This is a genomic window from Sphingobacterium sp. UBA865 (genome assembly GCF_002295765.1).
In the GTDB taxonomy this organism is placed as follows: domain Bacteria; phylum Bacteroidota; class Bacteroidia; order Sphingobacteriales; family Sphingobacteriaceae; genus Sphingobacterium; species Sphingobacterium multivorum.
Genome location: NZ_DBGB01000037.1, coordinates 57672 through 115342 on the forward strand (window position 1 = coordinate 57672; position 57671 = coordinate 115342).

Annotated in this window: 59 protein-coding genes (2 of these 59 cut by a window edge); 36 read left to right on the forward strand and 23 right to left on the reverse strand. The window is 39.3% G+C overall.

Annotated features, from left to right (window positions below):
- Both B2O97_RS20290 and B2O97_RS20295 read right to left on the reverse strand, forming a co-directional pair.
- Positions 1-733, reverse strand: the 5' portion of a protein-coding gene (locus tag B2O97_RS20290) for a type I glyceraldehyde-3-phosphate dehydrogenase (RefSeq protein WP_286768027.1). Its footprint begins 251 nt before the window's first position; 733 of the gene's 984 nt are visible here — the first part of the coding sequence; the start codon lies at positions 731-733; its stop codon lies off the left edge, out of view.
- Between the two features lie 246 nt (positions 734-979).
- On the reverse strand, positions 980-1759 hold the full coding sequence (locus B2O97_RS20295; protein WP_286768028.1) for an AraC family transcriptional regulator: 780 nt from the start codon (positions 1757-1759) through the stop codon (positions 980-982).
- Positions 1760-1850: 91 nt separating this feature from the next.
- Between B2O97_RS20295 and B2O97_RS20300 the strand changes: the two genes are divergently transcribed.
- The 7 genes from B2O97_RS20300 to B2O97_RS20330 all read left to right on the forward strand — a co-directional run bounded on the left by B2O97_RS20300 (position 1851) and on the right by B2O97_RS20330 (position 7624).
- Positions 1851-2102, forward strand: a complete 252-nt coding sequence (locus tag B2O97_RS20300) for a hypothetical protein (RefSeq protein ID WP_286768029.1) — start codon at positions 1851-1853, stop codon at positions 2100-2102.
- Positions 2089-3423, forward strand: a complete 1335-nt coding sequence (locus tag B2O97_RS20305) for a TolC family protein (protein ID WP_286768030.1) — start codon at positions 2089-2091, stop codon at positions 3421-3423. Before B2O97_RS20300 ends, B2O97_RS20305 begins: the two co-directional genes overlap by 14 nt.
- A gap of 10 nt (positions 3424-3433) precedes the next feature.
- Positions 3434-4480 carry an HlyD family secretion protein gene (locus B2O97_RS20310; protein WP_286768031.1) on the forward strand — a complete coding sequence of 349 codons (1047 nt, stop codon included), beginning with the start codon at positions 3434-3436 and terminating at the stop codon, positions 4478-4480.
- Positions 4481-4482: 2 nt separating this feature from the next.
- Positions 4483-6072 carry a hypothetical protein gene (locus B2O97_RS20315; RefSeq protein WP_286768032.1) on the forward strand — a complete coding sequence of 530 codons (1590 nt, stop codon included), beginning with the start codon at positions 4483-4485 and terminating at the stop codon, positions 6070-6072.
- A gap of 219 nt (positions 6073-6291) precedes the next feature.
- On the forward strand, positions 6292-6879 hold the full coding sequence (locus B2O97_RS20320) for a Crp/Fnr family transcriptional regulator (protein WP_286768033.1): 588 nt from the start codon (positions 6292-6294) through the stop codon (positions 6877-6879).
- A gap of 54 nt (positions 6880-6933) precedes the next feature.
- Entirely contained in the window at positions 6934-7311 is a 378-nt protein-coding gene (locus tag B2O97_RS20325; RefSeq protein ID WP_286768034.1) for an MBL fold metallo-hydrolase, read from the forward strand.
- A complete protein-coding gene (locus tag B2O97_RS20330) occupies positions 7289-7624 on the forward strand; it encodes an MBL fold metallo-hydrolase (RefSeq protein WP_286768035.1) in 336 nt (111 codons plus the stop codon). The genes B2O97_RS20325 and B2O97_RS20330 overlap by 23 nt, the downstream gene beginning before the upstream one ends.
- Positions 7625-7832: 208 nt before the next feature.
- On the opposite strand, the gene B2O97_RS20335 is transcribed toward B2O97_RS20330, so the two are convergent.
- The 5 genes from B2O97_RS20335 to B2O97_RS20355 all read right to left on the reverse strand — a co-directional run bounded on the left by B2O97_RS20335 (position 7833) and on the right by B2O97_RS20355 (position 10918).
- On the reverse strand, positions 7833-8303 hold the full coding sequence (locus B2O97_RS20335; protein ID WP_070568482.1) for a DinB family protein: 471 nt from the start codon (positions 8301-8303) through the stop codon (positions 7833-7835).
- Positions 8304-8370: 67 nt separating this feature from the next.
- Positions 8371-9213: a DUF1259 domain-containing protein gene (locus tag B2O97_RS20340; RefSeq protein WP_312440723.1), complete on the reverse strand. Its 843-nt coding sequence runs from the start codon at positions 9211-9213 to the stop codon at positions 8371-8373.
- Positions 9214-9472: 259 nt separating this feature from the next.
- On the reverse strand, positions 9473-9997 hold the full coding sequence (locus tag B2O97_RS20345) for a hypothetical protein (RefSeq protein WP_286768036.1): 525 nt from the start codon (positions 9995-9997) through the stop codon (positions 9473-9475).
- 79 nt (positions 9998-10076) lie between these two features.
- Positions 10077-10826 (reverse strand): chromate resistance protein ChrB domain-containing protein, encoded by a 750-nt coding sequence (locus tag B2O97_RS20350; protein WP_286768055.1) that lies wholly within the window; start codon positions 10824-10826, stop codon positions 10077-10079.
- Positions 10814-10918 (reverse strand): chromate resistance protein ChrB domain-containing protein, encoded by a 105-nt coding sequence (locus B2O97_RS20355; RefSeq protein WP_254667751.1) that lies wholly within the window; start codon positions 10916-10918, stop codon positions 10814-10816. The genes B2O97_RS20350 and B2O97_RS20355 overlap by 13 nt, the downstream gene beginning before the upstream one ends.
- A gap of 372 nt (positions 10919-11290) precedes the next feature.
- On the opposite strand from B2O97_RS20355, the gene B2O97_RS20360 reads away from it, so the two are divergent.
- Positions 11291-12931, forward strand: coding sequence for a hypothetical protein (locus B2O97_RS20360; RefSeq protein WP_286768037.1), 1641 nt, complete (start codon positions 11291-11293; stop codon positions 12929-12931).
- A gap of 312 nt (positions 12932-13243) precedes the next feature.
- On the opposite strand, the gene B2O97_RS20365 is transcribed toward B2O97_RS20360, so the two are convergent.
- On the reverse strand, positions 13244-13648 hold the full coding sequence (locus B2O97_RS20365) for an NUDIX hydrolase (RefSeq protein WP_046675980.1): 405 nt from the start codon (positions 13646-13648) through the stop codon (positions 13244-13246).
- Between the two features lie 137 nt (positions 13649-13785).
- Entirely contained in the window at positions 13786-14574 is a 789-nt protein-coding gene (locus tag B2O97_RS20370; RefSeq protein ID WP_286768038.1) for a PhzF family phenazine biosynthesis protein, read from the reverse strand.
- 329 nt (positions 14575-14903) lie between these two features.
- On the opposite strand from B2O97_RS20370, the gene ligD reads away from it, so the two are divergent.
- Together ligD and B2O97_RS20380 are read left to right on the forward strand one after the other, a co-directional pair.
- A complete protein-coding gene (gene ligD, locus B2O97_RS20375) occupies positions 14904-17603 on the forward strand; it encodes a DNA ligase D (protein WP_286768039.1) in 2700 nt (899 codons plus the stop codon).
- 39 nt (positions 17604-17642) lie between these two features.
- On the forward strand, positions 17643-17828 hold the full coding sequence (locus B2O97_RS20380; RefSeq protein ID WP_286768040.1) for a hypothetical protein: 186 nt from the start codon (positions 17643-17645) through the stop codon (positions 17826-17828).
- A gap of 73 nt (positions 17829-17901) precedes the next feature.
- Here the strand turns inward: B2O97_RS20380 and B2O97_RS20385 are convergent, their stop codons facing one another.
- On the reverse strand, positions 17902-18270 hold the full coding sequence (locus B2O97_RS20385; protein WP_286768056.1) for a zinc-binding dehydrogenase: 369 nt from the start codon (positions 18268-18270) through the stop codon (positions 17902-17904).
- A 455-nt stretch (positions 18271-18725) separates the two neighbouring features.
- Here B2O97_RS20385 and B2O97_RS20390 point away from each other — a divergent pair, with 455 nt between their 5' ends.
- The 11 genes from B2O97_RS20390 to B2O97_RS20440 all read left to right on the forward strand — a co-directional run bounded on the left by B2O97_RS20390 (position 18726) and on the right by B2O97_RS20440 (position 30187).
- Positions 18726-19562 (forward strand): SDR family NAD(P)-dependent oxidoreductase, encoded by an 837-nt coding sequence (locus B2O97_RS20390; RefSeq protein WP_112374576.1) that lies wholly within the window; start codon positions 18726-18728, stop codon positions 19560-19562.
- Between the two features lie 99 nt (positions 19563-19661).
- Positions 19662-20612 (forward strand): helix-turn-helix domain-containing protein, encoded by a 951-nt coding sequence (locus B2O97_RS20395; RefSeq protein ID WP_201639360.1) that lies wholly within the window; start codon positions 19662-19664, stop codon positions 20610-20612.
- A gap of 142 nt (positions 20613-20754) precedes the next feature.
- Positions 20755-21327: a Crp/Fnr family transcriptional regulator gene (locus B2O97_RS20400; RefSeq protein WP_112374578.1), complete on the forward strand. Its 573-nt coding sequence runs from the start codon at positions 20755-20757 to the stop codon at positions 21325-21327.
- Between the two features lie 78 nt (positions 21328-21405).
- Complete coding sequence (locus tag B2O97_RS20405) at positions 21406-21795, forward strand: RidA family protein (RefSeq protein ID WP_286768041.1); 390 nt, start codon at positions 21406-21408, stop codon at positions 21793-21795.
- 240 nt (positions 21796-22035) lie between these two features.
- Entirely contained in the window at positions 22036-22653 is a 618-nt protein-coding gene (locus B2O97_RS20410) for an alpha-ketoglutarate-dependent dioxygenase AlkB family protein (protein ID WP_070568455.1), read from the forward strand.
- Between the two features lie 223 nt (positions 22654-22876).
- Complete coding sequence (locus B2O97_RS20415) at positions 22877-25768, forward strand: response regulator (protein ID WP_286768042.1); 2892 nt, start codon at positions 22877-22879, stop codon at positions 25766-25768.
- A gap of 210 nt (positions 25769-25978) precedes the next feature.
- Entirely contained in the window at positions 25979-26347 is a 369-nt protein-coding gene (locus B2O97_RS20420) for a nuclear transport factor 2 family protein (RefSeq protein ID WP_070568793.1), read from the forward strand.
- A 49-nt stretch (positions 26348-26396) separates the two neighbouring features.
- Positions 26397-27236, forward strand: a complete 840-nt coding sequence (locus B2O97_RS20425; protein ID WP_236586082.1) for a helix-turn-helix domain-containing protein — start codon at positions 26397-26399, stop codon at positions 27234-27236.
- A 35-nt stretch (positions 27237-27271) separates the two neighbouring features.
- The gene (locus B2O97_RS20430; RefSeq protein ID WP_286768043.1) at positions 27272-28423 is read left to right on the forward strand and encodes an FAD-dependent oxidoreductase; all 1152 of its coding nucleotides are present in this window, start codon (positions 27272-27274) and stop codon (positions 28421-28423) included.
- Between the two features lie 116 nt (positions 28424-28539).
- Complete coding sequence (locus tag B2O97_RS20435) at positions 28540-29256, forward strand: FAD-binding oxidoreductase (protein WP_070568448.1); 717 nt, start codon at positions 28540-28542, stop codon at positions 29254-29256.
- 139 nt (positions 29257-29395) lie between these two features.
- Positions 29396-30187: a hypothetical protein gene (locus tag B2O97_RS20440; RefSeq protein ID WP_070568446.1), complete on the forward strand. Its 792-nt coding sequence runs from the start codon at positions 29396-29398 to the stop codon at positions 30185-30187.
- 138 nt (positions 30188-30325) lie between these two features.
- Here the strand turns inward: B2O97_RS20440 and B2O97_RS20445 are convergent, their stop codons facing one another.
- The gene (locus tag B2O97_RS20445; RefSeq protein ID WP_070568443.1) at positions 30326-31207 is read right to left on the reverse strand and encodes a DJ-1/PfpI family protein; all 882 of its coding nucleotides are present in this window, start codon (positions 31205-31207) and stop codon (positions 30326-30328) included.
- 405 nt (positions 31208-31612) lie between these two features.
- Between B2O97_RS20445 and B2O97_RS20450 the strand changes: the two genes are divergently transcribed.
- Together B2O97_RS20450 and B2O97_RS20455 are read left to right on the forward strand one after the other, a co-directional pair.
- Positions 31613-31735 (forward strand): hypothetical protein, encoded by a 123-nt coding sequence (locus B2O97_RS20450; RefSeq protein WP_286768044.1) that lies wholly within the window; start codon positions 31613-31615, stop codon positions 31733-31735.
- Positions 31725-32549 carry an alpha/beta fold hydrolase gene (locus tag B2O97_RS20455; RefSeq protein WP_070568440.1) on the forward strand — a complete coding sequence of 275 codons (825 nt, stop codon included), beginning with the start codon at positions 31725-31727 and terminating at the stop codon, positions 32547-32549. Before B2O97_RS20450 ends, B2O97_RS20455 begins: the two co-directional genes overlap by 11 nt.
- A 137-nt stretch (positions 32550-32686) precedes the next feature.
- Here the strand turns inward: B2O97_RS20455 and B2O97_RS20460 are convergent, their stop codons facing one another.
- Positions 32687-32842, reverse strand: coding sequence for a hypothetical protein (locus B2O97_RS20460; protein ID WP_159332901.1), 156 nt, complete (start codon positions 32840-32842; stop codon positions 32687-32689).
- Between the two features lie 205 nt (positions 32843-33047).
- On the opposite strand from B2O97_RS20460, the gene dinB reads away from it, so the two are divergent.
- Both dinB and B2O97_RS20470 read left to right on the forward strand, forming a co-directional pair.
- Positions 33048-34229 (forward strand): DNA polymerase IV, encoded by a 1182-nt coding sequence (gene dinB, locus B2O97_RS20465; protein ID WP_070568437.1) that lies wholly within the window; start codon positions 33048-33050, stop codon positions 34227-34229.
- The gene (locus B2O97_RS20470) at positions 34210-37146 is read left to right on the forward strand and encodes a DNA polymerase III subunit alpha (RefSeq protein ID WP_286768045.1); all 2937 of its coding nucleotides are present in this window, start codon (positions 34210-34212) and stop codon (positions 37144-37146) included. Before dinB ends, B2O97_RS20470 begins: the two co-directional genes overlap by 20 nt.
- Positions 37147-37155: 9 nt before the next feature.
- Here the strand turns inward: B2O97_RS20470 and B2O97_RS20475 are convergent, their stop codons facing one another.
- Entirely contained in the window at positions 37156-37713 is a 558-nt protein-coding gene (locus tag B2O97_RS20475; RefSeq protein ID WP_115048231.1) for a DUF4382 domain-containing protein, read from the reverse strand.
- Between the two features lie 311 nt (positions 37714-38024).
- On the opposite strand from B2O97_RS20475, the gene rsgA reads away from it, so the two are divergent.
- A complete protein-coding gene (rsgA, locus tag B2O97_RS20480; RefSeq protein WP_286768046.1) occupies positions 38025-39077 on the forward strand; it encodes a ribosome small subunit-dependent GTPase A in 1053 nt (350 codons plus the stop codon).
- Positions 39078-39732: 655 nt separating this feature from the next.
- Here rsgA and B2O97_RS20485 read toward each other — a convergent pair.
- Positions 39733-39969, reverse strand: a complete 237-nt coding sequence (locus B2O97_RS20485) for a hypothetical protein (RefSeq protein WP_112374587.1) — start codon at positions 39967-39969, stop codon at positions 39733-39735.
- Positions 39970-40127: 158 nt separating this feature from the next.
- The gene (locus B2O97_RS20490) at positions 40128-40412 is read right to left on the reverse strand and encodes a hypothetical protein (protein WP_070568770.1); all 285 of its coding nucleotides are present in this window, start codon (positions 40410-40412) and stop codon (positions 40128-40130) included.
- A 317-nt stretch (positions 40413-40729) separates the two neighbouring features.
- Between B2O97_RS20490 and B2O97_RS20495 the strand changes: the two genes are divergently transcribed.
- Entirely contained in the window at positions 40730-41002 is a 273-nt protein-coding gene (locus tag B2O97_RS20495) for a hypothetical protein (RefSeq protein ID WP_070568767.1), read from the forward strand.
- Between the two features lie 67 nt (positions 41003-41069).
- Here B2O97_RS20495 and B2O97_RS20500 read toward each other — a convergent pair whose 3' ends face one another.
- Entirely contained in the window at positions 41070-41678 is a 609-nt protein-coding gene (locus tag B2O97_RS20500) for a hypothetical protein (protein ID WP_286768047.1), read from the reverse strand.
- A 417-nt stretch (positions 41679-42095) separates the two neighbouring features.
- Between B2O97_RS20500 and B2O97_RS20505 the strand changes: the two genes are divergently transcribed.
- The 3 genes from B2O97_RS20505 (at position 42096) to B2O97_RS20515 (ending at position 44981) form a co-directional block, all read left to right on the forward strand.
- Entirely contained in the window at positions 42096-42842 is a 747-nt protein-coding gene (locus B2O97_RS20505) for a nucleotidyltransferase domain-containing protein (protein WP_070566414.1), read from the forward strand.
- Complete coding sequence (locus tag B2O97_RS20510; protein WP_286768048.1) at positions 42839-43906, forward strand: DNA polymerase beta superfamily protein; 1068 nt, start codon at positions 42839-42841, stop codon at positions 43904-43906. Before B2O97_RS20505 ends, B2O97_RS20510 begins: the two co-directional genes overlap by 4 nt.
- A 328-nt stretch (positions 43907-44234) precedes the next feature.
- On the forward strand, positions 44235-44981 hold the full coding sequence (locus tag B2O97_RS20515) for a hypothetical protein (protein WP_112374589.1): 747 nt from the start codon (positions 44235-44237) through the stop codon (positions 44979-44981).
- Positions 44982-45062: 81 nt separating this feature from the next.
- Here B2O97_RS20515 and B2O97_RS20520 read toward each other — a convergent pair whose 3' ends face one another.
- Positions 45063-45590 carry a DUF4468 domain-containing protein gene (locus tag B2O97_RS20520; RefSeq protein ID WP_201639356.1) on the reverse strand — a complete coding sequence of 176 codons (528 nt, stop codon included), beginning with the start codon at positions 45588-45590 and terminating at the stop codon, positions 45063-45065.
- Between the two features lie 404 nt (positions 45591-45994).
- Here B2O97_RS20520 and B2O97_RS20525 point away from each other — a divergent pair, with 404 nt between their 5' ends.
- The 4 genes from B2O97_RS20525 (at position 45995) to pgl (ending at position 50438) form a co-directional block, all read left to right on the forward strand.
- On the forward strand, positions 45995-46588 hold the full coding sequence (locus tag B2O97_RS20525; RefSeq protein WP_286768049.1) for a DMP19 family protein: 594 nt from the start codon (positions 45995-45997) through the stop codon (positions 46586-46588).
- Between the two features lie 213 nt (positions 46589-46801).
- Positions 46802-48220, forward strand: coding sequence for an NADP-dependent phosphogluconate dehydrogenase (gene gndA / locus B2O97_RS20530; protein ID WP_204991200.1), 1419 nt, complete (start codon positions 46802-46804; stop codon positions 48218-48220).
- 9 nt (positions 48221-48229) lie between these two features.
- A complete protein-coding gene (gene zwf / locus B2O97_RS20535) occupies positions 48230-49711 on the forward strand; it encodes a glucose-6-phosphate dehydrogenase (protein ID WP_070566428.1) in 1482 nt (493 codons plus the stop codon).
- 16 nt (positions 49712-49727) lie between these two features.
- Positions 49728-50438 (forward strand): 6-phosphogluconolactonase, encoded by a 711-nt coding sequence (gene pgl / locus B2O97_RS20540; RefSeq protein ID WP_070566430.1) that lies wholly within the window; start codon positions 49728-49730, stop codon positions 50436-50438.
- A gap of 429 nt (positions 50439-50867) precedes the next feature.
- Here pgl and B2O97_RS20545 read toward each other — a convergent pair whose 3' ends face one another.
- The 6 genes from B2O97_RS20545 to B2O97_RS20570 all read right to left on the reverse strand — a co-directional run bounded on the left by B2O97_RS20545 (position 50868) and on the right by B2O97_RS20570 (position 56034).
- Positions 50868-51497, reverse strand: a complete 630-nt coding sequence (locus B2O97_RS20545; protein ID WP_286768050.1) for a hypothetical protein — start codon at positions 51495-51497, stop codon at positions 50868-50870.
- Positions 51498-51675: 178 nt separating this feature from the next.
- Positions 51676-52152, reverse strand: a complete 477-nt coding sequence (locus tag B2O97_RS20550; RefSeq protein WP_312440724.1) for a RidA family protein — start codon at positions 52150-52152, stop codon at positions 51676-51678.
- Positions 52125-52826, reverse strand: coding sequence for an NAD(P)H-dependent oxidoreductase (locus tag B2O97_RS20555; protein WP_286768051.1), 702 nt, complete (start codon positions 52824-52826; stop codon positions 52125-52127). The genes B2O97_RS20550 and B2O97_RS20555 overlap by 28 nt, the downstream gene beginning before the upstream one ends.
- A gap of 233 nt (positions 52827-53059) precedes the next feature.
- The gene (locus B2O97_RS20560) at positions 53060-53890 is read right to left on the reverse strand and encodes a glycosyltransferase family 2 protein (RefSeq protein ID WP_070566436.1); all 831 of its coding nucleotides are present in this window, start codon (positions 53888-53890) and stop codon (positions 53060-53062) included.
- 1 nt (position 53891) lies between these two features.
- Positions 53892-54959 (reverse strand): glycosyltransferase, encoded by a 1068-nt coding sequence (locus tag B2O97_RS20565; protein WP_112374591.1) that lies wholly within the window; start codon positions 54957-54959, stop codon positions 53892-53894.
- Positions 54949-56034 (reverse strand): glycosyltransferase family 4 protein, encoded by a 1086-nt coding sequence (locus B2O97_RS20570; RefSeq protein WP_070566440.1) that lies wholly within the window; start codon positions 56032-56034, stop codon positions 54949-54951. Before B2O97_RS20570 ends, B2O97_RS20565 begins: the two co-directional genes overlap by 11 nt.
- Positions 56035-56409: 375 nt before the next feature.
- Here B2O97_RS20570 and B2O97_RS20575 point away from each other — a divergent pair, with 375 nt between their 5' ends.
- Complete coding sequence (locus tag B2O97_RS20575; RefSeq protein WP_070566443.1) at positions 56410-56646, forward strand: hypothetical protein; 237 nt, start codon at positions 56410-56412, stop codon at positions 56644-56646.
- A 233-nt stretch (positions 56647-56879) separates the two neighbouring features.
- Positions 56880-57671 carry the 5' portion of an L-histidine N(alpha)-methyltransferase gene (locus B2O97_RS20580; RefSeq protein ID WP_115048238.1) on the forward strand. The gene runs 210 nt beyond the window's last position, so the window shows 792 of its 1002 coding nt (coding positions 1-792); it begins with the start codon at positions 56880-56882; its stop codon lies beyond the right edge, outside the window.

The window sequence follows — 57671 nt, forward strand, 5'->3', positions numbered from 1 at the left end:
CTGCAATAAACGTAATATCGGAGATGGATCCTACTGGAACAGGTACCCTAACAGCTATACCGTCAAACTTTCCGGCGTATTGCGGAAGTGCTTTTGTCGTCGCTATTGCAGCCCCCGTGGCCGCGGGGGCAAGGTTAATGCCTGCAGCCCGTCCCATACGCGGTTCTTTTTTTGATGGAGCGTCGACCAATGCCTGTGAAGCTGTATAACCGTGTGTGGTATTTAGTATGGCCTTTTTTATTCCCAGTCTCCTGCCTAATATTTCGATTACTGGACTTATAGTGTTGGTGGTACAACTTGCGTATGAAAAAACAGACACCCTGCCATCTTCGGTATTTACTCCATGGACCACTGTCGGCGTATCTTTAGTAGGACCAGAAATGACGACAAATTTTGCTCCAGAAGTCAAGTGTTTTTCAGCGTCCGGTTTGTTTGTGAAAATACCCGTACTCTCTATAACGATATCCGCTTGGATATCTTTCCAAGGTAACTTTTCAATCTCCCTGATACTTGTATATTTAACCACCTTTCCATCGACCACAATTGTATCTCCTTCGATACGCACATCTTTTTCATATTTCCCATAGTTACTATCGTATTTAAGCAGATATGCGGCGTTTTCAATACTCATCAGATCATTAATTCCAACGACCTCAAGATCGGCAGTTTCTGTTATTATTTTTAAGGCAGCGCGTCCGATGCGACCAAATCCATTAATTGCTATCTTTTTCATCCTATTCCTTTTAAATCTGTTTATATTATTTCTTTTGTTTTTATATATAGACTAAGTTCTTTTATTTTTCGAAAAAAAAGATTGACATGGATCAAGAATTTCGCTTAACTAAAGTTACTCCATTAGTTTTCAGGGATTAGGGGGCGAATGCAGTTGATATGGGCCTATCGGTATTGAACTATGACAGAGTTCTGACCATAATGCGCAGATCAAAGCGAGTACAGGCGGACTGTAAAGTTTTATTCCTTACTTCATTTTAAACTCCGTAGGTCTCATGTTTGTAAGCAGATAAAAGTTATTGCTAAAAGCCGCTATATTTGAATAGCCAATATCATACGCAATCTCGGTCATATTCAAATCTGTATCGTTGATTAATTCCATTGCATTAATAATCCGTAGCATTTTTAAATACTGAACAAATGTAATGTGCAGTTTGGTTTGGAATAATCTGGTCAAACTACGAACACTCATTCCCGATTGCTGAGCAATAAAAGCTAAGCTTAGATTTTCATTTAGTCGATTTCTAAAACTCTCAATTATGGTATTTAGCCTTTGATCGTCAGTTGTAGGAAGTTGTATGGAGAATTTTTTGAGATTTTCTTTTGATAATACACCTTTAAGCGTGATTAAAAATTCAAACTCCCACGAACCTTTGTAATAATTACCTTGCCACTTCTCACTAAAAGAAAGCATCTCTGCCAGCAGCTTACTCACCGGATAAATCCCCAACTCCTCATAAAAATTACCAACACTTTCCTCCGGAAAATAAATATTGATAATAGACAGGTCCTGGGTGTTGAACATCAGGTTGTGCCGATAATTTTTTGGTATCCAGATATAATGATTTGAGGGAATATAGAAATCCTTTTCGTCAGTCTGCAGGTAAGCAATCCCGCCATAAACCAATAACAACTGAGCTTTCTTGTGCTGGTGGGCAGGCAAACGTTGTTCCGTCTGCTGTCGCATCACCAGGATAGAATCAGGATTTTGATCAACAATATGTATGATTTGGCTCAGAATTTCCATATGGCCAAATTTAACAAATATTAGGCTAATTATATAAAATGATACTTCGCCATGCTGGATACTTTTGCTATGTAATAATAGTAAAGTCATTATGAAACATAAAATCATAACATCGCGCAAAGATCTTCAACTTGAAACACAAGACCAAAAGTCTGCTAATAAATTACATCATTCAGATGAAGGAATTGACAGTGCACATATTTTCTGGTTTGCTTATGGGTATAACCATGCTTTTATGGCAATGGTAGATTTAACTTTTGCTTTTGATGAATTGAAAAAGATTGTAAAACCATGTCTAGTAAAAAGAAAGAAATATATAAACAAAACCGATGAAACAATATAAAATAGTCCCGATTTTGAGCTTATTGTTAACCCTATTTGTACAATCACTCTATGCCCAAAATATAGCTAATGAGCTGGTATTAAGCTTGGAAGAAATTTGGAAAGTAGCCGAAACAAATAACCGTCAACTGAAACTATCCGATCTACATCTTCAGCAGAGCAATTTGGAAATATTGGAAGCGAAAGATCGTTTGTTGCCTGAGCTTTTTGTTGGCGGAGATGCAAAACTCAATTCCAAATTCCTGATTTATGACAATGGATTATTCTCTTCTCCACAGGATGTGCCGGTAAAAGGTTATGGTTACAGCGTGGGTTACAACCTGAACGTCAATCTTTACAATGGTGGTAAGGACAAAAGAAACATCGCCATGAAAAAGGAAGAAGCGATACGTACACAATATGAAGTCGATCTGCAAAAACACAACATAAAATACAATGTTGCAGCTGTTTACTTTGATCTGTATAAGTTTCTGCATTTTCAGGATTTTCTTGCGGCAGAAATTGAAGCCGAAAAAAAACAATTGACACTGGTAGCAAGCTTGCATAAAAATGGCACCGTGCTAAAGAGCGATGTATTAAGAACCTCCGTGAAATTAGCGCAACTGGAACTCAGCCTTTCTGATATCGCGAAGAAGATTGAAATCGCTAAACAACGGCTCAATATCCTGATGGGGAAAGAAAATGATGCTGAGCTTGCAATAAAATACCAAGATACAATCGAGTTAAAGGTTATCACTCAAGGTGGTTATGAGGATTATCTAGACATCGCATTTAACAAATCGCCGGAATACAAGATAGCCTATAGCGCTGTCAAATTGAGTGAAATGAACATCAAGCAGGTAAAAGCGACGCTGTTACCCAAAATCTCCTTGTATTCAACTTACAATTACACCTATCCGCAGATTTCATTTTATCCATATTCGAATGATCTATGGGGATTTGGTCAGACCGGGATCAAAGTCCAGTTTCCTATTGATAATCTATACAAAAGCAAGCATTCCGTCGCTCATGCTCAAGCGATCAGTAATGAGGCAAGAGAAAAAGCAAATATTAAAAAAGAGGAGATCTACCTTGAGGTAAAAGAGGCTTATTTACAGCAAAAACAGGCCTTGGAAAGCATGGAAACAGCGGAGCAAAATATCATTAAAACCGCCGAAACTGCTCGTGTTATCAGAAGTAGCTACTTAAACCAGGAATCCCTTCTGACCGATCTTCTGGAAGCCGAAAATGCTTTGTTGGAAGCTAAATTTAATCTGACAACAGCACAAACAAACGTTAAACTTAAGCATATCAGGCTATTGGCAATTATCGGAATTCTTTAATACAAATATCATGAACAAAAATAAAACAGATAAAATTGTTGTAGACCTAACCAAATGGCTCGGTATCACATTATTCGTGGGAATTATTATTTGGGCAGCTGTTTATTTCTTCGAAGGATATCGCTATGAACAGACCAACGACGCTCAGATTGATGCCTATCTTTCCCCGATAAACGTAAAAGTAGGGGGTTATATCCGTAAAATATATTATAAGGACAATCAGCAGGTAAAAAAAGGCGATACCCTTGTAGTGATCGAACAGGACGAGTACGGGTTAAAGAGAGATGCTGCGTCAGCAGAACTCATGAGCGCGCAGGCCAAATTACCGGTCTTGGCAGCAAGCGAGGAAACGCAGGTTAAAAGCATTGCCGTCATTAAGGCCCAATTGGAAGGTGCTAAAGCACGATTGAACCAGCAGCAAAAAGAATTTGACCGCTATAAAAATCTACTGGCGGACGAATCGACCACACAACAAAAATTCGACAACATCAGTGCTACTTTATCCATCACCCAATCAGATTATGACCAGACAAAAGCTTCTTTGCAGGTCGCTGAATCCAAATTAAATGATTTCAGGGTACAGCACAATGCCATAGAGGCAGAAATAAAGATCAAAGAAGCACTTCTCAAAAGGCAAGAGTTGGATATTCGATATGCCGTTATCACAGCACCTTTTGATGGACAAATCGGGAAAAAGACCATTCAGGCGGGACAACTGATACAGCCCGGACAGACATTGGCATTCTTAGTGAACAGAGCCGAGGAAAAGTGGGTAATGGCAAATTTTAAGGAAACACAGATTGGGAAATTCAAAATCGGTCAAGCGGTATCTATTGAAGTCGATGCTTTTCCGAATGAAAAATTCAAAGGTACTATCGAGTCCCTTTCGCCAACCACAGGATCCCGGTATTCGCTGCTTCCGCCAGATAATGCTACCGGTAATTTTGTTAAAATCATCCAACGTATTCCTGTTCGGATTAAACTGATCGATATACCCGAAAAATTAACTAAGCTATCTGCCGGAATGAACGCAAATGTTTACATTTTAAAAAATTAACGATGCAAGTACACAAAATACCAATTTTTAAATCCTGGGTATCCGAATGGGTGGCAAGGTCTGTCATATTTGCTATTCTCATGACGAGTCTGTTTAGTTTTGCCTTTTACGGAAGTCCAGGTGCCGCGATGGGCTTTTACGGAATACAAGCTGCCGATGTACAATATGGTATGGTCGTTATCTATGGTTCAACCGTAGCTTTCCTGGCGCTGGATTTTAGAATTGTAAAGTATTTCGCACCACGGGAATATCTACTGCTGGCACTTGGGGTAAATGTGCTATGTGCCGTGGTTTGTTTTTATTTCAGAGATTGGATATTATTTGTTTTCTGTCAGTTTTTGCAGGGCATTACCTGTGCATTAATGTCGGGCATTGTGTTACAGCTTATTTTTCCAAGGTTACAGTCTGTACATGCCCGTGTGATTGCTTATAGCCTCCTTTATGGCAGTATACAAATAGCGGTGCCATTTTATTCCATCTATATCAGTGTCATCCTTTATTTCTTTGACTTCAACTGGATATTCAACGGATTTGTTATTGTAGTCATTATGCTGACAAGTGTTGTTTTACTTACCATGAACGGTAAGGCCAGGTTTACCAGAAAAATACCACTGTATCAGGTGGATTGGATCGGCTATTTATTTTATGTGTCTTTTATCTTGATCGTAGGATACATCCTTGTGTACGGACGTCAACTGGGATGGTTTGATAGTTCATTAATCAGCACACTTTGTTTAGTTAATGTAATTATTCTTTCTCTTTTTATTAGCAGAGAACTAAAACTTAAGCGACCATTAATCAATTTACAGATTTTTAGGGCAAAGAATTTCGTTATTGGACTTTTGCTTCTTTTTACCTTTTATATCTTTAAAGGAAGTACTGGGCTAGCCTATGGTTATCTTGAAGTAATTTTAGGAAACCATCCATTGAGTACCATTCCCGTATGGATTGCTGTAATTGCTGGAACTACACTGAGTATGTTTATCACTTCTCGATTTGTCTTGATGGGGTACAACCTGATCAGGATGATTATTGTTGGTTTTGGGTTGATGGCGGTATATTATACCTATATGATACTATTTGTTTCTGTACAGGGTGAAACAACCGACTTCCTTCTGCCTATGTTTATGTATGGCGCGGCAACAGGGGTGTTGTTTGTTCCGATTGTTTCATTTACCGCCGCGTCAGCACCTTCCAAAATTGCCATCAATGCCGCTCTTATTGGTATATTTTCAAGGTTCATAGGATTTACAGCTAGTCTGGCGCTTAACAACGAACTTCAATTATTTGCAAAATCATCCGTAAGGGAAAAAGTTCGGGAATCACTCACGGAGACGAACCTGCAGTTGCCTGTTACCTTATTGGATATTCAGGCACAATACGCAAATGCAGGCAGCGATATATATACGTCCAAAATAGTATCCTCGGGCTACTTGAATCAGATGGTAAGTCAGCAGATATTGGCTCGTGCTATTAGGGATTATTATGATCTGATGTTAACAGGTTTAATTTTTGTCATTCTTATTTTAGTACTCTGGCCTCAAATTCAAGATGTTGTTTTGAAACTAAGAAAGGGAAATGTTCCATATTAAGATATTGATATTTCAGAAATTATCATCGCGAAATATTCTCCAACTATGCGAAAAGAATCCGGGCGTTTAAATACGCATATTATGACACAGGTAAATGGAGAAATCCGAACAAAGGGAGCAACTTCTTTCAATAGTCGATTATTGTTAATTTTGCATGCAGGATTTGGTATGGGACCCCGAGCTTTTTAAGAACAGCAATAGAAGACACAATATGATAATATGACGGATGCACTAATAAAATATCTATTCTCGATAGGAACACTGTCAGCTGACGAAGTGAATTTTTCTGTTCAGTTCTTCAAACCACACGATTTGAAAAAGGGTGATTTTTTTATTCGTGCGGACGAACCCTGTCGTCATATTGGATTTATATCCAGTGGTGCGGTAAAAGCATATGCCGTCGACAAGGAGGGGAGAGAAAATATAACCTGTTTCAAATTTGAAAACGAGTTTGTAACTTCATTCCCAGAGTTTGTCGCTCAGGAAAAATCCAGAAGGAGTATCAGGGCTGTAGAAGATAGTATAATTCATCGGATAAACTATGCTGACTATCAATATCTGCTTGGTCGAGTGACTTCTTGGAACAAGGTTATACAAGCTGTGATGGAACGGGAATATATCCAAAAGGAACAATACCTCCTGAATTACAATAATAAGTCAGCGCTCGATAAATATCATCATGTCCTTTCGAATGAACCAAAGCTCATTCAGCGCATAGCGACACAAGACCTCGCCTCATATCTGGGCATCACGCAGCGATCTCTTACAAGAGCGAAGGGACAAATACATCGCGCCAAAGTATTATAGGACAAATGTCCTTATTTATTTCTATAGAGTGCCATAGTTTTGCAAAAAAAAGCTATGTTACATCAAATTGCCCAAGAAGTTTTTCATGTACCATTGATGCCACGAAATAGTATCAACTGCTATATAGTAGAGGGTGTGTTGGTTGATTGTGGGATACGCAGTTCATATAATACGGTGAAGGGAGCCCTTCAGAAAATACCCGTCCATCAACATGTGCTTACGCATGCCCATGCAGACCATCAGGGCTGTAGTGATCAACTATGTGATGAATTTGAAATACCTTTACTTTGCCATGAAAATGAAATTTTTAGGACTGAAACAGGTATGGTAACTAATGACTATCCAAATCCCAAACATTGGTTAGCAAAACTTCAACAAAAATACTGGGCGGGGCAGGGCCACAAAGTCGATGGTACACTCGTTGAAAAATGATAGCATTGGAAACTTTCGGGTCATAGAAACTCCAGGCCATTCAGCCGGTCATATTTCTTTATTCCGTGAGCGGGATGGTGTATTGATAATCGGGGATGCTGCTACAAATATGAACCTGCTCACTACAGTGCCTGGCCTAGGGCTCCCTCCAAAAATATTCACGTCGGATCAACAGCAAAACATCAGATCGCTCCAAAAGTTAGCAGGATTAAATCCTTCTATGATATGCTTTGGTCATGGCCCGGTCATGCGAAATACGGATCGAAAGTTTGAGCAATTTGCGGCCAAATGTGTATCGTGGTTTAATTCGTAAACTTCCAGTACAGACTCGTCAAGTAGGGAATTACAAATGAATAGACAGTATAAAACTCTTTTTTGAAATCCAGTTTTTGCGATGATTATCTAAAGATTAACATCCTGAAAATGGATATCTTCGTAGATTCAATATCGATTGGCCTTGAAGCCATATCAAGATATCGTATCCACTGTCATAACTGTCCCAAAGAAAGACTGGAAAAATCTTATTGCCTTAGAAGTTTTAAGTAACTTAATATTATTCCGCTGTGCTCGGCTTCGTGAAAGTTAGCGGCTTGAAGCGCTTGGATATGATTATTGATGGAGAAGCCAATTGGTAAGCTGAACGATTGGTATTCAACAAATATACCTGATGTTAAATCTTTACTAAGTTGGTTTACTGTATAAAGCAATAGATGTTTTATTTCATCAATGTCTGGCGTATTTTTCCACGTATGTGGTGCCGTTCCAATTTTGAATGCTTCCATAAATTCCTGCGATATATGCATTGGTAGTCCACTACGCATGTACATATGCCGCTGCTGAGAAGTGATACAGTGGCCAATTTGCCAGACGATATTATTGTTAAAGGTCTCTGGAATTTTAAATAATATGGTATTATCAACTGTTTCCATTACTTGTAATAACCTGATTCTGCTAGCCTTTAAAATTTCAAATTCAAATAATTCAGTTGTCATCGTATTGGTTAAGATTCTAGATCAGTTTAATAAAGTCTTATTGGAGCGAATAGATCAATTAATTCGATTAATGATTATGCCAATGCGATTTTTTGCCGAGTACAAGAAGTGCATCTCTGAAAGCTAGTGCCAGCTCCCTAGAAGGACCGACTCCAAAGTAATGAAGAAAGATCATGTGTGGATCATCTCCAAGCATATGGTTGTGGATTGCTACAATTTCGATATGGTGTTTCCTTAAAGTACTGATAACTTGATTGACCTCATGGTCTAACATTGCGATGTCACCAGCAATATAGGCTTCGTTTTCGGATCCGGTAAATGACGCCCAACTGTTTAAACCGATCGATGATGTCATTTCGGCTCCCATTGCCATAATTTTTAAATCGGATCGTCCTACGGTATATTTGATTGTTGAGCCGTTTATCGCGGCCTCATGACCGATAATGTTATTTAATTCGGTAACATTAAATATCTTATCCCCTGGATCTTGTTTTTGATTCAGTGGTGCTGGTTGATTTCCAACAGCTATTTTAGTGTTTGAGATAGCTGTTGCGTATTTCTGAGCCAATTCGACTGGTTCCCCCATACCGTGGATGTGCATATAAAAGATTCGGGGTTCTTCATAAAAGAAATGATTATGGATTGCCCCAACTTCCAGACCTGATTCAAGGGCAGCAGTAATAAGGGGATTTACTTCTTCCTGAAGTAGAACACAATCACTCATAAGCACAGCACTCTTTCCATCCATGGTCCTCTTTATCGCAGCCCATCCTCCAAAGCCAAAAGATATAGAAACATCCTTACCTTTGACGGTCACAGCTAGATCATTACGGGGAAAACTGGTATTATGTGTAACTTCTTTTGCGTTATATTTTCCTTTCTTTCCTAAAGCTTTTTCAATTCCTTGGATTTCAGCCTCGGTGAGATCAGGCGTATTCGACGTGGTCGTAGAAAACGCACGAACTGTTTTAAGACCAACTAGTCAGCTGCCTGTTAGGAGCAATCCCATTTTCAATAGCGTTCTGCGTGACGTTAAGTTTCTAAAATTTTTCATCCTGATCTATTATATTTTGAAAATATTACTACGTATAAACAATAAACTATCCCTTGCAACAAATGAACACCACTATTGTTGTTCATTTGGGAATTTTAATCGATCACGATTCGATTTAGAATATATATCCGAATTGAAAAGCAGCAGCAATAGAAATTTTTTGTTCATTGCCAAATCGGACTGGGAAGGGAGTTGCTAGAAAAAGTTTTCCAACCTGACCATGTGTTATGACCTTGCTTAATACCGGTGTAAGCCCATATCGTCCGGAAGTTTCAAATGCAGCCCTAGGGATAAATGTGAATTCCTTTCCGATGGGAAATAATACGCCCGGATGGAACAAGAAATTGCTCATTTTGCTGTTCCCGGATGCTATTTTAATGTAGGGAACCATTTCCAGTGAAAATCCCAAGTGTAGTTCTCTAAGTATATTGATACCTGTCGGCATACCTACCTGATAGCTATCTTTAAAATTTGGCGTTATCGTACCAGATGATAGGGAAACAATGGGGTTTACTATACCAACATAAGCAACTAGTTTGCTCGGTTGTTGGGCTCTTAAATGTAATGATGATAAGAGTATAATAATGATCGCTGCACAAAAAGTTTTATGGTAAGAGGAGTGGTATCGGTTTAGTTTCATAATATCTGCTTTATAAAAGCAAGTATAACTAATACGTAACATCTCAAAATAGAATAAATTTTACTATTTTGTATATTCCTTACTTTTTAAAAGATTTCCTCCTATATTCTGAAGGATTACTTCCTGTAAATTTTTTAAAAATGCGCGTGAAATGACTTTGATCAGAAAAACCTGTGAGATAGGCAATGTCAGTAAGGGAAATTGAGTGGTCAGACATAAGTTCAATGGCTTTTTCTATTCTTTTTTTACGGATGTACTCACCATAATTTAAGTTTTCAAAATATTTTGAGAATTCGCGTGACAAATAGCTTGAACTAATATCCAGTTCTTCGGAAAGTTGATTTAAGCTTAATGTTGTATTTGTATCGATTTGATCCTGTATCATTTCCCGCAATAATGCAGTCCATTCCGGAGATTTTTCTTTTTGCTTATCATTTAAATGTTCATGATAGATTTTAAGGAGCAAAACCTCAGTTGGACCTTCATTGCTATGTTTCAGTCGGTAGAGGTGTTGAGCCCAGCTATAAAGGCCGTCATAAATGACCATTCCGATCTCCAAAAGCTGATTGTCGTCCTTGATATTGTAAGCTAGACCTGAAAAAATCGCCTCGAGACCTGAAGATTGTGGCATTAAATCATGTCTATCCGTGTCCGCACTACGAACAATTGCAGCAATTCGTTTTAATGCCGGATCGTTTAATTCATGTTTTTTAAGGAAATAGTCAAATGTACACTCGTCTGCATAATGACTGTATTCTACACCAGGAATATCAAACGGAATGGCGTTCGTTTGTTTAGCAATTTCAAAGACCGTATCTAGGGGGCATATATTATTTTTGCGTCCGGATTTATAAAACGCTTTATCAGCCATGGACAAGCAATCCTATCGATCTTTGGTCTTTCACGTGTAATCCAATCCATATCTTTTTTTCCGTCAAAATATTATGATTAAGATCAATAATTATTGTGTAAAAACAAAGGGAAGTATTTAATTTAAATTTTGAATTACTTGTTTAAAATTTAATTTCAATCGTTCGATAGCTTTCCAAAAAAAAGTATGGTATGGCGATCGCTTAACAAAATAGAGGTTAAACGATCGTCCAGATTTTTATAGATTTTTTTAATACATTTATTATAATAGCAATACATTGTCTTTTTATTCTGTTTTAAAAAAATACTTTCTTTATTAGTGTGTTTTATTATATTAGAGTGAAACGCTTTGAAAGATTAAGAGGGAGGTAATGCTTCATTCAAAACATAGCTAATAGATATTTAAACCAAAATCTTATCATTATGATCCATACCAAGCTTAGTATACACTGTAAGATTTTGGTATTCTTTTTTTTTCTTTCGAGCTGCACAACAGTAAATATACCAATAGCTAACTTAAATAAGGTTTCTCCAGGGGCAATGAATCAATTGACAAATGATTCTTTAGGACTAAAGATTGACTTCTATGGGAACGCAAACTTTGGATCTAAGTATCTAGATTTAAAAGATGTCAGGTCTATTTTTCGAAAAAGAAAGATAAAATTTCCATCAAAAAATATTGTTTTTTGGGGTACATATGATGTGACAAGAAATCCAATGTATTTTGTCGGCAGTTTGGAAACTTCTTTAGATGTCTCAAAGTTCACTGCAGATACGTCTATGTATAAATGTGTTTATTATCGTAGTATCCAGAAAAATAGAGATAATATAATAAGTCGTGTAGCGATCCCATACCACAGAGATTCATTTCTTTTGGTCAGTGAAGTTAGGACGGAAATCACCGATATGCAAGAAAGTGTTAAAGATGTTTTATATGGCATAAAAACGTCCTACAATTCCTTGGCTTACGGAGAGAAATTTGTCGAGCAGAAGCCCGTTCAAGAACCAGATTATTATAATCTAGCTGAATCAATTTTTAAAGATAAGGGATATGCGAATTATTTGTCTACAAGAGATACGCTGGAAAAACTTGTTCTGCAAAATGAAGATAGCCAATTTGCCAACGAGCTATTAAAATCATATCGTTCGTTTCTTGGTGAAAGTGTTCAATATTATAACGAAACTAAACAAGAACAACAGTCAGTCGAAAAAACTGCTATTACCATTGACCAACTGGTAGAGAAAATTAAGGAACATCGAGTGGTTATGTTTAATGAGAATCATTTACAACCACGTTGTCGTTTGTTAATCAATCTTTTACTGCCAAAACTTTACAAAGAAGGCTTTAATGTCCTTGCTTTAGAAGGTCTATCCGAGGATGATGACCGAATTAATAAGCTGGGATTTCCAAACGTTGAGAGCGGATTTTACACCAGGGATCCTAATATGGCGAATCTCATCAGAACAGCAAGAATTTACGGCTTAAAAGTAATAGGCTATGAAGATTTTGAAAACACAATCAATAGAGATCTACAGCAAGCTAAAAATCTGATTAGAAAAAGTGAAATCGTTACAAAAAATCAAGTTAAACTTATCGTATTAGCTGGCGGAGGACATATTGAAGAAGGAGATATCGGAGAAATCAAAAGTATGGCTCAATATTTTAAGAAACTAAGCAAAATTGACCCTTACACAATTAATCAAGTTAAGTTTTTATCTATTAACGATGTTAATGATTTGGTATATGTTATCGAGAGCAAGATATTGAATGGTTATGACTTGTATTTATCAAATAATCTGAATAGCGATAAAATAGTAATTGGAGCAAAAGATTTAAACCGCAGCTATAGTATACCGAATACTGATTCGACCAAATCAGGCACATCGGCCATTTACATTTATCATGAAAAGGAATATCAATTGGATAAAACAGCTATTCCAGTTTACTTGTCACTTTCTAAAAAGGATTCGCTACAGGTAGACCTTCCGAAAGGAGTATATAGATATGTCAAGCGAGATCATTATGGGGCTATAATTCATCAAGAAACTATTGCGGTAGAATGATTAAAACATCGCGCAGGATATAATTTTCGCTTATGTTATTTTTCGTTGTTAAAGGGACATGGGGGGTGAAGGTAAAACCATGTTCGAGAAGCTAACTACGCCTTTTTTTACAAAAAATAAAACGAAAGCAAATCAACCGTTGTTATAAGAATACTTTTCATAAATTAGGTTAATAACAGGTAGTAAAAACCTTGAGATCCCCCCTCAAGGTTTTTTGTCTTTATCTCACTGTTTTACTGAGCTATGCACAAACTTTCAAACAACTTGGTATTTATCATAAGCCCATTAAAGTCGCAGCAGCTCCGGTAGGCACTAGTTGATCAGGTCTAGTTCTTTCAATTTTCCCAATATAAGTCGGACGACGGCAGAGGTTCTGCCAACATCACTGAGGGTTATCCATTCAAATGAATCGATTTCACTTGCTGCCTGTAGTGTGCCCGAATAATCCGCAAAATAGCAGGTCATCTTCACGATTACATCAGCCTCTTTGCCATCGGCTGGGGCTTGGAAGGTCTCAAAATAACGGATCGAATCTTCTTGGACCTCAACGTTGAGTTCTTCCTTAATTTCTCGCTTCAGACATTCTATGTCAGATTCATTAGGTTCTCTTTTGCCTCCTGGCAAATAGAGCTTTGACTTTGATTTGGAAAGTGCCGTCAACACTTTTTTATCCGAAATGCTGATCAATGCGACCTTATCTATAACCTTATTGTCCATATTACAAATTTAGTGAATTAAAATGATGTAATCGGTTAACAAGCTATGATCACTTCGCTTTTTCCTGTTTGGATTAAAGTTGTTTTTTTTTATTCTTATTACAGCATTTTAACGATGTACTTCTAAAGCAATGATCGTTAATCGATCCAAATGAAACCCTGAGAATAGGTACGGGCCTTACCGGCCACGATCACTCTATCGTTTTTGTTTTCGCAATAAAGTTGCCCCTCTCTTTCAGACAGCTGACGGGAAAAAAGAGTATCCTTGCCCAACCTTGATGCCCAAAACGGAATAAGGGAACAATAGGCAGACCCAGTAACGGGATCTTCGAGGATCGTTGATTGCGGTGTAAAGTATCTGGATACAAAATCAATGTCGTTTCCTGTTGCTGTGACGACCACACCTCCGGGATCAAGATTAATCAGATCAAAAATGGATCTGTTAATGTGGATGTTTCTGACCTCTTCCTCAGATTCGTATAGTAAAACATAATCTCTTGATTTATAAATCTCTTTGGGTTGGATGTTAAGCGAGTTTTTAATAACGTCGGGCAGTGCGGAAGGCTGTGGCATTCTGGATGGAAAATCCATATAATAAACTTCGTCTTTTATATCAACAGTTAATTCACCTACTTGCGTTTCAAAAACAATTTTGCTTTTTTGATAGTCTAGGTGCTTAACCAGGCAATGCACGGTCGCTAAGGTTGCATGGCCACATAGGTCCATTTCAATTTCAGGTGTAAACCATCTTAAATGGATTGTATCACCGTTATCTATGAAAAAGGCCGTTTCCGCCACAGCATTTTCACGTGTAATTTTAAACAGTGTCTCATCGGGTAACCACTCTTTTAACGGTACCACGCAGGCTGGGTTTCCCCGGAAAATTTCTTCTGTAAAGGAATCTATTTGATATAGTTCTAACTTCATGATGGATAAATTGCTGTCGTTTGTAAAGTTAATTCAATTCATGAAGATTAGCTTCATTGTTTACAGAATTTGACAGTAAACGCTATATTAACCGATGCTGTACAATCCCTTTGAACAGGTCCCGGGCTGTCACATCCAAAGATTATTATGTTCTTTTTCGCTCAAATTTTTCCTAACTGTAATTAGGTAGAAATACAGCAGATGTTATTGTGAAGCAAAATGATGAATAGTAATAAACAGTTGAACAACATTTTGAGGGAAATATTTTAAACCTTTTTCATGCTACTATTGTGTTATAGAGAAAATGGGGGTAAAGTAAATAAATAGCTATGGGACTATCGAAATATCGTGAAAAGCGTTCTGAAGAGAAAACCCCGGAACCGTTTGGGGGACAGCCAAATGGGACTGAACTACGCTTTGTTGTGCAGAAACATGATGCCTCTCATTTACATTACGACTTTCGTCTTGAGATGGATGGTGTTCTGAAAAGTTGGGCGGTGCCAAAAGGGCCTTCTATGGATCCTAGTATTAAGCGCCTCGCTATGATGGTAGAAGATCATCCCTATGATTACCGAGACTTTGAAGGGGTGATCCCCAAAGGTCAATACGGTGGCGGTACCGTGATCGTCTGGGATGAAGGGACGTATGAGCCAGCTGAAAGTGGCATTAAGGAAGTAGCTAAACAAGAAAAAGACCTGTTGCATCAGCTCTATTCCGGCAAGCTTAAATTTAAGCTCAATGGTCAAAAGCTAAAAGGAGAGTTCGCTCTTGTTAAAGCCCACGGACGTGGAGATAACGGGTGGCTGCTCATGAAACTAGACGATAAATATGCCAGTGAGAAAGATATTACAACAAAAGATAAATCAGTGATCTCAGGCAAGACAATTCCACAGATGGAAAAATCACCCGATCAGGTTTATGGTAAACATATTATCAAAAAAGACAGTACGGTAAAAGATAAGCGTTCAACAAAAAACAAAGCATCTGAGCTAATCAATGATCAGCTTGAAGCTGTTCCTACGGCGACTTCCAAAAAGAAAACGAATATTCAAGCACTTTTAAAAAATGCGCCAAAACAAAGATTCTATTCCCATATCGAGCCTATGCTCGCTACCTTGGTCGATAAACCCTTTGATGATGAGGGCTGGATCTATGAAGTCAAGTGGGATGGATATCGCGCAGTAGCTTTTATGAATAAAGGTGAGGTGGAACTAAAATCCCGTAATGACAAGAGCTTTAATGAAAAATTCTATCCCATCTATGATCAATTGAAGGAGCTGAAATTAGATGCCATCTTGGATGGGGAAGTTGTTGTTTTAGGTGGAAACGGCACGGCCAATTTTGGCTCGCTCCAAAATTGGCGGAGTGAAGCGGATGGCGATCTGGTTTATTACGTTTTCGATATCCTTTGGTATCAGGGACAGGACCTGAAAGACCTGACATTGCTCGAGCGTAAGGCAATTTTAAAAGAAATCATTCCCAAAGGCAACAGTATCCTGGTCAGTGAACATTTTGAAACTTCCGGAATACATTTTCTGGAGGAGGCTAAAAGGCTTGGCTTGGAAGGGATTATGGCGAAGCGTAAAGATAGCACCTATCATCTCCATAATCGTTCAAAGGACTGGCTTAAAATTAAAGCAAACAAAAGACAGGAAGTTGTCATAGGCGGGTATACACTGAATGATGATTCAAGTAAGCAGTTTAGTAGCCTTCTTGTAGGCGTCTATGAAGGAAAAAAATTGATCTACACCGGAAAAGTCGGTACTGGCTTTAATGTTAAGCTTCAAAAAGAAATGATGAAGCTATTTAAACCGCTTGTTATTAATAAAGCACCTTTTTCTGAAGAGCCCGACGTCAATAAGCCCTCGCGTTTCAGGCCAAATCCGCCACATGCTACCGTGACATGGCTTAAACCGGAGCTTGTCTGTGAGGTGAGCTTTGCGGAATTAACCAGCGACGGTATTATGCGGCATCCTTCGTTTGACGGAATGCGGGAAGATAAAAGTGCCAAAAAAGTAATTCTTGAGGAGGAAACTCCTACAGAAAAAATGGTAGACGATATGGAAGATAAAATTGTTACACCCAGAGTAAAAGGGCCGCGGAAAACACTATTAAATCCGACCGATAAAACCCAGGTCAGAAAGGTAAATGGCCATGAACTAAAGTTTACCAATTTAGATAAGGTGTTTTGGCCGAAAGAGGGAATAACCAAAAGAGACCTCATCAATTATTACTATCAGGCTGCTCCATTTATATTGCCCTATCTTAAGGATAGGCCACAGAGTATGAACCGTTTTCCGAACGGCATTGAAGGCGAAGGTTTTTATTTTAAGAACGTGACTGATACGGCACCGGAATGGGCAGAGACCTATCTCTACCACAGTGAAACAGATGAAAAGGACCGTCATTATCTTGTGGGCAAGGACGAAGCCACATTGCTCTATATGGCAAATCTTGGCTGCATTGAAATGAACCCCTGGAGCAGTACGGTTAAAAAGCCTGAAAATCCATCGTTTTGTATAATTGACCTTGATCCGGACAAAAATTCGTTTGATCAGGTTGTTGAAGCTGCTCAGGTCACAAAGAGCATATTGGATGATATGGGGGCGACTAGCTATTGCAAAACCAGTGGCTCTACAGGGCTTCATATCTATATACCACTCGGTGGCAAATATACCTACGAACAATCTAAAGAGTTTGCCCGGGTAATTGTCACGCTAGTCCATCATGAGCTTCCTAAATTCACCAGTCTAGAGCGGTCCATAAAAGACCGCAAAGGGAAAATGTATCTTGATTTTTTGCAGAACAGGCCACACGCGACCATCGCAGCCGCATATTCTGTCCGCCCCAAACCAGGAGCGACAGTGTCTATGCCACTTCATTGGGACGAAGTGAAAAAAGGGTTAAAAATAAGCGATTTTCATATTTTAAACGCGATTGAAAGAATGCAGAGCGAAGGAGATATTTTTAAACCTGTATTGGGAAAAGGGATTAACCTAAAAAGTATAGTGGATAAATATTATAAATAAATTTCATTTTTAAAAATCAATAACTTTAAACGAGTATTTATGAACGTAAAACGCTTTTTCGGAACAATACTGACTATTCTTGGTATTGTCGGTTTAATTTATACAGGCTATGAACTCATCAATAAAAGCACTGCGTACACCAATTTAGGGGTAGTTGGCATATTGGCTTTGATTTTCTTTTTTGCCGGTATCGGTCTGGTGAAAAATACCAAAGACGAGTCTTAGCATTAGCCACCAGTTAAAGACCAGCAGGGATTATAGTATATGGTGATCTCGATTTTTTGCATAGCTGACCGTTTTATAAGGTAACCACTATCTTTCCGACGGTACGGCCGGTTTCGATTTGTAGATGAGCTTTAGCCATCTCGTCGAAACCGAAAACATGCGAAATGTGTGGTTTTAAAATACCATTTTCCAATAAGGATGCTATTTTCTGCATATCGCGACCACTTGAATAGACTGACATGGAAACAACAGGCATGTAACTGTTTTTTTTGAGCCTGAAGCTCATCCGCTTTGGTATGACAGAAGGTAAGGTAACTATCGTTCCAAATGGTTTTAGTACCTGTACTGACTTCTGAAAATTAATACCTCCAATGGCTTCTAGCACAAAATTAACGTCATAAAGTACATCTTCGAAATGTGTCTTTTTGCTCGGCTTTTTTATAAAAGATCAAACGAATACTGCATTCTGGTTGTTCCTAATACGAAAAATGAGACGATTGCTTTTGCTGGCTTGATTTACACTTTGTCAAGCCAGCATTTTTTGAAACCGACTATCCCATTATTGGGATCATAACTATATATCAGGGCCGGACTATTCCGGCCTTTTTTACTATATGGTAGCAAATCTTGAACCTGGGATATTTATTGTATATGTCGGGTTGCCTTTTGCAGATGTTGCCTTTAGCTACTTCATCTTGCTGTACAACTAATGTTTTTTCTAGATCATCCCAAGGCTGTTTCACAGCCTTGAAAACATGTTGAGAAATTTTCTAATACCATGATACTAAATTCCAGTAGCCCGTAATTCTTTATTTTGGTTAGGATTATCCTCATTATGGCAACGTAAGTAAATCCATTTTAGAAGCAACTTTGCATTCATATTAATATTAGTTAAAAATGGAAAATAGGCAAAAGGAAAAAGTTTGGTTCATTACAGGATCTTCAAGAGGATTTGGAAAAATATGGACAGCAGCCGCTTTGAAACGTGGCGACAAGGTGGCAGCTACAGCACGTAATATAAATAGTATTGCCGCGTTAAAAGAAACGTATGGCGATCAGGTTCTGGTTCTTGAAGTGGATGTAACCAATCGCTCCCAAGTGCAAAATGCGATCCACCAAGCCAAGCAGTATTTTGGCAGATTGGATATTGTGCTCAATAATGCAGGGTATTCTTTAGTGGGGACCATTGAAGAGAGTAGCACTGATGAGGTAAAAGCCATGTATGAAACAAATATTATCGGACCTATCCATGTGATTCAGGCAGCATTACCCATACTGCGAGCCCAAGGGCATGGCCATATTTTAGGTACATCCAGCGCTGTCGGCATTTATAGTAATCCCCTAATCGGGTACTATTGTTCTTCGAAATTTGCGTTTGAAGCTATTTACGATAGTTTGTCTAAAGAAGTTGCGGCATTTGGCATCAAAGTAACGCTGATTGAACCTGGGGCTTACAATACCGAATTTGGCAGCACCGAATCACTGAAAATAGCCAGCAAAAAGCTACCGGATTATGATGATTTGAAAAGTCAGGTGATGAAAAATTTACAAACGATGAAGCGGGGAAATCCTAGTGCCACTGCCGATGCGCTATTTGCTGTTGTAGATGCTGAAAACCCACCGTTGCGATTCCTTTTGGGTAAAAATGATCTGCCATTTATCCGTCAAATTTATTCAGAGCGTCTCCAGGAATGGGAAACCTGGAAAGCGATTTCTCAAGCAGCCCAAGGCTAGTGATCTATGTCGTCGGTAACAATCTTGCGATCTATTCGCTTTTCTTTTTTGTGAGGAAAAGCGAATATTGTTTAACTTGTAACCTAGAATTTTTATAATATGGTTTCCAAAAAATCGAATCATTCCGTAAAAAGATTTAATACGCTGGCCGATGTCATGCAGGCATCAGGTTTTCCGCCGCCGCAGCATCCCTTAATTGTTTTGTTGAATGGGGTAGACAAGCCACTTGAAGGTCATGCTCCTCCTAAATCACATGTGTTGAACTATTATAAAATAGCTTTTAAACCAGATGCCGGAGGGGAACTAATCTATGGCCATACCAAATTTGATTTTAAAGAGGGCGGTCTGTTTTTTGTTGCTCCTCAGCAGATTCTCTCTGCTATAGAAACGGATAAGCAGAAGGAAACTGGAGAACAAAGCATACTTCGCCCACAGATCACGCTGCTCATAGATCCTGATTTTTTATTGCACTATCCGTTAGCCCAAAAGATCCATCAGTATCACTTTTTCTCCTACGCTACCAATGAAGCGTTGCACCTTTCGAACAAAGAAAAAGAAACCATTCTATCACTTTTCAGAAATATAGAAGAAGAACTTGAGAACCGTATAGACGAGATGAGCCACAATGTGATCATCGCCCAGATTGAACTGTTGCTTAATTATGCCCAACGATTTTATAACAGGCAGTTTCTGACCCGAAAACAAAACTATCCAAGTATTGCCGAGCGTATTGATCAATTGTTGGAGGATTATTTCAATAGCGATAAGGTCCTGAGTGGAGGAGTTCCTACTGTGAATTATTTGGCTGATCAGCTGCATATGTCAGCGAGTTATTTAAGCGATCTGTTGCGAAATCTTACCGGTCAAAACACCCAGCAAATCATTCATGATAAAATGATTTATCGGGCAAAGAATAAGTTATCTACCACAGCTCTCCGCATTTCTGAAATTGCATTTGAATTAGGTTTTGAACAACCGCAATCTTTTAGCAGATTGTTTAAATTAAAAACCAAACAAAGTCCACAACAATATAGAGCTCAATTCAAATAATTTTTACGAATACTTAAACTCTCCGCACTATTTTTTCCGCGGCGGATTTGTATCAGCGTTTTTGAGAAAACACTTCATTTAGTCAATTTTACAATGGAAGTTTTAACACTTGTAATCAGCAGTAAATGGTACTTACAATCTAATGGAAGATAAATATAATCTGTTAAAAGAACATATAGAGAAAGTCGTTGTACTTACTGAAGATGAATTTGACTTGGTAAAAGCATGTTTTATTCAACGGCAGTATAGAAAGTCGGAATGTATTTTTAGGGAGGGCGATACCGTAAACTATATTTACTTTGTATTGTCTGGTCTTCTTAAATTTTATTATACAGACGATGACGCTAAGCAACATATTGTTTCATTTGCAATGGAAGACTGGTGGGAAACCGATGTTTCGGCCTTTTATACACGCGGAAATGCTTCATTTACTTTGGAATGTCTTGAGAACACAGAATTACTTTGTCTATCGCTGGAAAATTTTGAAAGGTTGTGCAATAGGCTTCAAAAGATGGAACGCTTTTTCCTTCGTAAATCAATTGCCGGCCATATCGGGTCACAGCAACGGATCTTATCATTTTTAACCTCGGGAGCAAAGGAAAGATATGAGCAGCTGATCAAAAGAAATCCCGCTTTGCTGCAACGGATTCCAAAATTGTTGCTTGCTTCTTACCTAGGCGTATCCAGGGAGACATTAAGCCGTCTATTTTCTTGATTTTATTTAATTGTGAGGTTTGTCACACAGGTGAATGTAAAAATATTTTGAGCTTTGCTCCATAATAATTTTACAGAAATGGAAAAGAAAATAATCAATCCTTGGAACTGGCAGGAAGCCAGAAATTATGTGCAGGCTGTTGAAATTAAACATGCCCATTCAACCTTATATGTGTCGGGACAATGTGCTATTAGTGATGATGGCGTATCGAGCACTGCTGATATGAGAACGCAGATTTTTCATACTATTGAAAATCTTGGAAAAGTTATTCAATCAAGTGGATATGAAGCTCGACATCTCGTTCGCCTCAATATCTACACGACCGATTCTACAGCGCTATTTGAAAACTTTGATGTAATTCAGGATTGGATTACTAAAAATAAAGTGAAGCAAACAAGTACAGTTTTGGAAGTCAAGACATTGTTTGAAACTTTGAAGGTAGAACTGGAAGCAACACTGGTTAAATAACGTCAGGATTAAAAAAATGGCGATAGCTCGTTATTTGCCATTTTTTTATTGTTGAATAACGTCCATAAACCGCATTTGGTTGGAAACTCATAAAGGACAATTCTAATAGCTATAAAACGAAATAATCAGCAAAACTTTTCCCCTAAAATCGCAAACGCTCTGCAGCGAGGATTGTTCTTTCTTTGCAGGCATAGGTTTTTGATGCTTCGGAAAATCGTATAAATTTTAGCTCATTATTCCATGGATCAGCTTAGCTTATTTCAACATGAAGGATATATTTTTCCGGAAGATCTCCTGAACTTTGAGCCGGACTTTCTTATGCAGGAGGAAGCTGATCAGTTGTTTGATTTCCTGCTGAAAGAAGTACCCTGGCAGCAGACATCCAAAAAAATGTACGACCGAACGATATTGACTCCTCGCTTGACCGCCTGGTATGGCGACGAAAATGCGACTTATCAAATGGCCGGAAAAAGGATAGCCGTGAATGAATGGCTTATCCCATTAAAGGCGTTGAAGGAGCGGATTGAACAGCGGTTTCATTGTACATTCAATTCCGTCTTGCTCAATCTATATCGCGACAACAACGATTCAGTCGCTTGGCACCGCGATCGCGAGAGTGAATTGGGCAATAGACCCGTGATCGGGTCGGTGAGTCTGGGACAAGCACGCTATTTTGATTTCAGGAAAGTGGACGATCATAATAAGAAGTATTCGTTGCTACTGAACCATGGTGCTCTGTTGTTGATGAAAGGCAATCTGCAGGAGACATGGGAACATCGAATCGCAAAATCTACGCAAAAGATGAGCGCAAGGATCAACTTGACATTTCGCCTGATCAACGAACTAGAGAATGAATAAACAATTTTTGTATAAAGATCAAAAGAAAGAGAAACGTCCCTTGTTATAACAATACTTTTTCATAAATAAGGTTAATAACAGATAGTAACAACCTTAAGTTCTCGATTCAAGGTTGTTTATCTAACATATTTTAATTTGAATTAATTCTTTTTTTATTAAAAAACTATTCAAATAAAATTGTTGTTTTGTTATAAACTAAATTTCTATAGCATATTATAACTTTATGCACAATCAAAGATACCCCAAAAACGATAACAGCCATCCTCTTATCATGGATAATAATTATAAGCTGGTCGCTGATATGATTAAAAAAGATCTTTTTGGAGTGCTCCTTAAAGCTAAATTAATATGTAATACGGAAATTGCAGTGTTGACTTTATTTGATAACAGTCAAAATTTTGTACAGACTTATTTTCATGATGTCGATGGCAATGTAAGTATCGATAAGGTATTTTTCGACTATGTGTTTGATGTCAACGGCACGCTAGAAATTCCAGACGTTAGCACTGAGCCTCAATCGCAGCGCAATTCAGTTATTTTCCAAAATTTTGGCATACTGTATTATTATGAGGCACCGTTAATCGGTTACGACGGAAAAATAATTGGTTTTTTAAGCGTTATGGATAGACGCCCCAACAAGCTTACGGATAGTCAACGGACTCTTCTTTCATTATTGTGTATAGAAGTTCTTAATTTACTTCAAGAGAAAAACCAGCATCTCCAGTTAACTAGTAAGTTGGAATATGTGAAGTCTACACTAGACATGACCAGTCAGGTTGCCAGAGTAGGGAGCTGGGAGTATGACTTAGTTGACGATTATATCGATTGGTCTGAAATGACCAAGATTATTCATGGGGTCCCAAAGGACTATCGTCCATCTATTGAAACAGCAATAGAGTTTTACAAGGATCCTCAACATAAAATGAAAATTGTTCAGGCTATAAATTGCGCAATATCTACGGGAGCATCATGGGATCTTGAATTGGAGATTGATACCTATCAGGGTACAAGGTTGTGGGTTAGAGCATTAGGCAAAGCAGCTTTTAAAAAGGGTAAATGTGTTCGACTATATGGCACTTTTCAGGATATCGATAAGCGTAAACGCTCTGAAGCGGAATCGATACGTTCTAAGAAAATGCTTGAAGATGTTTTGAATGCCACTACTGCCGTTGCTATCATAGCAACTGACGCAGAAGGGGTGATAACCCTTTTCAACCGGGGCGCAGAAAATTTATTGGGGTATAAAAGTGAAGAAGTGATCGGTAAAATTACGCCGACATTATTTCATAGCAGTAGAGAAGTTAGAGATCGCGCGAAGGAACTTGAAATTGAATTTGGCTATCCGATTAGTGAATTTAGAGTGTTCGTCGAAATAGCTGAGCGCTACGGATACGAGCAAAGAGAGTGGATTTATATAAAAAAGGATTTTACGCAACTTTATGTATCTCTTGCCGTTACTGCAATGCGTGATATTTCTGGTCAGATTATAGGTTATCTTGGCATTGCCACAGACATCACGAAGATTGTACTTCAAAGAGAAGAGTTAGAGAAAGCTAAAAAGCTTGCTGACCAAGGTAGCGTGGCGAAGTCAGAGTTTCTCGCCAATATGAGTCATGAAATTCGTACACCTCTTAATGGGATTATAGGGTTTACGGATTTGATGAGTCGAACAAAACTAGACGATACACAAAAAGAGTATCTTTCCATTGTTGATCAGTCTGCTAATCTTCTTTTGAGTATCATAAACGATATACTTGATTTCTCTAAAATTGAAGCTGGCAAATTGGAGCTTTCTATTGAAAAAAATGATCTGTATGAGATGTTTGCTCAGGTGGCAAGTTTGATTGATTTTCAGTGGAAAGCCAAAAAATTAGATTTTCGGGTAAATTTATCAGAATCACTACCACATTATGTTTGGGTTGACTCACTTCGTCTCAAACAGGTGCTCATGAATCTTTTAAGTAATGCAATAAAATTTACGGAAAAGGGAAGTGTTGCGCTACATGTTAATGTACTATCTTCGGACGAAAATTCCACGACGCTTCGCTTCTGTGTTACGGACAGCGGAATCGGTATTAAACCGGATAAACAGCAAAAGATATTTGAAGCATTTTCTCAAGAAGACGCGTCAATAAGTAAAAGATTTGGAGGAACAGGGCTAGGACTTAGCATTTCCAACCAATTGCTAAAAATGATGGACAGTAAATTACAATTGGAAAGTGAACACGGAAAAGGTAGCAAATTTTATTTTGAAATAACATTGAGATCTCTAAAAGGGGATGTATATGAATGGAAACTTTTAGAATCTTTACATATTATGATAGTCGCCCGGCGAGATGCCGAACGAGCAAATATTGCATTGATGTTGCAGATGAAGAAAGTTAATGTCTCGTTGGCCGATAACGGATTTGAAGTTCTTCAATTGTTGACTAAAGGAGAACGGTATGATGCGATTATTATCGACCATGATCTACCTATTATGAACGGTATCGATACTGTAAAAAAAATCAGGGAAAAGTTACTTTACAGAGGAGTTGGACAGCCCGTAGTTTTAATGTTATCAGTGCTTGAAACCAACCCAGCCCTTATTGCTGAAAGCAGCAATATTATTCATTGTATTAACAAACCAGTTAAAGTAGATCAACTGTATTCAACATTAGTTGCTGCGCTACAGCTGAATGAAGGATCTATCAAATATGCTGAAAAAGAAACGCTCTTTTTGGAAGGCAAATACAAGATTTTAATTATTGAAGATAATAAATTTAGTATGTTGCTCACCAGAACCATTGTACAGAATGTTCTTCCCAATGCTGAAATCATAGAGGCTGTCGATGGTTTCGCGGGATTTGAATTGTTTAAGGACAATAGGCCTGATTTGGTATTCATGGATATACAGATGCCTGAAATGAATGGATATGAGTTAACTGAATTGATTAGGAAAAATGAGGACGGTAGGATGCATACACCAATTATAGCATTGACTGCAAGCAATATTAAGGAAGAAAAAGAACGATGCATTTCGTGTGGAATGGACGATTTTGCAGTGAAGCCTTTTGTTAAGAAAACGGTGCTGGAGCTTTTGAGAAAATGGTTGATAAACGACGACAATGAGTAAAGAATAAATCTACTTCACAATTATCGAATGTCCTACTTAAATCCTAATCTCTACAGTTCGTCGTAGCATTGAATATATCTTATTTCATCGTTTAAAACAACATGTTCCTCTGTGTGGTTTTATAAACTAACGGGGTATCATACTGATCCATCACAAGATCTAATGCTTGTAGACCGACAAAAATTAATGATTCAAAACAAATTGATGAAAATGAAAAATATAAGAATATTACAGATGGCCAATGAATTTATAGCAAAGGGAGATTATGAAAGCTTCTTAGCTTATTGTACTGCAGACACGAAATGGGTCTTTGTAGGGGATCGTATCCTCCATGGGAAAGAAGAAATCCGTACTTATATGAAAGAGTTCTATCAGGAACCACCAGTTTTTAATGTGGAAAAATCTATTGAGGAAGGCGATTCTGTTATGGTGACCGGAGAAATCCGGTTGAGAAATAAGGCCGGAAAATATGAGCATTTCGATTATTGCGACATTTGGCGATTCGAAGATGGAAAAATGGCAGAGCTTAAAGCATTTGTCATTGAAAAACACGGATCGCCGCTATCGTCATCCGAATAGGCTTGGTATTTGATCTATTTCGTGTGTGGTTATACAATAATCCGTAATTTTGATTGAACGTGTGGGGCTTTTCACCGGATGTGCCGTAGTGAATTTAGCGGGGAAGGCTATTGCGCACAAACTCACTAAAGCAATGGAAAATGAATTAAAATATCAGGCAGTAAAACCTGACAGGCCGTTAGCGGATTTTGTTGACAGCTTTTGGCTTTTACAAAATCAATCGGATTGTGATAAAGAAGTTGTGGTACTGCCTGACGGAAGAGTTGATCTATTTTTTACGCAATCTGCAACAGAGCCTTTCCACATGACGCTTTTGGGCATCCAAACTAAGCCGGGGCGGGCGACCATTGCGCCTTTGCGACAGACTTACGCCATCAGTTTTAACCCGCTTGCAATCCAATCTGTTTTTCAGACCAGCATCGCTAACTTGGTGGACAGGGCAAGCCTCTCGCCTCCTAATTTTTGGAACTTTAGTGCCGACGACCTGAATGACTTTGATTTATTCTGTGCGAAAGCGACAAAAAAAATACAGTCACTTTTGCCACGTGAAGTTGACAACAGGAAACGAACACTGTTCGACCTTATTTATACATCAAACGGGGCGATTACAATTAAAGAACTTGCAGCACAATCGTTTTGGAGTCGGCAGCAGATCAACCGTTATTTCGATCAGCAGTTCGGACTTACGGCAAAAGCATATTGCAATATTATCCGCTTCCGTGCTTCCTTTCAGCACATCAAAGAAGGCAAATTGTTTCCACAACAAAACTTTGCCGATCAATCCCATTTTATTAAAGAAGTCAAGAAACTTGCAGGTGTTTCACCAAAAGAACTGTTGAAGAACCAAAATGAGCATTTTATACAATTTTCAACGCTCAGATCCACCTAATTTTGTTCAGTCAAAAAAATTAAATTGTACTGGATATGAAATTACAAGACAAAAAAGTGGCAGTCGTTGGCGGTGGTCCTGGCGGACTCACACTAGCCAGACTCTTACAATTAAAAGGAGTAAATGTAACTGTATATGAGCGTGATAGTAATAAAGAAGTTCGCCAGCAGGGAGCCACACTGGACCTGCACGAAGAAAGTGGATTGGAAGCTCTTCGCAGGGCAAATTTGATGAATGAATTTAAAGCTAGCTTTCGATCCGAGGCGGGACGTTTAAGGGTGTTGGACGGCCAGGCCATCATCAAAATGGATGAGCACGAGCTTCCACATAAGGATCAGGAAGATCGTCCTGAAATTGATCGTGCCCCTTTGCGTGATATTTTAATAAACGCATTGCATGAGGGTACCATTGTCTGGGACAGTCAGTTTGTTTCAATGGAAGAACAGGATCATGGCTGGCTTCTGCATTTCAAAAACGGAAAATCTTTTTACGCTGACCTTGTCGTCGCAGCGGATGGTGCAAACTCAAAAATTCGCCCTTATCTCACCGATATTAAGCCGACTTATTCTGGCGTGACGATTGTTGAGGGAAATGTCTACGAGGCTGAAAGAAACGCACCGAAACTTTGGGAAATCACAAAAGGCGGAAAAGTCTTTGCGCTTGGAAACGGACAATCCATTATCTTAAGTGCAAAAGGAGAGGGCAGTTTATTGTTTTATACCGGTTGTAAAGTCCCTGAAAATTGGGTGCAGGAAAGCGGCATTGACTTTAATAACAAGCAACAGGTATTTGATTGGTTTAAAGTCGCGTTCTCCTCCTGGAGCGAACAATGGCATGAACTTTTTGCAAGTAATAAAATTTGGTTTATGCCACGCCCGCAATATTATTTTCCATTGGACCAGACTTGGCCCACATTACCCAACTTGACCATGCTTGGCGATGCGGCACATCGTATACCGCCCTATGCCGGTGAGGGTGTAAACCAGGCAATGCAGGACGCTTTTGAGCTGGCCGAAAATTTGACCAGCGATCATTTTCCGGATATTCAGACGGCAATTTCACAGTATGAAAAACAAATGCAGGCAAGGGCGGCCGAAGTTACCAAAGATACGTTGGAAAACACCGAAATATTACACGCGGAAGGTGGCCTTGACAATTTGCTGGCGATGTTTAACGAGCGGAGGTAAACCACGCTCGGCCATTTCGTGGGCAAAAACCACGATTAATCCAATACCTACTCTTTTCCGTTCTATTTTATACGATCGGTTCTGCTGTACTTTGCTTTGAACAAAATATAAATACTATGCCAAGTGCACCAAAGTGGTTATTTGATACCTTAGAATTCTTAACGCCCAAGCTGCCTTTGACCGAAGTTGTCGAAACAGTCTCTTTATCAAAATCTGTGAAGAAGATGTGTTTTAAAGGGGATTTAAAAAATGTACAATTTACGGTCGGTTCGTTCATAGACTTCAGAATTAATGATACAGAGGCTCGAAGATATACCGTTTCCCATGCAGATACTGAAAAGGGCTTGTTTGAATTCGTCGTCTATTTGAATGGTAAAGGTTGTGGAAGTCGTCTTATGGCGGATTTGAAAGTGGGCGATCAAATTGTGATGTATAAGCCAAGAGCGTTAAGTAGGTACTATGATAAAACAACGCAAAGATTTGTCATTTTTGGCGATGAAACTTCGTTAGCACTTGCTTGTTCTTTTCTTCCAGTGTTAAAGAAGAACAAGCATCAGTTTATGTTTATTTTTGAATTAGAGGAAGAGAACAAAGATGTTCCAAAATTATTGGGTTTGGAAAACTGCCTGATATTTTCCAAAAACTTTTTGTCCAACAAGCAGGAGTGGGTAGGCAAACTGTCGGTGATCGATACTCCAGATTGGCAAGAAGCTAAGTTCGTGTTGACAGGTAATGCAAAATCGGTTCAACTCTTCAGAAAAATCATTAGAGAAAACACCAATGGTACCGTTTATTTACACGGCTACTGGTTAGCCGGTAAAAAGGGATTATAATTAGCTTTGAATTATCATACACATCTATTCATTAGCCGCCTGGGCTGGTCCAGCTTGGTAACTAAAGGTGAACCGTGGGCGATGAAGATGAAGGATTGTCAGCATTAAACCGTAATTTTATCGTTCAAACACGTTGAACATGACATTTCTATACCAGTATTTTCGCTTGTATTGGGTGCTAGCGGCATTCCTATTTTCCTTCCATGTTTCTGCACAAAAGCAATCAGGAGTGGACAGCAATGCGTTGGCTATTCACTTTGTTGACGGACAACTTCCTGAAGGTAACTATACCGCAGCGGTGTTGGGAATTCCTCGACCTAATGCATCGCAGCTTGCAATTGTTGAGAAAATGAAACAAGCCTTGAAAGCCAATGAAGATTGGTTTTTCAAAACAATGAAGGAATTAAAACCCGGAGAGCCTATACCATATCACAAAAATCTAGGGATTAGCGAAGCGGAGTATGCTACTTTTATGGAGTTCTCCCAGGCTATCAAAATAGATAAAATAGGGGCTATGGAGCTCAAGATCGTTCGAAAGGACAATAGCATCCATTTCGAACCTAAAGACTTCGGCGATTACTTAAAATATGTGGTCATCAATTTAAAAGACCAGCGGGTCAGGGTTGATAGCCTGGGCTTGGAATACAAAGGGCAGATCATTATGGATGCTAAACGGACAACACTGGTTGCTGGACCTTGGGCAGGTTACTCATGGCAACTCGAAGAATTTAAGAAAGACGGACAATTAATTTTAGATCCGAATAAAGTGGATCCTGCAGAGATGGGAGAACTGAATATAAAATCTATTGAGGTGATAGTTGGCAAACTCGATCATAATAATCAGTGTTTTCTATATGTCAAGAGCAATATTGTCGATAAAGGCCATGTGCTTGCAAAACAGGATATAGCCCTTTTATTAACGAAAGAATAGGCAGAAATTCAGAAATATACCTAACTTTAAATTAGAGCAAAGCCCAAAGCCGGTTTAACATTGGCTCAAGCGGAGATCTAGCCAAAAAAAGGCTCCCTTATCGGTTAATAAGGGAGCCTTTTATTTGAAAAAAATCGCCTATCCATTTTCCACTTTTGATTTTTCATGGGCGAGAAGTTCATCTGCGCAGAGTTTTCCGAATTTATCGGCCGCCAATGGGCTATCCCCAGTAATCAATTTTCTGTCAACGTGACAATCCCCGGCAATTTTTTTATTCAAAATTTCTACCCCAAGTTGTTTGAGTTTTTCGCCATAAAACCAGGGCATCTCGCCCGGCTGGTAACCACTTTCTGGCAAAGTCTTATCCATTTCATCGGGAAACGAATTGATCTTATACCCCTTAAAGGGAAATTCAGCGTCTCCGCAATCTGCAGCGCTTAAGAGCGCTGCCGGGCCATGGCAGATTGCCAAGAGATATTTATCTTCAGTTACTGCCCATTTGATAAGTTCTTTTACATCATTATTTTCAGGTAGCCCGAGCATTGCGCCATGTCCACCTGGAATAAAAACGGCCACGTAGTCAACATATCCTTTGTTCGTATCAGCTATAAAATCCCGTAGGTTGTGCGGGTTTGAAAATTGTGTATTATACTTGTCGAGGATGTTACCGATGTTTTCATCTTCGTACGGCATAGCCCACATTTCGAATTTTACAGGAGCACCGGTTGGTGTGTAGAAGTCAACCTCAAATCCAGCCTGTTCGAAATGAAGAATGGGAACGAGTGTTTCGACCGGATGATTGCCTGTTGAAAATTTCTTTCCATTTTTCATGGTCATATACCGTTCTTCTGTGCAAAGCACAAGAATCTTTTTTCGGGTGTCCTTGTTGACATCGCTGTACTTTTTTTTGCTGTAATTTGTCTTGGTCGTAACCATTGTCTTTCTTGAAAAAAAAGAAGGTTCGTAACCAATCCCGTCAAATACGGGTTCTTTGCTCAAATCGTTTGAAAATAATGACATAGTAATATTTTTTTTGGTTCGACATTCGTGCTATTGATAAGCTTCGAAGGTCAAACTTTCCACATTTATTAATCTTTAAGAGATAACAATATCAAAACCCATGCTGTTTCGCCTAAAAAATATTTGTAATCAGGGCAAAATATTTTACGAGGAACTTGGCTTTATGTACTCAAAAATATTTCATCGCTAAAGTAACTAACCATATCAGGTTTTAAGGTAGCTTGGACGCTGTTCAAGCGGGCTTTTTCTTTTTGTACATGAGGGAACATATTTTCCAATTTGCCGTCTCTTCAATACAATCCAACAGATCGATATCCGGCATCAAGGTATACGTTTCATTTGGCAGGAGTAAAAAAAATATTAGCTCCAGTGTAACAGATGTTTACCTCCATATACTTATTGTATATGAAAGAACTATTCAAAGCAATGCTGTTGCTGTTTTTAGGCACAGCTTTTACGAAAGCTGTATCGGCGCGTTCTAATACGAGTCAATCGGTTATGGTTGAGGGAAAAAAAAATGGCCTATAAAACCAGCAATCTTGCCAACCGCAAAGCGGGGGAACCTATTTTGGTGTTCGAAGCCGGATTGGGCGGCGGTACATTTGATCCGATTTTACCCCTTTTGCCCAACCATATCGCGAGTATTCAGTACGAAAGAAGTGGTATTGGTAGTTCCGAACCCGACTCCCGTATTGTGACAGATAGCCAGGTGGTGGCGCGCTTACATGGCCTTTTGCAAACCTTGGCCATTCAGCCCCCTTACTTGTTAGTGGGGCATTCCATGGGAGGCCCTTACATCCGTCTGTTTGCAGCCCAGTATCCCGATGAAGTATGCGGACTGGTATTTTCGGACCCGACGGATTTTATGTTAACCGAGCAAGAGGATGAACATGCTAAAGTGGTCTCGCAGAGTAAAACGAGCTATCAGCAGATTACAAAGATTATTATGGAGCAGATGTCCAAAAATAAAAATTCCAGTGCGGGAGCACATATTGATGCTGCTCGAGCGCTAACGTCCATTTCAAAAGGATACTTTCATGAATACCGAAAATTGCCGCCATTGAAAAAAGAAATTGCTGCTACAGTGATCATATCCTACAACAAAAATATTGAACTGCCCGATGAAGAGCTGGACCGTAAACTAAATCTGGGTATCAATTTTAAGGCATGGTGGAAAGAATACGATGAATTGCGAATCCAGCACTATGCAGCATTGTTAAAAGACAATGACCATAGCATGCTTGTCCTGCTCCCGAAATATTCACATGGTATTTACTACCAAAATCCGCAATTGGTTGCAAAACTCATACAGGACAATTTTAATAGCTATAAAAAGGAATAACTACCTCGAGTCCCTTGATTCGAGGGTGGATCCGATGTAGGAATCAAGGCTTTTTATTTTCCCATTTTCTTCTTTACAAGCGCGTTCCAATCATCTTGCAGACTTTCTGTGTCGACCAATAATAGCGCATTGTCTATCTACAATAAATCGTCTTCCCAAAGTGGTGTTGGGCAAGTTCGTGCGAGCAGCTGTTCAAGATTTCCTTTCATGGGTTTATAGGCGTGCTCGCCAAATTTTCGCCATAAGTACATGAATCCTTCACGCTTTAAATAGCTGAGTATCTTTTCGTTCATAGGTCGCGTTTTGTAATAAACAGCACGGCCGCCATCTTGTTTAAGCCAACGACCGACTATAAATTATATCGCTGACAATGAATGTGATAAAAATTAAACCATTGTGCCTTCTTGATTGTTTGCTAATAATATTAGTAATTTTGAACTGAGCAACTACCAAATTAAGAGAGGCCGAAGGACGGCTTTTTTATACAATTGAAAAAACATGGAGAGGAGTATAGTACATTGTGATCTCGATACATTTTTTGTATCTGTCGAGCGCTTGCAGAACCGCAAGCTCATCGGAGTACCCGTGCTCATAGGAGGAAGTAGTGACCGCGGGGTAGTTGCGTCTTGTTCCTATGAAGCCCGTAAGTTTGGCGTGCATTCCGCTATGCCCATGCGGCTGGCGCTGCGCATGTGTCCCGAAGCCGTTGTAGTCCGGGGCGATCACGATCGATACAGCCACTATTCCGGTATCGTTACACAGATTATCGAAGAAGAAACGCCTATTGTCGAAAAAGCCAGTATAGACGAACATTATCTCGATGTCTCCGGTATGGACCGCTTTTTTGGTTGTTGGAAATGGACCCAGGAGCTCCGCCAGCGTATTATCCGAGAGACTGGGTTACCCATTAGCTTTGGCCTGTCGGTCAACAAAACCGTCTCTAAGATCGCCACCGGTACGGCCAAACCCTGTGGCGAAAAGCAGGTACAAAATGGTACCGAAAAAGGTTTCCTCGCACCGCTATCCATCCGCAAGATTCCCATGGTAGGCGAGAAGTCCTTTACCTTGCTCCGAAATATGGGGATTTCCAAGATCGGAACCCTACAGCAAATGGAGGTGTTCACCATGCAGAAGGTCCTCGGGGAAAATGGGATCAACATCTGGCGCAAAGCCAATGGGCTTGATGATTCCCTGGTGTTGCCTTTTCGGGAGCAAAAGTCCATGTCCAAAGAAAATACCTTTCAGCAGGATACTATCGATATGGATGTACTCCGTCGCACGCTGATCAGCATGGTCGATACACTCGCTTTCGATCTGCGCAAAGAGCAGAAACTAACCAGCTGCGTCACTCTCAAGATCCGTTACAGCAACTTCGATACCCATACGCAGCAGTTGCAGATTGGCTATACCAATTCGGATCGAAAGCTTACCGATGTGGTGCTTTCGCTATTCAAAAAACTCTATAGCCGCAGGATGCTGATACGGCTTATTGGGATCAAGTTCTCGGGCCTGATATACGGTTCTTACCAGACCGATCTCTTTGACGATAGCGCCGAGGAGGTTAACCTCATGCAAGCCATGGACAAGATCCGAAAACGCTATGGGGCCGAATTTCTGATGAAGGCCATCTGTGCGCCGCTGCCGGAGAAAGGAGGGGAGCATGCTCTTAAATCTACATAGCTATTATAGCCTACGTTTTGGTACCCTCAGCCTGCAGGATCTCGTGTCGGGCATGCTTGCTGGCGGTTATGATACCGCCGTGCTTACCGATATCAACAACAGTTCGGGATCACTGGATTTTATCAAACTGGGGCGCGCAGCCGGACTGAACCTACTCGCAGGGATGGAGTTCCGCAACGACGATCAGCTTTGTTTTGTAGCCATCGCCAAAAATGAGTGTGGCTTCCGTGAGATCAATGAGTATCGAACTAAGCTCAATATGGAAAACCGCGCTATACCGGAGCGTGCGCCCGAATTTGAGGAGGTCTTTGTCATCTATCCCTTTAGCAGGCTCAATGCCTTTCCATTGCGGGACTTCGAATACATCGGCGTTCGACCCAGTGAGCGGACCCGCGCCCAGCTGATGGACCGCAAGGTACTTGATCGCTGTGTGATAATCGCACCCGTCAGTTTCCGCAAAACCGACTACACCTTACATCGGCAATTAAGGGCGATTGATAACAACTTGTTAATTTCGCAGCTTAACAAAGGGCAGATCGCTGCCGAGGACGAGGTATTTATCCCTCGGGTCAAGCTTATGCGCTTATTTGCCGACTTGCCCCAATTGCTGGCCAACACCAACCGTATACTGGGCCAGTGTTCTTTCAGTTTCGATTTCACCAGTGTTAAAAATAAAGCAACCTTTACCGGTAATCGCTACAACGATAAGCAGCTCCTGTACAAGTACTGCATGGATGGCTTTTCCAGACGCTATGGTCGTAACGACCGGGTGGCAGCCGAACGCATCCAGCGCGAGCTCGAGATTATCGAAAACCTGCGTTTCTCCAGTTATTTTCTCATTACCGACGATATCTGCCGCTACGCACGTGGGCGCAATTTTCACTATGTAGGCCGTGGATCGGGGGCCAATTCTGCTGTTGCTTATTGCTTGGGGATCACCGATGTTGACCCCATTGCACTTAAGCTTCCCTTTGAGCGTTTTCTCAATCCCAAGCGCAAGAGTCCGCCTGATTTTGATATAGATTTTAGTTGGAATGAACGCGACGAGATGTACGACTATATTTTCAACCGTTATCAGACAGGACATACAGCCCTGATGGGCGCCATGAGCACCTTTCGCTCCCGCAGCATCCTGCGCGAGCTGGGTAAGGTATATGGGCTACCCAAGGCCGAGATCGACCGCCTGGTGCATGAGCCCGATCATATGCTCAACAAAAATGAGGTGACTAATACAATTCTGAGCGTTTACAACCGCATGGCCGATTTTCCCAATCAGCGGACCATCCATGCCAGCGGCGTGCTCATTTCGGAGGAACCGCTCACCTGTTATTCGGCGATGGACAATCCGCCCAAGGGATTGCCGACCATGCAGTTTGATATGTATGTGGCCGAAGATATCGGTTTTGAAAAGTTCGATATCCTTTCCCAGCGAGGTATCGGCCATATCAAAGATTGCCGGACCATTGTGCGGGAAAACTTGGGTGTGGTGATCGATACCGACAACCCCAAGCGTTTTTTTCAGGATGCCCATATTGCGACGCAATTAAAATCAGCCAATACCATCGGCTGTTTTTATATCGAGAGCCCGGCCATGCGGCAGTTGCTCACCAAACTGCGTTGCGATGATTACCTGACGTTGGTGGCAGCGTCCTCCATTATTCGGCCTGGTGTGGCCAGTTCGGGTATGATGGGCGAATATATCCGCCGGCATCACGACCCCACGACGGTCATCTATCCGCACCCCGTGTTTAAGGAACAGCTCGAAGAGACCTATGGCGTGATGGTCTATCAGGAAGATGTGATGAAGATCGCCAATGCCTACGGTGGACTCGATATGGCCGATGCCGATGTGCTGCGGCGCATGATGTCGGGCAAATACCGGAGCAAAGACCACCTGATCGAAATCGAGGATAAATTCTTTTCCAACTTCAAGGCCAAGGGATACCCCGAAAAGACGAGCCGCGAGATCTGGCGGCAGATGGAAAGCTTTGCGGGCTATTCATTTAACAAGGCGCATTCCGCATCCTTTGCTGTAGAGAGTTATCAGAGTCTTTTCCTCAAGACTTACTATCCTTTGGAGTTTATGGTTGCGGTACTCAACAATTATGGTGGGTTTTACAATCGTAAAGTCTATGTCAATGAAGCACGAATTTCAGGCGGCAATATCTGCCTGCCCTGTGTCAATCAGTCCGTTTTTAATACCTCCATTCAGGGTAAGGATATTTATCTGGGTTTTGACTGCCTGCTCAACTTGGAGGGTAAACTGGCCCATCGCATTATCGAAGAGCGCGAAGCGAATGGCACCTATACGAGTCTGGAAAATTTTGTTAAGCGCACACAGACGGGTATTGAGCAGGTTGTTATCTTGATCCGTGTTGGAGCCTTGCGCTTTACGGGGACGGGAAAAAAGCAATTGCTGTGGGCTTCGCATCTGATGATGAGCAAGCATAAGCCTGTTGCAACGGGTATGGCGCTCTTTGAGACTGAGAGTCGCAAGCCTATACTGCCACCCTTGGAAGAAGATATCTTGCAGGACTATTACGACGAAATGGAGCTGATAGGCTTCTGTGTCACAGGGACGCTTTTTGATCTTACCAAAAGCAATTACCGGGGCGATATGCCAGCCAGAGAACTCCACTTGTTTGAAGGAAAAATAGTCCGCGTTGTAGGGGATTTTGTCTGTGAGAAATTTGTGAAGACCAAGCGTGGCGACCTGATGAAATTCGGTACTTTCCTCGATGCCGAGGGGCGCTTTTTTGATACCGTCCATTTCCCACAGAGCCTGGTCAAATATCCGCTCCATGGGACGGGAATCTATTTGGTTGAAGGCAAAGTTGTCGTAGAATATGGTTGCCCTTCCATTGAGGTGATCCGCTGTGCTAAAATGCCGTTAAAGCCAGACCCTAGAAGCGAGTAACCTGCCGCTTTAATCCAGTACTGCGGTGAGGTTGGGATTAATCACAAATTTACCTTCTGCAGTCTCTTGGATGAAATCTGATAGATTGATATGAAGCATTAGCGTATGGTTTTCATTCGGAGAAAGCTTATTGTCGGCAGCGATATTCACCGCGATAATTTGTCCTTGCGGCATCTCTAAAGCATAGGGAAGGTCATCTATGACTATTTCATTTCCTGTAGGGGCAACTTTTAGCATAACTTCCTGTAGGCTGCCATGGGGCACATGTCCACCCGCGATGATGCTATCCTTTTGAATTCGGAGGATGTTTACCCTTTTATTTGCCTCGATTTTTCCTCCACCTGCAGACGTGCGGGTCCATAACTTCTGGATCTCGAGATGGACTGCATCATACTGATCACCTTCAGTTTTTACCGTTACTTTTAAATGCGCCTGCTCGGGTGCGGGGCTATCATCCTCATGGCAGCTACCTAAAAGTATGAGGAGGACCAGGCCCATAAGATGCAACAGCACAGAAACCCTGCGGGCGGTTAACTTTGTATTTTTTCTATTGGAAATCAGGGGCATAATTGTTTTTTATAATTGAACACAGGAGGAGCGGTCATCGTTTGCTTTTTTGTAAAAACAGCCCGCTACGTGAGCCATATACACATTGTCCATTTTTCTCTTACTATTCAATTTAACTTTTCATATCTTTGTAGTTCATGCAAAAACAACTATTCACATATTATAGTTTAGCGATTGGAATGATTGCCTGATTCCGGGCGTCTTGCTTCTTGCGTTTCGCTGGTAATAAGCATGTTACCAGTGGTATACCTGTGAGTCATTCGGATGACCAATAATCAGCAATTTAATTCATCATTCTAAATTAATAATAAATGAATAACCTCGCATTATTTGGTTGGAATAGTGACCTATTTCAGCTTAAACAAGAATCTACATATTCTAATCTTTTTCATGGTCGTGTTTCGGCTGTGAACAAAACTAACTACGAGATCATGTCCGAGAACGGCTTGCTATTTTGCGAGCTGGCGGGCAATCTGCTCTTTGGAAAGTCAGCGTTTGAGCTACCCTGCACGGGGGACTGGGTTATCTTTCAACCTTTGGACGACAACAAAGGAATAATTGTCGATATCCTATCACGTACCCACACATTGTACAGAAGAAAGAGTGGTACCACTTCGGATAAACAGGCAATAGCATCTCATATAGACAAAGCTTTTATTGTTCAGAGCTTGGATGCCAATTTTAATCCCCGTCGAACGGAACGGTTTATGGCCCAGGTATTGGAAGAAAATATTCAACCGGTGCTCATACTCACTAAATCTGATTTGGATTTTAATCGACAGGATATAGATGAGTCGTTAAAACACCTTACCAGCAACGTGCAAGTATTTTACACAAGCATTCATTCCACAGAGTCAATTGTTCTTGTACGTGAATCTATCCTGCCTGGGGAAACAATAGTATGTATAGGCTCCTCTGGTGTAGGAAAAAGTTCTTTAGTCAATGCGTTATGCGAACGCACAGTGTTGCTCACCTCCGAAACAAGTAACGCCACAGGGAAAGGTAGGCACACTTCAACCCGGAGAGAAATGGTCTTGATGGATGGTTCCGGCGTTTTGATTGACACGCCCGGTGTAAGAGAATTCGGTTTAGCGTTAGAAACTCCCGAAACATTGGAAGACGTATTTGATTTCTCTGGATTTGCTGGCTCCTGTCGCTTTGACAATTGTGCTCATCTTTCCGAACCTGGATGTGCAGTTAAGAATGCGGTAGACAATGGTCTTTTAGAACCTCGTGTATACGAAAGCTACTTAAAATTGAGAAGGGAATCATGGCATTTCTCCGTATCTGAACACGACAGGCGCAAAAGAGATAAATCCTTCTCAAAAATCGGGGAGGAGGCGAAGCGAATAAAGAAACGCTAATCAATTTTTCAATTTTATACAGATGTTCCTTAACAATGTTGAACATCTGTATAATTTAAGATGCAGATATCAAACCTTGGTAGTCACGAATTCAGTTTATACTATACAATTCTACCCCCCGGAAACGACTAATTTTCGGGGAAACATTTCATGTAGCGGATATAATAACAGAATCGATTGAATCAGGGGAAAGTACTACTTTATTAAAAAGGCCGGCGACATGAATTACCGACCTTTATAACTACTAAAACAAACTAACTTAACCTATCAGATAACGATATTCATTTATAATAGTTCATTTTTTAGCAAAAAAAGGACTAATCTTTCGATTAGCCCCTAACTAAATTATAGACAGATCCATAAAGGACCGGAAAATACGTTTAATATGGCCAGGCCTAAAACCTGACCATACAATTAAATCAATCTAACTGAACTGATACATAACGATTGACGCTAAATGGACAATTCTGTTAACAGCTTGGTTTGATAAAAATGGAAAAAGCCTTGAGGGGGGAACCCAAGGCTCTAATTATTATTAACCTATATTTTTGAAAAGTACTTATAATACAATGTCGAATTACTTTTAGTTTGAAAAAAATAAAAAAGGCTGATCCTAAGACCAGCCTTTAAAATCAACCATAAAAAATAAAACCTATTAATCGTGTCCTTCAGTCTTAACGATCTTATTGTAAATTCCCAATAATAAAAACGGTGCCGCCCATTGACCGACGAACAAAGCTGTATTATCATCTTTTGTTTTGCAACATTTTAATGCTGCTGAAATTCCCATCGCTGCAAGTGATGCCGCCAAGAATAAAATTGAGGGAATTTTAGAAGTTTGCTGTTCTACTTCTTTTGTTACTTTGTCTTCATTTCCTGTTGTAAGTGCCATAATATGTATACTTTGGTTTATTAATGAACTACTTTCAGGGATGAATAGTTTAGTTTTATACAAAAAAGACCGAGACTCAGCATCTCGACCTTCCATTCAAGACATTGCACTAAAGACTTTTATGTCGTTACTTTGGTATTCCTAAGAAATAAAATACGCTATTTTGTGTTAAGGTTCTTCGTTATCTGCCATGATTTTAAATGATGATTATAGGTGAGCATCCAAGCCGTTTCATTGGCTCTCTTTCCTTTTTCATTTAAATATTCACCTACTCGTACTGTTATCAGTGTTGTATTATCTCTAAGTATTTCAGCATATGCTTTTTCACCAGTGCTAAGTTCTGCTATTGCCGGAATATTTTCTACACCTACTTCGGGTTCGAACAGGAATGTTGCTGTACACCCAATATTGAGACTTTTTCCTTGAAATATGATTCCGTTCATGATGTTATCTTTTTAAGGGTGAGAAATTTATATTACAAAGAGAACCGCTATGGCATTGGTACCCTTTTATAAGTTTTACAGTAATATAACGTTTACAAGTCGTGATTTATTTTTTCTTGCTAATTTTATGAAATAAATATTACATTTCTTCAATAAGATCGCGAGTCCCTTGATGCTGGGGTGATCCATTGCAAGCGATCGGTTTGGTTCGGGGTCAGCTGTAGGATCTTTGACTAAGCACAAAGTTAACGACTTTTTGAACTATATGGGCTGCATTACTGTTCCAAAGTAAAGAGAACCGTATATAGCTTTTGAAGATGAAATTTGTCAAAGTAAATCGAGTCGTATTAACCGCGCTGCGAGCGATGGGGTATAATGTGCTGATTTCACCTGTTGAAGTTCAGGATCCACAAAATATTACTTGGAAGGCGATGTGGGTAGAGAACGTCGATACCTGGATTAGGAACTTGTATTGTGGGCAGGGAAGTACGGCTCGTCCAAATATTCTTGACATTGATTATGTACTGGCAAACGTTCCCGAGTGCTATTTGTCAGGAAGTGTATTTATAGAAAGTGATAAGGTCTATTAGTCTATAAATCCGCTTCGTTATTTGGAGTGAATATCTTCTGTTTAAAGATTATTGTGGCTACGTTTTTTTAAGAGATCCAGAGGTTAAAGAATCGTTGTACGATTACCCATTTACCATTCACTTTTTCAAGAAGAAATGCATCACCGTTTCCACATAAAGGACCGCATACATAGTCAACCGGCACGTATGCTTTTTTGCGGTTATACCCCATAATGGGAAGATGAAGGTAATAAATGCTTTGATTACGGTTCATCCTGTATTTATCGGCGTCATCGACATTGTACGCTGCTTTGATAGCGGCTGGAATCGGGATGATTGCCTTCCTTTCGTTCATCTGATTAAGCATATCCAGCGAGTCTTTGAGCTGGTTATCCAGTATTTTCATCAGCTTCTGTGGATCGACGTTGTAAAAAACATAATTCCTGTCATGCAATGATGAGATAGAATCTCTCATAAACTTATTATGAATGAACGCCCTTCGTTCTCCTTCACGTTGCAGTTTGATACCGGCCGAATCGTCAGACAAAATTGTTTCTAAAATGGAAACATAGTCTTTTTGCACTGAGCTGTCATTGTATATTTTGGATTTATTATTTTGGACAGGTGTCATTGTACTTTTACGCATTGTACAGCCCTGGAAAACTAAAAAAAAGAAGATAATATATAGATAATTCATATGCAATTAGTTGTTCCTATTTCCGTACTAGATCTGTGCCAAAAAACTTCATTTTCAGTTTTTGGTCTAATGCCGCTTTCCATCTTTTGCGCCATCCCAGACTTCAGTAATGCTACAACTGGGTGCAGAAGAGGCAAAGCCTTTATTTTGTCAACGAAGAAGATTATGAGCTGTTCTTTATGAATAGCTTATATCAGTGGCATGAGATGGGGGATAATAGTTTCGTTTAACACTGTAATACGCATTCTATCTGCGTACTTCTATATTTCTGTGTAAGCTTCAATTTTTTCAAGAAAATTATCTACCTGATAATAAGAGGTCTTCCATTGTTTTTATGCTCTTTTTTTAAATGCGCAAAAAGGCTTCAGTAGCGCAATCGATCTTTGTGTTAATGAAAATTTAAAAAAGCATGAAGAAATGAAAGCACATATCATCAAGAAGCTCATGGAAATAGAAGCGAGCGAAGGAGTACGTATACTTTTCGCCTGTGAATCAGGAAGTCGAGGTTGGGGATTTCCGTCAATCGACAGTGATTACGATGTTCGGTTTATTTATGTAAGAAAAGCAGAGGACTATAGTCTTTTGTTTCCGCTTCCTACCGAAATGCGGTTTCCGATAACCGATGACCTTGATATCGCAGGCTGGGATCTGTTTAAAGTACTCATCTTAATGTATAAGAGCAATGTGAGCCCATTTGAATGGATTCAGTCACCAGTGGTCTATCACGAGTTTAACGGATTCAAAACAAGTTTTAGGACAATGATCGAAAATTATTTTGACGCACGTAGGCACGCCCATCATTATCTTGGGATTGTCCGAAGCAAAGTGAAAGATCTTCGGCGAGAAACGATGAAGCTCAAGAGCTTATTTTATATCCTCAGATCTTTACTAGCGGCAGACTGGAGTATGACCTATCGCAGTTATGCGCCGATGACATTGGCCGAACTATCCGTATTATTGCCCAATGTTGTTAAAGTCGAAGTCATGCAGTTACAGAAGTTGAAAAGCCAAGTCGATGAAGGTTTTGTATTCAGCTGTTCAGCTACCATAAGGAGTTATATCGAAACAAAGTTAATACATTTAGAGAGCCAAGTAGAACAGGTTCCCGTATCCGTATTGGATAAGGAAGGACTAGAGAATTACTTTAAAACTATATTAAGATGACTATAGACGAACTTCGAAAGAACGGGCTGATCCTGTTTGAGGCCGTTGTCGGCAGCCGGGCATATGGTTTGGCCACCGCATCTTCCGATACGGATATCAAAGGGGTATTTTATCTGCCTCTGGAAGATTACTTGGGTGGTCAATATACTGCCCAAGTGGCTAATGCGAGCAATGATGAAGTGTATTATGAGCTAGGTCGCTTCGTCGAGCTCCTGTCAAAGAGTAATCCGACTGTATTGGAGCTATTGGCTAGTCCTGCCGATTGCATCGTATACCGAGATCCAATAATGGAGCAATTTAAAATGCAGGAATTTATTACGCGGGAGGCCGTTATGACTTTTGCGCAATATGCTATGGTACAGGTGCGTAAGGCAAAAGGGTTGAATAAGAAAATCAACAATCCGATGGATCACGAACGTAAAAATTTGCTGGAGTTCTGTTTTATCATAGCCGGTAATGGTAGTTTACCGTTAAGCGCGTGGCTGAGCAGGCGGCATTGGAAGCAGGAAAACTGTGGTTTAGCAAAGATTGAACATGCAAAGGGAATGTATGCCCTATATTATGATCAGACTCAGACTTTGGGTTATAAAGGCGTCGTGGCTAACCTGGATAGCAATGAGGTGTCGTGCAGTTCTATCGCAAAGGGTCAGACACTTTGTGCGTACCTCTGTGTTAATTACGAATCTTATTCATCTTATTGCAAGGCGTATAATGAATATTTCAGCTGGGTGTCAGCACGCAATGAGGCACGTTTTGAGGGGACAATGGATCATGGGCAGGGTTATGATGCGAAAAATATGATGCATACCATACGTTTATTGCAACAGGCAAAGGAGATTGTATCCAAAAAGAAATTACAGATACAACGTCCCAATAGGGAAGAGCTCCTGCGCATCAAGAATGGCGCCTATAGCTATGAGGAACTTTTTGTCTGGTCGCAAAAGCTCTTTCAGGAAGTTGAAGAGCTCTGCTTGCACAGTTTATTTCCGGTAGCGCCAGATCAGGATAAGCTGAAGCATCAATTGGTTGATATGCGTAAGCGTCTGTATCATGTTAAGATTTAATTCTTCATGTCAAGGAGAAGTCAGTAATGGATAGCGTTCCACCATCCTTAAACTTCATGGAAACTAATGCATACTTTGGATTTTAAGCAAAGCATTTGCGATTTCGGTTGCTTTCTCCCGGACGGTGACCGGTTGATTTTTATATGATGGTGGATAATCTCCATTATACCAAGGCATAATTCCTCATTTTAGTATTTAGAACAAGGCACGCGTAGGATATCAAATAAATTTATCTGTTTCTGTACTAATTAGTTAATTGACACAGGATTGTTACAGGAGGAATTTTTTCTTAATTTCGAACCGTTAATATTTATAATTCATTCCATTTATGCTGTTCATTTATACACGTTACGAGTACGTTTTAGGAAGTAAAAATATCACTGCAACATTAAAAAATGAGACCATACCGCAGAATTTCAATCTTAGTATCATTACACCTGCGACCAAATTTTTAGGGTTTCCGGTTGGAGGAGGTCTGGTAAAAATGTCTCGTTTAGTCAATCAGTACGGGCAGGTCATCCACGCAAGAAATTATTCGCCTGAAATAAAAGAAGAGGTAAAGAAATTTAAGAAGACACTAGAAATTCCCTATTTCAAACTTTGGAAAGGGTATTTGATTATAGCATCGATAGCAATTATCGGCTCTATTATTTACGGTATTAAACTGAACATGGATGGCAAGAAATATCGGAATGAAAAAGAAAGTCTTGCTAAGTCGGCTCAACAATTACAGGCAGGACAACTATATGGAGCAAGTTTCTTTACCGATGCTGAAGGAAATAACATCCAAGGTTTACCAGCAGGTTGGGTTAAGATTCTAAAGATAGAAGGAGATACAATCTTTGTCCAACGGTCTAAAAAAATATCGGATCGTGCGATGTTTGAAATGAAAGATTTGGAATCAATTAAGCCAACATCGGATGAAGACTGGAATAATAGGATCGAAAAAATGAATTATACGCTATTTAAAGAAGCTGTAAACAATAAAAATTTATCCGGTATTGATTTATCTTATATTGGTGCAGATCATGATAAATATTCTGGCGTTATTATGTCTTTTAAAGGCGTTGAATAATATTATTTCTAGAATTAAAACTGGAAAAATGGAATGAAAGTTCGCAAGTTTATTATCAAGAAGAGAAGAAATACATCGATATTACCAATTATCAATATTGGTTGATTTTTCAAGAATGGATTTGATCAGCCCATTAAAGTACGCGTTTACGAATTGATGTTTTTTCTCATTTTTGGGGCTACCGTTGCCTTTGAAATAAAATTTTTTCACGTTCATTTTATTCCAAGTACCGTTGTAATTCATAATTTGAGCACTGAAAGTTGGACTATTGATTCTTATTTTTCCATCTTTAAACAAAAAAGACAAGGTATAATCGACATCATAGTAAGCAATACCCGATGTTTTAAGTCCTCTTTGTTGGTAAGCTGCTAAAGTTATCGCCTGCCCGGGAACCAAAGTCAGGCCTTCTTTGGGATTGGAATACAAGTTATTGATCGACTTTAATACATTATCGTAAAGTTCTTGCTGTTTAACGCCAGGAACTTCTACTACGGTATAATCTAGATTCTCTTTAGAAACGAAACCTGTTGGAGCTAGGGTGAAATATTGTGGAAACGCCAAATTTGTGAACAGAAGCAAAAATATTCCGGTAATGATATAATTTTTCATATTAAATTGTTTTAAAGAGAATTAACTTAGCCAACTTTACAAAATAATTCTTTAGTCGCATCAATGTTTCTACAATGTACTCTTTGTAAAAGAAAATCCAAAATTAAAGTTACCCCGAGCCGCCAATTATCCCTTTAATAGGATGATATAAGAAACGAATGATACCCTTGGTCTAGTCATAATAGTCTGCTCCATTAGATGCTCCAACCGTCCAAAATTGATAAGCCGTACCTACCGATGTGCTTACAACCGTAAACTTTTCTAATTGGTCCTGATAATAACCAGTAACTTGAAAAGTGCATACAGATGATGTCGAACCATTTTATAACTATACAACTGAGGAAATTGTTTGCAAATCAATGTATATATTTGAATACTAAAAAGATTTAAAGATGATAAAATCAATGCGAACACAAACTATTACCATTGGAATTATAATAATAATTATTTTAAATTTATTTGGCTGTTCTGGACATACTAAGCAAAACAATAATAAGCCATCAATTCAGAATCCATTAACCGAGCAGATTATTGATACGACTTCGGATGACATCTTATTGGAAGTCGTTTATGATAACCTCTTTCGTAAGTTATCGCCGGCATATGACAAAGAATATGAAATCGTCTTGTCCTGGAACAAATCCAGACAAGCAATTTATATGATCAGCCAATTAGAAGGAGAAGTAAATAATGGTGGTTATAACCAGTTTTATTTTAATTCAAGCGGTCAATTTGCTGCTGCGTTGCCAGAAGCGCTGAAATTAGTTGGCGCTACTCAATTTGCTGATCTGACCGAGCGGGCAAACAGCACATTTGAAAAGGAGAAATCGAAAATAACCGAAGATCAGGATGGTACGGTAGAAGGTTTTAGTAAATCTTATGAAAACAATCCGCTAAACAAATTTGACGAGGAGTTCTACAAACTTAATGACGCTAAAAACTTGCAAAAAATTCTGGTTGACTACATCCGAAAGAACAAGAAAGAGTTTACTGATTAGCATGTATTTACATATAGCCAAAAGTAAAATTAAAATTAGAGAATTTGGACCTGGATAGTTTATATGTTGAACGATGCCCTTTTCACCGTATTGATTAATGACATTTTCCAGTTGATGATAAAAAGTGTCACAATGGAAAGAAAATTTTAGATAATTTTTTTACTGGCATGCATTTCAGTAATTTTGAATTTATAACATAAACTTTAAGTAAGAATGGAAAAGTATAATTACGGGGTCATTGGTCTGGGTGTAATGGGAAGAAATCTGCTTTACAACATTGCCGATAATGGTTTTTCTGTCGTAGGATTCGATTTAGATGAAGAAAAGGTAATCGAACTTCGTAAAGGAGTGGCTTCCGGTACACAGGTTGTTGGAACTGTTTCACTAGAGGAATTTGTATTGAGTTTAGAAAGTCCGCGAAAAGTTATTTTGATGGTACCAGCAGGCAAACCGGTTGATGCTGTTCTTGAAAGCATAACCCCGCTGCTGAGTCCAAAAGATATTGTCGTTGATGCGGGAAATTCTTATTTCAAAGATACCGAGAGACGTATAGCCAATTTAGCTTCTAAAAACCTTCATTTTATGGGAATGGGAGTTTCTGGAGGAGAGCAGGGCGCCAGAAGAGGACCGAGTATTATGCCAGGGGGAGATTTGGAAGTTTTCAATTTGGTGAAGCCTATGCTGGAAGTTATTTCAGCAAAAGTAAATGGGGAGCCCTGTACCGCTTATATGGGGAAAGGAGCTGCTGGGAATTATGTTAAAATGGTTCACAACGGTATTGAATATGCCATCATGCAATTAATCAGTGAAGCATATGATTTACTGAGAAAAGGAGCTAATCTTACGAATGAACAATTGTATGAAGTTTTTAAAAGATGGAATGAAGGCGAGATGAATTCTTTCCTTATTGAAATAACAAGAGATATCTTCCAGCAAAAAGATGATGTAACAGACGGTTTTCTTGTCGACAAGATTTTAGATAAAGCAGGAGCAAAAGGAACCGGAAAATGGACCTCCCAGGAGGGTATGGAAATTGGGGTCTCTATTCCAACCATCGATATTGCCGTAACATCAAGAATTTTATCCGCTTACAAAGATGAGCGAGCAAAAGCTTCTCAAATATATGCTAAAGAAGAAGTGAAAACTCCAGAAAATACAGAATTGTTTATAAAAGAGGTGGGGGATGCTTTGTATTTATCTACTTTAATCAGTTATGCTCAAGGTTTGGCATTATTGGTAAAAGCTTCTGAGGAATATCAGTTTGAAATTCCGTTAAAAGATGTTGTTAAAATCTGGAGAGGTGGGTGTATCATCCGTTCGGTTTTATTGGAGAAATTTTATCTGGCTTATTCAAAGTACGAGAACTTATCTAATATTTTATTGGATCAGGAAATTTCAGAAATTGTAAAAGATAAAATTCCGTCATTAAGAAAAACGGCTGCTTTTGCTGTATCAAACGGAATTCCAAGTTTAGGAATTCAGTCGGCTCTAGGGTATTTCGAAGCATACACCACAGCATCTTTACCTGTAAACCTGCTTCAGGCTCAGCGTGATTATTTTGGTGCGCACACTTACCAAAGAACGGACAGAGAAGGAGTCTTTCATACTTCATGGCAAACCCCAAATAACTAGATCCTAACAATGAGTGACAATACAATCCTGCATCCAACAACGATCGTTATTTTTGGTGCAACAGGGGATTTGGCAAAAAGAAAGCTTTTTCCAGCCTTCTACAATTTATACATCGATGGCAGAATGCCCAAAGGTTTTAATATTCTAGCTTTAGGAAGAGCCGAAAATACGGATGAAAAATTCAGCGCTTATATTAAAGAAAATCTGGAGAGTTTTTCCAGGAAGACCGTAACCAAGGAAGATTGGGCTGGTTTTCAGGCTCACATCAGCTATTTTCAGCATCAGCTTGATGAAGAAAGCTCTTATCAGAATTTATATCAGAAACTGGAGAATTTTGATAAGGTGTACGGAATGAGAGGAAACAGACTTTTCTATTTGTCGATTGCACCAAACTTTGTATCTGTAATTTCAAATCATCTTAAAAATACATCAATAGCATCTGATCCTGCAACAGATCGAATTATTATCGAAAAACCTTTTGGTCACAATAAAGAATCTGCCATTGAGCTAAATAATCTTCTTTCACAAACTTTCCAGGAAGAACAGATTTATCGTATCGATCATTATTTAGGTAAAGAAACAGTACAGAATATTTTGGCGTTCAGATTCGGAAATTCAATTTTTGAACCTCTTTGGAACCACAGACATATAGAATCGGTGCAGATTACGGTTGCCGAAGAAGTCGGAGTGGAAACAAGAGCCAGTTTTTATGAGCAGACAGGAGCTTTGCGCGATATGATTCAGAACCATCTTTTGCAAATTCTTTGTATGGTTGCTATGGAACCTCCGGCTTCACTTGGATCGGGTGAGATCAGGGATCGTAAAGTTGATGTTTTAAAATCCATCCGTAGGATTTCTCCTGAAAAAGTAGATCATTATGCGGTAAGAGGACAGTACGGACGAGGCAAAGTAAATGGGCTGAAAGTAAATGGCTATCGCCAGGAGGAGGGAATTGCTCCTGATTCCAATACCGAAACATTTGTCGCTATCAAGTTTTATCTGGATAATGAAAGATGGGAGGATGTTCCTTTTTATGTTCGTACCGGGAAGAAGATGAAAGAAAAGCATTCTTATATAACGATTCAGTTTAAGCCACTTCCCAATTCTATGTTTTCAGAAAGCACCTCGCTTCTGTCGGCTAACCGATTGATTATTAATATCCAGCCACAAATGGACATCAGATTGCAGTTTATGTCTAAAAAACCAGGCTTGTCCTTAGCGCTTAAACCTGTGGAAATGATTTTCGATAATTTTGCCTGTCAGACCGATACTCCCGAAGCTTATGAAACTCTATTATTGGAAGCACTTGTCGGAGACCTTACACTGTTTATGCGCTCTGATCAGGTAGAAGAAGCGTGGGATGTGATAAAAACAATTCAGGAAACCTGGGAAAAAACCAAAGACCCCTCTTTCCCAAATTATGCTTCAGGAAACTGGGGGCCTGATGACAGTGATGCACTGGTAGAGCGGCAGGGACATCAGTGGGTTTAAAATCTATTAAAAGAAAATGAATATTACGATATTTGATAATCTGGATGCTTTATATAAAGAAGCAGCAGATACATTTGTTGAGCTTTCGAAAAAAGCAATCCAGAAGCATGATAAATTTGTGGTTGCGTTGAGTGGTGGCTCTTCACCGAAAGCTATTTTTAGTTTATTAGCTACTCCTGAATATGCCGATAAAATAATTTGGGAGAAAATCCATTTTTTTTGGGTAGATGAAAGATGGGTTTCTCTTGAAGATGAGAAAAGTAATTTTAAGATGACTTTGGAAGTACTTTTGAATAAAGTTCCAGTCAATAAAAATCAGATTTTCCCCATGTATAAAGAGGGAATTGAGCCTGAAAATTACGCTAAAGAATACGAAGCGCAAATCAGAAATGTTTTGGGAGCTGACGGTATTTTTGATTTCATCCTATTAGGAATGGGGGATGATGGCCACACTGCCTCTCTGTTTCCAGGTGAAAAGATCCTACAAGAAAAAGGAAAATGGGTTGATGCCTACTATCTAAAGCCACAGGAAATGTTTAGAATTACGTTGACTGAACCTATCATCAATAAAGCTGAAAATATTCTAATTGTTACATTTGGCAAATCCAAGAAAAACGCTTTGAATCAAGTTCTTCATGGTGTATATAATCCTGAACTATATCCGTTACAGTTAATTGAAAAGAAAGCAGGAGTCCAGATTTTTACTGATAAAGAAGCTGGAGTTTAATTGAATTGTCTTTTCATCCGAATGCCCTTTATTTTCAATTGTATTTTGGGGGTAGGCAGTATGCATGCGAAAGATTTAGGAACACGTTAGATTCCTATAAAATCGCAACAAAAAGTATGAGTAGAAGGAGGAACATAACGCCAAACAACATAGGATTCCATTATATGGAGGAATATTAACCTCCATTTCGATATTGAGATTATCAAAAAGACCTTTCCGCAATTGCGGAAAGGTCTTTTTGATTCCTCTTTTCGTGCGATGAAAGGAATTTTATTAATCCTAAAAATACGCAGATTTTAGCTGAGTATAAGATGAATTTTCTGGAGTAGTCTACAGTACATTTCCCTTAGCAATTGGGACCTGAGGTGAAACAAAAAAATCATAGCAGGTTTAGTGAATTTCCGAAGATTGACGGGAAATGACTTAAAACTATTTATTTTCTTTGACAGATTCATCTATAAGTTTCATTAGATGATCGACAGTTTTAGCTACCTCTTCTTTCTTCACGACTAAGGTTTTTTTTTCTAGACCCGGAGGAAGAGAAATCTTGCCGTTAAATTCAGGAAGAAACAAATTGATCTTTTCCTGATCCATTTTATTGAAATTAATAAAAGTCCATTTTTTGGTTTCGTCCTCTTTTAACGCTAATAAGTAAGCCGAAGTAATAGCCATTTTGCCTTTTTCAGGCATAGACATTACCAATACCTGAGGAATAAAGCAGTAGGCTATCCCATAAATTTTTGAGACATCTATATCGACATAATTGATCGTGGAATCAATTTTAACCCCATATTTTATAAGAGATGAATAGAGTTCCTTGGTCAGTTTTTTTGCCTGATCTATCCCGCCCATGCTTTCAATTATGCGGGGCGATGTTTGACTTATACCTTCGATATCTCCAGAAATAGATGCTTTTGTCATGATAGACAGTGCTTCCCTGAGCTGCGGATCTTTTTGCGCGAAGCTTGTATGATGAAAAATAGTTAATAGCGTAATTAACCAAAATACCCTTTTTCGCTGGATGTATTTAAACCGGTTGAACCAATTGTTACTTTGCATAATGGAAAGAGGTTAATTTCCGTTGAATGTACGGGTTTTTATTTATAAATCAAATTAGATAAGTGTCTCCGTATGAAGTATATTTTATTAATCTCTATTAACGCCAAAGCACAGGAGATAGAGATTTTAATTTGACTAGATCGTATCGGAAAGCATTTTTCAGGGACACCGATGGAATCTATTCAATTTCGAATATAGCCTGTATTTCGACTGAACTATTTCCTGGGAGTGACGAGGCTCCCACCGTTGCCCTGGCGTGTTTTCCTTTTTCACCAAATACTTCTACAACCAAATCTGATGCAGCGTTCATGAGGTCAGCATGTTTGGTATAGTCATCAGTTACATTAAAGTACCCAGTTAACTGAACACATTTTTTTATGCGGTTAAGATCGCCTCCCACAGCATTTTTTAATACTCCCAAAACATTGAGCATTGTGGTACGTGTCGCTTCCTTAACCTGCCTTTCATCCACGTCTTTACCGAGTTTTCCGGGGTATTGTAATTTCCCATCCTTTAATGCATATTGATTGATAAATACCAGGTTTCCGGTACGTACAAATGGCTGATAATTTCCAGCAGGTTTTGGAACATCAGGCAGGATAATTTTTTTATTGATCAGTTCCTGATTTATATCATTATTGTTTTTTTGTTCAATAGGAGCGGATTCTTTGTGAAATGTTCCTTGTAAGGCCTTTGCAACCTTCCCGAAGTTTTCCCCTGATCTTCGGCAAGAAGGCGTTCATCGGAGCTCGGACGTGGCACATTTTTTATACCTACCAAGCTCGTGGTTCCTAAAACAGAATTGCCCTGAGCAATTGATCTGTCAATTTTGTCATTTGAGCGTATGCCATTTGAAACAAGTATCATTCCATGAACCGCAAGAGTATTCCAAAACGACTGTAAGGCAAGTTCACGTCCTGCTCCGGTACCCGCAGACATAAATACGCTGGCAGGCATTCCTTCAAGTGCGTGTTTCGCCCATAGATCTGTTGTTTTGGAGAAAAATTCGCTCATGCCGGTACTAATATTTCCAAAATACACCGGAGAGCCAAACGCGATACCATCATATGATGAAAGTTCCTCCATACTAACAACTGGGATAGTTTTTAAAATTGGATTGTCCGAATGCTTTACTTGTTTAATTACTGATCGAACATTTGAGTTTTTTTCTAAGCCTTTAGCAAATTCTTTTGCTAATTCTAAAGTCCCACCGTTATCGGAGTAAATAAGGACCAAGACATTTACATCTTTCTTTTGTGCCATGGATTGAGTTGATAAAGTAGTCATCATAACCATTAAAAGCAGTAATAACTTTATAAAGTTTTTCATTTCTAAGTATTTGGTCAAAATTAATCAAAGTACTTTTTTTAACTTTGCCAAAAAGTGTATGCAAAACGACATGGTTAAATGTGGATATCGTAGGATTTAAATGCATTTTGGGGAAATTTAAATATGTTGAAAATATGTTATCAATATTTTTTTTAATTTGTTGCGAATTATAATCCGATAATAGTTGACAAGGACGGTTCTTTAAATGTCCGAGAATAACCTTGACCTGTTTCCTATTCAATGAGGCTGGCCGCAATTTCTTGTTTTGAAGGCTCTCGAACAATGGTTATTTTATTGTTTTTGAAGGATATATATCCGCACTCATTAAATTTAGTTAACCATCCCATCATTGGCCAAACTCTCCATTTTAGGAAAAATTGATTAGCGTTGATGACAATTGGTTTGAAGTGGTTTAAAGGGGGATTATAACTTGGATGATATTGGTGGTAGGCCAATGCGTCGATCGTGATATGAGCAACCCCATTATTCCTCGCACTGAAACCAAAATCGGTATCTTCAGCTCCATATCCAATATAATTTTGATCAAATCCTCCAATTTTATGGAAAGTCTCTTTGGTACACGCAAAATTGAGGGACCAAAAAAGTTCATAACTAAATTGATCTACATCTTTCCTGACAGGATCCGGCCTGCTGTTTTGCATCAACTGCGACATCCATCCAAGTTTATCTGCAAAGCCTTTTTTTAAATACCTTACCCGGCCGCTTATTAAAATATTTTTTGTTGAATAGGGCAGATACTGTTCTATTAAATCATCTGCCGGAATACAATCTACGTCTAAAAAGATATTAAATAAAGAACTCGAACTTTTTATAGCCGTATTTCTTGCTTTGGCCAAATTTAATTCACCTGTTGTATCTATTTCCAAGGACTTTATCTTAAAGGGATATTCGTCTTTGAGTGGGTAGGCACGTTCATTGATATAGACAATGATCAGCTCTGTGGGTAGAATAGAATTTTTTGCGAGCCCATTCATCAGGTTTATTAGCGCGTCATGGCGTTTATGTACGATCGTCAATACAGAAATGGAAGCGGTAGAGTACATATTATTTATATAAAGTTTTAAATAGATTTGAATGCAATTTCTTAAGGCGCGCAGCAATTTCGATGGTCGCTTTTGGGTTCATCAATTTTTCCCATGCTTCGACCTTTAATTTTTTTGCGTTTTCAATGATGTGGGACCAATTGACCTGATGTAAAGCTTGCTCTTCTATTATCGTCGCTACACCAGCATTTTGCAGTAGCTTGGCTTTTATTTTTTGCTCTTCAAAAGGCCTTTCCGCAGGTACGCAAATAACTTTTTTTCTTAAGTCGCCCAATTCCATCACGCAGTTGTGTCCCGCATTGCTTATCACGATGCCGCAATTTTTTAATATATCGTATGCAGTTTTTGAATTGCCATAATAGCTGACTCCACTAATAGCGTGATAATCTGGTATTGTGCCGAGTATATGTAGGCTGGATGTTTCAGGTAAATCTTTCCGAATTTGAGCGATGAGCTTCCAATCGAAACATGTGCCACCTCGTCCAAAGAACATCGCTATTTGATCGTCCGCACTCGTATTGTTCTCAACCGACATGCCGCTATATTTGGAGAAGCCACCTGAATAAAATGTTTTATGCGCAAAATCGCTTTCAATATCTTGAGCCATTGATTTTGCGTATGGTGCCAACACAAAAGAAGCGCTTTCATAAGCCATTAAGTGTGCTAAGTCGGAGCGGTTGCCATGTTGTCTTACGACTACTGTTGGTATCCCACAGAGACGCGCAAGTAAAGTTATCTCGACCGAAACATCAACGATTAGTAAACAGTGGTTGTGCTTTGCAAAAAATTCTGTTATAAGGTAATTTCTATTTATTATACCCTTCACATTCACGGGAGCATAATGTAAAAAACTCAGGTCACTAGCAGCCCAATCCCGATCGCTATTGGCGGGAATATCAAATGGCAATTCGATTGAACGAATACCTTTTGGTATTAAATCTTTATAAGTTTCTAATGAACTACCGAGGAAAACCACTTCATCAGCGGGTAGTTGCGCAGCTATAGCTAAGGCACGAGTAAGATGACCAGACCCATGGTGGTGAATGTAAAAAGCATATTTATAAGACATATTTATCTGCACATTTTTTGATTACTTGAGCAAATATATTTTCGTAGGAAGATACCATATGCTGTATATCCAATGATGATTCAGCATGCACTCGGCATGCTTTGCGACTAAGCTGTGCTGCATCGTTTATGCAATTAGCCAATTCTGTCACTGAGCAGGACGCTGTAAGACATCCAGTTTCTTTTGTCACAATTTTTGGTAGCGCTCCTCTCGCAAAGCCAGCGACTGGCGTTCCGCATGCTAAGCTTTCAGCAACAACCAAACCGAAAGGTTCTTCCCAGCAGGGGGTAATCACACTTACTGCCGCATTTCCGATTAGTTCATTAAGTTGTTCGTGTGTGCAATGCTCTACCCATTCAGCGTTTTCATCGAGAAGCGGTTTGACAAAAGTTTCGAAATAATGTTTGTCTGCGACCGAGCCTGCGATTTTGATAGGTCTTCCGGCCAATTTTGCAGCTGCTATTGCGAAATGGGTTCCTTTATCGGGATGAATTCTGCCAAACCATAATGCATACTCTCCAGAGTTATTTGCTATATAGCTCCATTTATTCAAATCAATTCCATTGTGTACGACCTTACAATTGGGTATATAGGGCTCCCACATTGATGCATTTGTTTGCGAGACAGATACATAAGTCATTTTGTTGTATCTGTTTGCTGCCATAATAGCTTTTTTCATCTCAAAAATAGGAGGTGTATGCAATACTGTTACCATCGGTGTTTCCGCTAAGGTCGCCATTGTAATGGGTACGTAATTTAGGCTATTGTTAAATATAACATCAAAATCATATTGGTCTATCTCCTGCATCAGCTCCAGATAGGCGTGATGTGTCGATATAAAATCTTCACTCAATTCATGCGAGCGAAATCTACTTAATGTCTCCATATCGTAATCTACATCGCTAAGGATAGCATGCACATTTAGAGAAGGATCGGAATGCTCACTGGCAAACAAGGTAACCTCGTGTCCCCTTTGCAGTAAAAGTTTAGTTACTTCGTATGTAAAGGCTTCCAACCCGCCCATAAATGGTTTGCGGATGGGATGTTTTAAATGAGCTAGCACTGCTATTTTCATAATATATTGATTGTATATGTGATGCACGTGACGTAACCATGCTGATTAGAACAGCACCAAGTGAAATTCGTTCACCGTTAGTAACAATTATTTTTAGGATCCCTAAAACCAGCTACTATTGAATTGACTATTTCGACGCTATCTAGGTTGATATGCCAAACTCTTGTAAAAACCTATAAAACAATAGGGATTAAGCTTCCTCCTTTTAGCACTTTATTCTAAACAAAGCTATGTACCAAATAGTTATTTTAGTCCTCCATTATCAATATTACGTATCATGTTAAGGTCGAGAATTAGCGTCTCGACCTTTTTTTGTTTAAATTTAAACCATTTCCTCTTGAAAATAGTTCAATAATAAACCAAAGTATATATATTATGGCACTTACAACAGGAAATGAAGACAAAGTAACAAGAGAGGTAGAAAACCAAACTTCTAAAATTCCATCGATTTTATTTTTAGCAGCTTCGCTGGCAGCGATGGGAATTTCAGCAGCATTAAAATGTTGCAAAACAAAAGACGACAATAATGCACTGTTTGTCGGCCAGTGGGCGGCGCCGTTTTTATTATTAGGTATTTACAACAAGATTGTTAAGACTGAAGGGCACGATTAGTATGTTTTATTGTGATGAGTGTTTTAGAGGCTGATCTTATGATCAGCCTTTTTTAAATAGTAGGATTTCCTCCGAATCGAGAAATTCAATTGTAAATCAGCATAACGTCGCCGCCTTAATCCAGGCTGGCCATTTGCTGTTTCGACCATTTTCACAGATTGGATTATTCCGAAACTATTCGCTCATTTTTCCTGTTATATTTCTGTAACAAAGACCGCAAATACCATAGAGTTATGAGTTTACAATTAAATAATGTTCTACCAGTAATTAGTGCTTCACCTGAGATCGAAAAGTATGAAGGGGTTTTTCACAAGGAAGTGGTAGAAGGTTTAAATACTTATCCGAAGAAATTATCTTCAAAGTATTTTTATGATCCCATTGGCGATCGACTTTTTCAGGATATCATGCATATGCCCGAATATTATCTGACCAACTGCGAGCTTGAAATATTTCGCACAAAAACTGCTGAGTTAGCAGATTTCATCACAACTGATGAATCCGATTTCGACCTGATAGAGCTGGGGGCAGGTGATGCCCTTAAATCAAGTCATCTGTTAACCCATCTCAGTGCACATCATAACACGTACTCCTACATGCCTATCGATATATCGGGCAATATTCTTGCGGTATTAGGCGAAAAATTACATCGTGACATTCCAACTTTAGACATCGTACCGTTGGAGGGAGAGTACTTTGAAATGCTTGACCAGGCGATGAAAATTTCCGAACGGCGAAAAGTAGTTTTATTTTTAGGTGGTAATATCGGCAATATGGATATGGACGAAGCCCACTTTTTTTGTGCCGAAATCCGCCGTAAACTAAGCCCCGGTGATATTATTATAATCGGTTTTGATCTCAAAAAAAATCCACACACCGTTCTTTCTGCCTATAACGATAAAACCGGAATCACGTCGGCCTTCAACATCAATTTACTGAATCGCATCAACCGGGAACTTGAAGCTGATTTTGATACCCAATATTTTCAGCATTATCAATCCTACGATCCAATCTCCGGAGCCTGCCGC

What these genes read in the sequence shown, in the direction of transcription:
- B2O97_RS20295 (WP_286768028.1), bottom strand. Translation starts at nt 1,759, where the DNA reads ATGGAAATTCTGAGCCAAATCATACATATTGTTGATCAAAATCCTGAT.
- B2O97_RS20300 (WP_286768029.1), top strand. Translation starts at nt 1,851, where the DNA reads ATGAAACATAAAATCATAACATCGCGCAAAGATCTTCAACTTGAAACA.
- B2O97_RS20305 (WP_286768030.1), top strand. Translation starts at nt 2,089, where the DNA reads ATGAAACAATATAAAATAGTCCCGATTTTGAGCTTATTGTTAACCCTA.
- B2O97_RS20310 (WP_286768031.1), top strand. Translation starts at nt 3,434, where the DNA reads ATGAACAAAAATAAAACAGATAAAATTGTTGTAGACCTAACCAAATGG.
- B2O97_RS20315 (WP_286768032.1), top strand. Translation starts at nt 4,483, where the DNA reads ATGCAAGTACACAAAATACCAATTTTTAAATCCTGGGTATCCGAATGG.
- B2O97_RS20320 (WP_286768033.1), top strand. Translation starts at nt 6,292, where the DNA reads ATGACGGATGCACTAATAAAATATCTATTCTCGATAGGAACACTGTCA.
- B2O97_RS20325 (WP_286768034.1), top strand. Translation starts at nt 6,934, where the DNA reads ATGTTACATCAAATTGCCCAAGAAGTTTTTCATGTACCATTGATGCCA.
- B2O97_RS20330 (WP_286768035.1), top strand. Translation starts at nt 7,289, where the DNA reads ATGGTACACTCGTTGAAAAATGATAGCATTGGAAACTTTCGGGTCATA.
- B2O97_RS20335 (WP_070568482.1), bottom strand. Translation starts at nt 8,303, where the DNA reads ATGACAACTGAATTATTTGAATTTGAAATTTTAAAGGCTAGCAGAATC.
- B2O97_RS20345 (WP_286768036.1), bottom strand. Translation starts at nt 9,997, where the DNA reads ATGAAACTAAACCGATACCACTCCTCTTACCATAAAACTTTTTGTGCA.
- B2O97_RS20355 (WP_254667751.1), bottom strand. Translation starts at nt 10,918, where the DNA reads ATGGATTGGATTACACGTGAAAGACCAAAGATCGATAGGATTGCTTGT.
- B2O97_RS20360 (WP_286768037.1), top strand. Translation starts at nt 11,291, where the DNA reads ATGATCCATACCAAGCTTAGTATACACTGTAAGATTTTGGTATTCTTT.
- B2O97_RS20365 (WP_046675980.1), bottom strand. Translation starts at nt 13,648, where the DNA reads ATGGACAATAAGGTTATAGATAAGGTCGCATTGATCAGCATTTCGGAT.
- B2O97_RS20370 (WP_286768038.1), bottom strand. Translation starts at nt 14,574, where the DNA reads ATGAAGTTAGAACTATATCAAATAGATTCCTTTACAGAAGAAATTTTC.
- ligD (WP_286768039.1), top strand. Translation starts at nt 14,904, where the DNA reads ATGGGACTATCGAAATATCGTGAAAAGCGTTCTGAAGAGAAAACCCCG.
- B2O97_RS20380 (WP_286768040.1), top strand. Translation starts at nt 17,643, where the DNA reads ATGAACGTAAAACGCTTTTTCGGAACAATACTGACTATTCTTGGTATT.
- B2O97_RS20390 (WP_112374576.1), top strand. Translation starts at nt 18,726, where the DNA reads ATGGAAAATAGGCAAAAGGAAAAAGTTTGGTTCATTACAGGATCTTCA.
- B2O97_RS20395 (WP_201639360.1), top strand. Translation starts at nt 19,662, where the DNA reads ATGGTTTCCAAAAAATCGAATCATTCCGTAAAAAGATTTAATACGCTG.
- B2O97_RS20400 (WP_112374578.1), top strand. Translation starts at nt 20,755, where the DNA reads ATGGAAGATAAATATAATCTGTTAAAAGAACATATAGAGAAAGTCGTT.
- B2O97_RS20405 (WP_286768041.1), top strand. Translation starts at nt 21,406, where the DNA reads ATGGAAAAGAAAATAATCAATCCTTGGAACTGGCAGGAAGCCAGAAAT.
- B2O97_RS20410 (WP_070568455.1), top strand. Translation starts at nt 22,036, where the DNA reads ATGGATCAGCTTAGCTTATTTCAACATGAAGGATATATTTTTCCGGAA.
- B2O97_RS20415 (WP_286768042.1), top strand. Translation starts at nt 22,877, where the DNA reads ATGCACAATCAAAGATACCCCAAAAACGATAACAGCCATCCTCTTATC.
- B2O97_RS20420 (WP_070568793.1), top strand. Translation starts at nt 25,979, where the DNA reads ATGAAAAATATAAGAATATTACAGATGGCCAATGAATTTATAGCAAAG.
- B2O97_RS20430 (WP_286768043.1), top strand. Translation starts at nt 27,272, where the DNA reads ATGAAATTACAAGACAAAAAAGTGGCAGTCGTTGGCGGTGGTCCTGGC.
- B2O97_RS20435 (WP_070568448.1), top strand. Translation starts at nt 28,540, where the DNA reads ATGCCAAGTGCACCAAAGTGGTTATTTGATACCTTAGAATTCTTAACG.
- B2O97_RS20440 (WP_070568446.1), top strand. Translation starts at nt 29,396, where the DNA reads ATGACATTTCTATACCAGTATTTTCGCTTGTATTGGGTGCTAGCGGCA.
- B2O97_RS20445 (WP_070568443.1), bottom strand. Translation starts at nt 31,207, where the DNA reads ATGTCATTATTTTCAAACGATTTGAGCAAAGAACCCGTATTTGACGGG.
- B2O97_RS20450 (WP_286768044.1), top strand. Translation starts at nt 31,613, where the DNA reads ATGAAAGAACTATTCAAAGCAATGCTGTTGCTGTTTTTAGGCACAGCT.
- B2O97_RS20455 (WP_070568440.1), top strand. Translation starts at nt 31,725, where the DNA reads ATGGCCTATAAAACCAGCAATCTTGCCAACCGCAAAGCGGGGGAACCT.
- B2O97_RS20460 (WP_159332901.1), bottom strand. Translation starts at nt 32,842, where the DNA reads ATGAACGAAAAGATACTCAGCTATTTAAAGCGTGAAGGATTCATGTAC.
- dinB (WP_070568437.1), top strand. Translation starts at nt 33,048, where the DNA reads ATGGAGAGGAGTATAGTACATTGTGATCTCGATACATTTTTTGTATCT.
- B2O97_RS20470 (WP_286768045.1), top strand. Translation starts at nt 34,210, where the DNA reads ATGCTCTTAAATCTACATAGCTATTATAGCCTACGTTTTGGTACCCTC.
- B2O97_RS20475 (WP_115048231.1), bottom strand. Translation starts at nt 37,713, where the DNA reads ATGCCCCTGATTTCCAATAGAAAAAATACAAAGTTAACCGCCCGCAGG.
- rsgA (WP_286768046.1), top strand. Translation starts at nt 38,025, where the DNA reads ATGAATAACCTCGCATTATTTGGTTGGAATAGTGACCTATTTCAGCTT.
- B2O97_RS20485 (WP_112374587.1), bottom strand. Translation starts at nt 39,969, where the DNA reads ATGGCACTTACAACAGGAAATGAAGACAAAGTAACAAAAGAAGTAGAA.
- B2O97_RS20490 (WP_070568770.1), bottom strand. Translation starts at nt 40,412, where the DNA reads ATGAACGGAATCATATTTCAAGGAAAAAGTCTCAATATTGGGTGTACA.
- B2O97_RS20495 (WP_070568767.1), top strand. Translation starts at nt 40,730, where the DNA reads ATGAAATTTGTCAAAGTAAATCGAGTCGTATTAACCGCGCTGCGAGCG.
- B2O97_RS20500 (WP_286768047.1), bottom strand. Translation starts at nt 41,678, where the DNA reads ATGAATTATCTATATATTATCTTCTTTTTTTTAGTTTTCCAGGGCTGT.
- B2O97_RS20505 (WP_070566414.1), top strand. Translation starts at nt 42,096, where the DNA reads ATGAAAGCACATATCATCAAGAAGCTCATGGAAATAGAAGCGAGCGAA.
- B2O97_RS20510 (WP_286768048.1), top strand. Translation starts at nt 42,839, where the DNA reads ATGACTATAGACGAACTTCGAAAGAACGGGCTGATCCTGTTTGAGGCC.
- B2O97_RS20515 (WP_112374589.1), top strand. Translation starts at nt 44,235, where the DNA reads ATGCTGTTCATTTATACACGTTACGAGTACGTTTTAGGAAGTAAAAAT.
- B2O97_RS20520 (WP_201639356.1), bottom strand. Translation starts at nt 45,590, where the DNA reads ATGAAAAATTATATCATTACCGGAATATTTTTGCTTCTGTTCACAAAT.
- B2O97_RS20525 (WP_286768049.1), top strand. Translation starts at nt 45,995, where the DNA reads ATGCGAACACAAACTATTACCATTGGAATTATAATAATAATTATTTTA.
- gndA (WP_204991200.1), top strand. Translation starts at nt 46,802, where the DNA reads ATGGAAAAGTATAATTACGGGGTCATTGGTCTGGGTGTAATGGGAAGA.
- zwf (WP_070566428.1), top strand. Translation starts at nt 48,230, where the DNA reads ATGAGTGACAATACAATCCTGCATCCAACAACGATCGTTATTTTTGGT.
- pgl (WP_070566430.1), top strand. Translation starts at nt 49,728, where the DNA reads ATGAATATTACGATATTTGATAATCTGGATGCTTTATATAAAGAAGCA.
- B2O97_RS20545 (WP_286768050.1), bottom strand. Translation starts at nt 51,497, where the DNA reads ATGCAAAGTAACAATTGGTTCAACCGGTTTAAATACATCCAGCGAAAA.
- B2O97_RS20555 (WP_286768051.1), bottom strand. Translation starts at nt 52,826, where the DNA reads ATGAAAAACTTTATAAAGTTATTACTGCTTTTAATGGTTATGATGACT.
- B2O97_RS20560 (WP_070566436.1), bottom strand. Translation starts at nt 53,890, where the DNA reads ATGTACTCTACCGCTTCCATTTCTGTATTGACGATCGTACATAAACGC.
- B2O97_RS20565 (WP_112374591.1), bottom strand. Translation starts at nt 54,959, where the DNA reads ATGTCTTATAAATATGCTTTTTACATTCACCACCATGGGTCTGGTCAT.
- B2O97_RS20570 (WP_070566440.1), bottom strand. Translation starts at nt 56,034, where the DNA reads ATGAAAATAGCAGTGCTAGCTCATTTAAAACATCCCATCCGCAAACCA.
- B2O97_RS20575 (WP_070566443.1), top strand. Translation starts at nt 56,410, where the DNA reads ATGGCACTTACAACAGGAAATGAAGACAAAGTAACAAGAGAGGTAGAA.